General features: G+C 57.4%; 52 protein-coding genes (2 of these 52 running past the window's edge). 16 read left to right on the plus strand and 36 right to left on the minus strand.

Annotated features, from left to right (window positions below; genetic code table 11):
- Positions 1-508: the 5' portion of a DUF3305 domain-containing protein gene (locus ACR0M3_RS00280; RefSeq protein WP_267365561.1), read on the minus strand. It extends 47 nt beyond the left edge of the window; only the first 508 of its 555 coding nucleotides appear in the window; the start codon lies at positions 506-508; its stop codon lies off the left edge, out of view.
- A gap of 263 nt (positions 509-771) precedes the next feature.
- On the opposite strand from ACR0M3_RS00280, the gene ACR0M3_RS00285 reads away from it, so the two are divergent.
- The gene (locus ACR0M3_RS00285; protein WP_480772597.1) at positions 772-2,724 is read left to right on the plus strand and encodes a 4Fe-4S binding protein; all 1,953 of its coding nucleotides are present in this window, start codon (positions 772-774) and stop codon (positions 2,722-2,724) included.
- Here ACR0M3_RS00285 and ACR0M3_RS00290 read toward each other — a convergent pair.
- Entirely contained in the window at positions 2,718-3,446 is a 729-nt protein-coding gene (locus ACR0M3_RS00290) for a hypothetical protein (protein WP_480485895.1), read from the minus strand. The two genes, ACR0M3_RS00285 and ACR0M3_RS00290, sit on opposite strands and share 7 nt — an antisense overlap.
- Before the next feature lie 132 nt (positions 3,447-3,578).
- Between ACR0M3_RS00290 and ACR0M3_RS00295 the strand changes: the two genes are divergently transcribed.
- Genes ACR0M3_RS00295 through ACR0M3_RS00305 form a run of 3 tightly spaced genes read left to right on the plus strand, consistent with a single transcriptional unit; the run spans position 3,579 to position 5,811 of the window.
- Positions 3,579-4,640, plus strand: coding sequence for an Mrp/NBP35 family ATP-binding protein (locus tag ACR0M3_RS00295; RefSeq protein ID WP_480909152.1), 1,062 nt, complete (start codon positions 3,579-3,581; stop codon positions 4,638-4,640).
- Positions 4,637-5,335, plus strand: a complete 699-nt coding sequence (locus ACR0M3_RS00300; RefSeq protein WP_480909154.1) for a biotin/lipoate--protein ligase family protein — start codon at positions 4,637-4,639, stop codon at positions 5,333-5,335. Before ACR0M3_RS00295 ends, ACR0M3_RS00300 begins: the two co-directional genes overlap by 4 nt.
- A complete protein-coding gene (locus tag ACR0M3_RS00305) occupies positions 5,332-5,811 on the plus strand; it encodes a DUF6505 family protein (RefSeq protein ID WP_480909156.1) in 480 nt (159 codons plus the stop codon). The genes ACR0M3_RS00300 and ACR0M3_RS00305 overlap by 4 nt, the downstream gene beginning before the upstream one ends.
- On the opposite strand, the gene ACR0M3_RS00310 is transcribed toward ACR0M3_RS00305, so the two are convergent.
- The 8 genes from ACR0M3_RS00310 to acs form a co-directional block, all read right to left on the minus strand.
- Positions 5,808-6,308 (minus strand): flavin reductase family protein, encoded by a 501-nt coding sequence (locus ACR0M3_RS00310; protein WP_480485887.1) that lies wholly within the window; start codon positions 6,306-6,308, stop codon positions 5,808-5,810. The genes ACR0M3_RS00305 and ACR0M3_RS00310 overlap by 4 nt on opposite strands.
- A gap of 90 nt (positions 6,309-6,398) precedes the next feature.
- Entirely contained in the window at positions 6,399-7,811 is a 1,413-nt protein-coding gene (locus ACR0M3_RS00315) for a 3'-5' exonuclease (RefSeq protein ID WP_480772598.1), read from the minus strand.
- Positions 7,812-7,813: 2 nt separating this feature from the next.
- Positions 7,814-8,332, minus strand: coding sequence for a hypothetical protein (locus ACR0M3_RS00320; protein ID WP_267364034.1), 519 nt, complete (start codon positions 8,330-8,332; stop codon positions 7,814-7,816).
- Between the two features lie 27 nt (positions 8,333-8,359).
- Positions 8,360-10,183 (minus strand): DUF294 nucleotidyltransferase-like domain-containing protein, encoded by a 1,824-nt coding sequence (locus tag ACR0M3_RS00325; RefSeq protein WP_480909158.1) that lies wholly within the window; start codon positions 10,181-10,183, stop codon positions 8,360-8,362.
- 108 nt (positions 10,184-10,291) lie between these two features.
- A complete protein-coding gene (locus tag ACR0M3_RS00330; RefSeq protein ID WP_480481301.1) occupies positions 10,292-12,076 on the minus strand; it encodes a sodium:solute symporter family protein in 1,785 nt (594 codons plus the stop codon).
- Between the two features lie 15 nt (positions 12,077-12,091).
- Complete coding sequence (locus tag ACR0M3_RS00335; protein ID WP_209504901.1) at positions 12,092-12,376, minus strand: DUF4212 domain-containing protein; 285 nt, start codon at positions 12,374-12,376, stop codon at positions 12,092-12,094.
- Between the two features lie 180 nt (positions 12,377-12,556).
- On the minus strand, positions 12,557-13,240 hold the full coding sequence (locus ACR0M3_RS00340; RefSeq protein WP_267364040.1) for an adenylate kinase: 684 nt from the start codon (positions 13,238-13,240) through the stop codon (positions 12,557-12,559).
- Between the two features lie 7 nt (positions 13,241-13,247).
- Entirely contained in the window at positions 13,248-15,212 is a 1,965-nt protein-coding gene (gene acs / locus ACR0M3_RS00345) for an acetate--CoA ligase (protein ID WP_480481299.1), read from the minus strand.
- A 430-nt stretch (positions 15,213-15,642) separates the two neighbouring features.
- Here acs and ACR0M3_RS00350 point away from each other — a divergent pair, with 430 nt between their 5' ends.
- Genes ACR0M3_RS00350 through ACR0M3_RS00360 form a run of 3 tightly spaced genes read left to right on the plus strand, consistent with a single transcriptional unit; the run spans position 15,643 to position 18,752 of the window.
- The gene (locus ACR0M3_RS00350) at positions 15,643-16,659 is read left to right on the plus strand and encodes a C4-dicarboxylate TRAP transporter substrate-binding protein (RefSeq protein WP_267364050.1); all 1,017 of its coding nucleotides are present in this window, start codon (positions 15,643-15,645) and stop codon (positions 16,657-16,659) included.
- A gap of 56 nt (positions 16,660-16,715) precedes the next feature.
- Positions 16,716-17,345, plus strand: coding sequence for a TRAP transporter small permease (locus ACR0M3_RS00355; RefSeq protein ID WP_480909160.1), 630 nt, complete (start codon positions 16,716-16,718; stop codon positions 17,343-17,345).
- Positions 17,346-17,348: 3 nt separating this feature from the next.
- Positions 17,349-18,752 (plus strand): TRAP transporter large permease, encoded by a 1,404-nt coding sequence (locus tag ACR0M3_RS00360; protein ID WP_267364043.1) that lies wholly within the window; start codon positions 17,349-17,351, stop codon positions 18,750-18,752.
- Positions 18,753-18,891: 139 nt separating this feature from the next.
- Here the strand turns inward: ACR0M3_RS00360 and ACR0M3_RS00365 are convergent, their stop codons facing one another.
- Positions 18,892-19,935: an ornithine cyclodeaminase gene (locus ACR0M3_RS00365; RefSeq protein ID WP_480481295.1), complete on the minus strand. Its 1,044-nt coding sequence runs from the start codon at positions 19,933-19,935 to the stop codon at positions 18,892-18,894.
- On the minus strand, positions 19,935-20,855 hold the full coding sequence (gene rocF, locus ACR0M3_RS00370; protein ID WP_480909163.1) for an arginase: 921 nt from the start codon (positions 20,853-20,855) through the stop codon (positions 19,935-19,937). The genes ACR0M3_RS00365 and rocF overlap by 1 nt, the downstream gene beginning before the upstream one ends.
- Before the next feature lie 87 nt (positions 20,856-20,942).
- Between rocF and ACR0M3_RS00375 the strand changes: the two genes are divergently transcribed.
- Complete coding sequence (locus ACR0M3_RS00375) at positions 20,943-21,371, plus strand: Lrp/AsnC family transcriptional regulator (protein WP_267364047.1); 429 nt, start codon at positions 20,943-20,945, stop codon at positions 21,369-21,371.
- A gap of 113 nt (positions 21,372-21,484) precedes the next feature.
- The gene (gene mprF, locus ACR0M3_RS00380; RefSeq protein ID WP_480909166.1) at positions 21,485-24,094 is read left to right on the plus strand and encodes a bifunctional lysylphosphatidylglycerol flippase/synthetase MprF; all 2,610 of its coding nucleotides are present in this window, start codon (positions 21,485-21,487) and stop codon (positions 24,092-24,094) included.
- A gap of 3 nt (positions 24,095-24,097) precedes the next feature.
- Here the strand turns inward: mprF and ACR0M3_RS00385 are convergent, their stop codons facing one another.
- From ACR0M3_RS00385 to ACR0M3_RS00410, 6 genes are all read right to left on the minus strand, one after another.
- Complete coding sequence (locus tag ACR0M3_RS00385) at positions 24,098-25,648, minus strand: efflux transporter outer membrane subunit (RefSeq protein WP_480505474.1); 1,551 nt, start codon at positions 25,646-25,648, stop codon at positions 24,098-24,100.
- A gap of 11 nt (positions 25,649-25,659) precedes the next feature.
- The gene (locus tag ACR0M3_RS00390) at positions 25,660-26,805 is read right to left on the minus strand and encodes an HlyD family secretion protein (RefSeq protein WP_209595992.1); all 1,146 of its coding nucleotides are present in this window, start codon (positions 26,803-26,805) and stop codon (positions 25,660-25,662) included.
- A 21-nt stretch (positions 26,806-26,826) separates the two neighbouring features.
- Positions 26,827-27,189 carry a DUF3302 domain-containing protein gene (locus ACR0M3_RS00395; RefSeq protein ID WP_480909170.1) on the minus strand — a complete coding sequence of 121 codons (363 nt, stop codon included), beginning with the start codon at positions 27,187-27,189 and terminating at the stop codon, positions 26,827-26,829.
- 35 nt (positions 27,190-27,224) lie between these two features.
- Entirely contained in the window at positions 27,225-27,794 is a 570-nt protein-coding gene (locus tag ACR0M3_RS00400; protein ID WP_480909172.1) for a disulfide bond formation protein B, read from the minus strand.
- Between the two features lie 10 nt (positions 27,795-27,804).
- On the minus strand, positions 27,805-27,960 hold the full coding sequence (locus ACR0M3_RS00405) for a DUF5993 family protein (protein ID WP_209595994.1): 156 nt from the start codon (positions 27,958-27,960) through the stop codon (positions 27,805-27,807).
- A 107-nt stretch (positions 27,961-28,067) separates the two neighbouring features.
- Positions 28,068-28,829: a DeoR/GlpR family DNA-binding transcription regulator gene (locus tag ACR0M3_RS00410; protein ID WP_480909175.1), complete on the minus strand. Its 762-nt coding sequence runs from the start codon at positions 28,827-28,829 to the stop codon at positions 28,068-28,070.
- 181 nt (positions 28,830-29,010) lie between these two features.
- Between ACR0M3_RS00410 and glpD the strand changes: the two genes are divergently transcribed.
- Both glpD and ACR0M3_RS00420 read left to right on the plus strand, forming a co-directional pair.
- Positions 29,011-30,597, plus strand: a complete 1,587-nt coding sequence (gene glpD / locus ACR0M3_RS00415; protein ID WP_480909178.1) for a glycerol-3-phosphate dehydrogenase — start codon at positions 29,011-29,013, stop codon at positions 30,595-30,597.
- Between the two features lie 195 nt (positions 30,598-30,792).
- Positions 30,793-31,338: a DUF2087 domain-containing protein gene (locus tag ACR0M3_RS00420; RefSeq protein WP_480909180.1), complete on the plus strand. Its 546-nt coding sequence runs from the start codon at positions 30,793-30,795 to the stop codon at positions 31,336-31,338.
- 42 nt (positions 31,339-31,380) lie between these two features.
- On the opposite strand, the gene ACR0M3_RS00425 is transcribed toward ACR0M3_RS00420, so the two are convergent.
- The 11 genes from ACR0M3_RS00425 to ACR0M3_RS00475 form a co-directional block, all read right to left on the minus strand.
- Entirely contained in the window at positions 31,381-34,518 is a 3,138-nt protein-coding gene (locus ACR0M3_RS00425) for an efflux RND transporter permease subunit (RefSeq protein WP_480909183.1), read from the minus strand.
- Between the two features lie 3 nt (positions 34,519-34,521).
- Positions 34,522-35,679, minus strand: coding sequence for an efflux RND transporter periplasmic adaptor subunit (locus tag ACR0M3_RS00430; protein WP_480909186.1), 1,158 nt, complete (start codon positions 35,677-35,679; stop codon positions 34,522-34,524).
- Positions 35,680-35,928: 249 nt separating this feature from the next.
- Complete coding sequence (gene metG, locus ACR0M3_RS00435; RefSeq protein ID WP_480909188.1) at positions 35,929-37,647, minus strand: methionine--tRNA ligase; 1,719 nt, start codon at positions 37,645-37,647, stop codon at positions 35,929-35,931.
- Positions 37,648-37,853: 206 nt separating this feature from the next.
- Positions 37,854-39,074: an MFS transporter gene (locus tag ACR0M3_RS00440; protein WP_480485858.1), complete on the minus strand. Its 1,221-nt coding sequence runs from the start codon at positions 39,072-39,074 to the stop codon at positions 37,854-37,856.
- Positions 39,075-39,154: 80 nt separating this feature from the next.
- Positions 39,155-39,751: a YceI family protein gene (locus ACR0M3_RS00445; protein WP_480909190.1), complete on the minus strand. Its 597-nt coding sequence runs from the start codon at positions 39,749-39,751 to the stop codon at positions 39,155-39,157.
- Entirely contained in the window at positions 39,748-40,962 is a 1,215-nt protein-coding gene (locus ACR0M3_RS00450) for an MFS transporter (RefSeq protein ID WP_480909193.1), read from the minus strand. The genes ACR0M3_RS00445 and ACR0M3_RS00450 overlap by 4 nt, the downstream gene beginning before the upstream one ends.
- Before the next feature lie 62 nt (positions 40,963-41,024).
- Positions 41,025-41,645, minus strand: a complete 621-nt coding sequence (locus ACR0M3_RS00455) for an ImuA family protein (protein ID WP_480481267.1) — start codon at positions 41,643-41,645, stop codon at positions 41,025-41,027.
- A 48-nt stretch (positions 41,646-41,693) separates the two neighbouring features.
- The gene (locus ACR0M3_RS00460; RefSeq protein WP_480481265.1) at positions 41,694-42,275 is read right to left on the minus strand and encodes a retropepsin-like aspartic protease family protein; all 582 of its coding nucleotides are present in this window, start codon (positions 42,273-42,275) and stop codon (positions 41,694-41,696) included.
- Positions 42,276-42,316: 41 nt separating this feature from the next.
- Positions 42,317-42,937, minus strand: a complete 621-nt coding sequence (locus ACR0M3_RS00465; RefSeq protein WP_480472375.1) for a MarC family protein — start codon at positions 42,935-42,937, stop codon at positions 42,317-42,319.
- A complete protein-coding gene (locus tag ACR0M3_RS00470; RefSeq protein WP_480558577.1) occupies positions 42,934-43,326 on the minus strand; it encodes an ACT domain-containing protein in 393 nt (130 codons plus the stop codon). Before ACR0M3_RS00470 ends, ACR0M3_RS00465 begins: the two co-directional genes overlap by 4 nt.
- Positions 43,323-45,173, minus strand: coding sequence for an ABC-F family ATP-binding cassette domain-containing protein (locus ACR0M3_RS00475; RefSeq protein WP_480909195.1), 1,851 nt, complete (start codon positions 45,171-45,173; stop codon positions 43,323-43,325). Before ACR0M3_RS00475 ends, ACR0M3_RS00470 begins: the two co-directional genes overlap by 4 nt.
- A gap of 107 nt (positions 45,174-45,280) precedes the next feature.
- On the opposite strand from ACR0M3_RS00475, the gene ACR0M3_RS00480 reads away from it, so the two are divergent.
- Both ACR0M3_RS00480 and ndk read left to right on the plus strand, forming a co-directional pair.
- The gene (locus ACR0M3_RS00480) at positions 45,281-46,483 is read left to right on the plus strand and encodes a multidrug effflux MFS transporter (protein ID WP_480909197.1); all 1,203 of its coding nucleotides are present in this window, start codon (positions 45,281-45,283) and stop codon (positions 46,481-46,483) included.
- Between the two features lie 115 nt (positions 46,484-46,598).
- The gene (gene ndk / locus ACR0M3_RS00485; RefSeq protein WP_008757405.1) at positions 46,599-47,021 is read left to right on the plus strand and encodes a nucleoside-diphosphate kinase; all 423 of its coding nucleotides are present in this window, start codon (positions 46,599-46,601) and stop codon (positions 47,019-47,021) included.
- Positions 47,022-47,080: 59 nt separating this feature from the next.
- On the opposite strand, the gene ACR0M3_RS00490 is transcribed toward ndk, so the two are convergent.
- Entirely contained in the window at positions 47,081-47,428 is a 348-nt protein-coding gene (locus tag ACR0M3_RS00490) for a TfoX/Sxy family protein (protein WP_480472383.1), read from the minus strand.
- A 379-nt stretch (positions 47,429-47,807) separates the two neighbouring features.
- Between ACR0M3_RS00490 and ACR0M3_RS00495 the strand changes: the two genes are divergently transcribed.
- The 3 genes from ACR0M3_RS00495 to ACR0M3_RS00505 are packed head-to-tail and all read left to right on the plus strand — an operon-like array spanning position 47,808 to position 50,006.
- Entirely contained in the window at positions 47,808-49,160 is a 1,353-nt protein-coding gene (locus ACR0M3_RS00495; protein WP_480909199.1) for a CHAD domain-containing protein, read from the plus strand.
- A 3-nt stretch (positions 49,161-49,163) separates the two neighbouring features.
- Entirely contained in the window at positions 49,164-49,508 is a 345-nt protein-coding gene (locus tag ACR0M3_RS00500) for an AAA family ATPase (protein WP_480583889.1), read from the plus strand.
- A gap of 30 nt (positions 49,509-49,538) precedes the next feature.
- A complete protein-coding gene (locus ACR0M3_RS00505; RefSeq protein ID WP_480909202.1) occupies positions 49,539-50,006 on the plus strand; it encodes a CYTH domain-containing protein in 468 nt (155 codons plus the stop codon).
- Here ACR0M3_RS00505 and ACR0M3_RS00510 read toward each other — a convergent pair.
- The 6 genes from ACR0M3_RS00510 to ACR0M3_RS00535 form a co-directional block, all read right to left on the minus strand.
- On the minus strand, positions 50,003-51,373 hold the full coding sequence (locus ACR0M3_RS00510; protein WP_480909204.1) for a sensor histidine kinase: 1,371 nt from the start codon (positions 51,371-51,373) through the stop codon (positions 50,003-50,005). The two genes, ACR0M3_RS00505 and ACR0M3_RS00510, sit on opposite strands and share 4 nt — an antisense overlap.
- On the minus strand, positions 51,366-52,046 hold the full coding sequence (locus ACR0M3_RS00515) for a response regulator transcription factor (RefSeq protein ID WP_267366336.1): 681 nt from the start codon (positions 52,044-52,046) through the stop codon (positions 51,366-51,368). Before ACR0M3_RS00515 ends, ACR0M3_RS00510 begins: the two co-directional genes overlap by 8 nt.
- A gap of 181 nt (positions 52,047-52,227) precedes the next feature.
- Complete coding sequence (locus tag ACR0M3_RS00520; protein WP_480772614.1) at positions 52,228-53,664, minus strand: DegQ family serine endoprotease; 1,437 nt, start codon at positions 53,662-53,664, stop codon at positions 52,228-52,230.
- A 749-nt stretch (positions 53,665-54,413) separates the two neighbouring features.
- Positions 54,414-55,013, minus strand: coding sequence for a nucleotidyltransferase family protein (locus ACR0M3_RS00525; protein WP_480565052.1), 600 nt, complete (start codon positions 55,011-55,013; stop codon positions 54,414-54,416).
- A 31-nt stretch (positions 55,014-55,044) separates the two neighbouring features.
- Positions 55,045-57,462: a GcvT family protein gene (locus ACR0M3_RS00530; protein ID WP_480909208.1), complete on the minus strand. Its 2,418-nt coding sequence runs from the start codon at positions 57,460-57,462 to the stop codon at positions 55,045-55,047.
- Positions 57,463-57,558: 96 nt separating this feature from the next.
- A protein-coding gene (locus ACR0M3_RS00535; RefSeq protein WP_480505427.1) for an HlyC/CorC family transporter crosses the window boundary here: on the minus strand, positions 57,559-57,671 show its 3' portion. 1,195 nt of this gene lie beyond the right edge of the window; the window shows 113 of its 1,308 coding nt (coding positions 1,196-1,308); the start codon falls outside the window, past its right edge; its stop codon occupies positions 57,559-57,561.

Below are 57,671 nucleotides of genomic sequence, written 5' to 3' on the forward strand. Positions count from 1 at the left end.
GGATACGCGCGTCGCCCTTACCATCCTCCACCAAATCGGTTCGCTTTCTGTCGCGACGGCGCTTGACGAACACTTCGTGCTGGTGATGTTTCAGGGTGAAATCCCGTACCCAGGCGATCAACCCTTCGGTCATTGGGATTTTCTCGACAATCTCTTCGCCGGTGTCCGCGTAATCCTGTCCCTGGAACGGAGAAGCGGTGATCAGAACTGCATTCAGGGGCGTGTCGCCCTTCAGCTCATTCCGCAGTACAAGATAGATCGAGGGCTGCCCGTCCGACAGGTTGACCAGGTAGGCTTCGGTCTCGTCCGCCCAGAGGGTCAGGGGAAGGGTGGCAGCGTGGTATTCGACAGCCTCGCCTTCGCGGCGCAGTTCCTGCCAATCGGCTGGCCCTGCACCGGGCAACACGGCGACCGCGCGCCAGTTCCAGCGGGCCCAACGTGTGACCCCGGGTGTTTTGCGCACAATGACGCCAACCGGCATGTCGATCTGGCTTGCGGCCTTGGCCACTGGATCCTCCCCGAAAGGCTCTCCCCTGCCTTTCCATGTCCACTATGGTACACAAAATAGCCACGTGCCAAGCCTGCGCTTTAATACTTTGGTCGTAATCCCGGTAGCGTCTTCGTGATCAAAGCCTGAGAAGGCTTTTGTTTTATGGGATTTTGCCGCGAAACTCTGCCGGGCGCGCTGTGCACTTCGCAGGGTTGAAGTTGCCTCATCGGGAATGCAGCCTAAAGTGCAAAGGATCGGGACTGCTTCCCGAGGGAGGGGACATGGGCACGAAACTTTTGCTCTGCGATTGCGCGGGAACTCAGGCGCTGGATCCGGACAGGATCGAAAGCGCCTGCGGGATTACCTGTTCAAAGGTGCATACCGCGCTTTGCACAAAAGAACTGCAATCTGCTGCATCCTTGATGCAAGAGGGCGATACCGTCATCGCCTGTCTGCAGGAACAAGAGGTGTTCCGGTCGCTTGCCGAAGATATGAATGTCGAAATTCCCGGCTTTGTCGACCTGCGGGATCGCGCCGGTTGGTCCGATCAGGGCGCGGATGCGACGGCCAAAATGGCTGCCTTAGCTGCCGAAGCGTTCCTGCCGCAACCGGTGACGCCCAGCGTTGATGTTATCAGCGAAGGCACGTGTTTTATCATTGGTCCTGGTACCGTTGCCTTTGGACTGGCGGAAAGGTTGGCCCGAACACTGGCGGTAACCGTTCTGGTCACGGATCAGGCTGAGCCAGACTCTCGGGCCTTCGATGTCATTCGGGGACAATTGCGGTCTGTTTCGGGTGCTCTGGGTGGGTTTTCCTTGCGTCTGGACAATGTGCAGCAAGTGGTTCCCGCAGGCAGAGGTGCTTTCAATTGGACGGAACCAAGAGATGGGGCGCAATCGGCCTGCGATATCATTGTTGACCTGACGGGGGGCACGCCCTTTGTGCAGGCTCCGGCCAAGCGCGAAGGGTATTTGCGGGCTGATCCCAAGGATGCGGTTTCTGTAGAACGTCTGGCTTTTGACGCCGCCCAACTGGTCGGAACATTCGAAAAACCTCTGTACGTGCGACTGGAGGAAACACTTTGCGCCCATTCGCGGGCGGAACAGGTCGGATGCTCAAACTGTCTGGATATCTGCCCAACCGGTGCAATCACACCCTCGGGCGAGCATGTGGCGATTGATCCGATGGTCTGCGCCGGGTGTGGCGAATGCGCGGCGGTCTGCCCGTCATCGGCGATAACCTATGAAGATCCACCTGTTTCGGCCTTGCTGTCACGGATGCATATTCTGGCACGCACGTACCGAAGGGCAGGCGGTATCGCACCCCGGTTGCTTGTGCACGACGCCTACGGGGCCGAAATGATAAGGCTTACAGCAAGGTTCGGCCGGGGATTGCCTGCGGATGTTATCCCGCTGGAATTGAAAGTGATATCCGGGTTCGGCCATTCGGAAATGCTGGCCGCGCTGGCACATGGATTTGCGCGTGTGGATGTGTTGCTGGCCCCGAAGACCGAACGGGATGCGCTGGATCGCGAAATTGAACTGGCACGTGCCATAACCAGTTCGGATGCGATCGGGCTGATCGAGGAGGTGGACCCTGATGCGATGGCAGACTTGCTGTATGCGCAAAATGTCCCCGAACCGTTGGCAAATCCGGTCTTGCCACTTGGCAACCGCCGACAAATCGCGCGGCTGGCAGCACAGGCCCTGAACCCGCAGGCCAAAGCCCCGCTGCCATTGCCTGAAGGTGCGCCTTACGGTGCCGTTGCTGTGAATACAGACAGTTGCACGCTCTGTCTTAGTTGCGTGTCGCTGTGCCCGTCCGGAGCTTTGATGGATAACCCTGACAAGCCCCAGTTGAACTTTCAGCAGGATGCGTGCCTGCAATGCGGAATGTGCAAGACGATCTGCCCCGAAGACGCGATCACCTTGGTGCCGCAACTGGATCTGAGCGACGCTGCCCTGTCTCAGCAGGTCCTGAACGAGGAGGAACCGTTTGCCTGCATCGAATGCGGGGCTCTGTTCGGGGTGAAATCAACCGTTGAACGGATCATGGAAAAGCTTTCGGGCACGCACCCGATGTTTGCCACATCGGATCAGGCACGGATGATCCAGATGTGCGACAATTGCCGGGTGAATGCTCATTTCCAGCAGCAGGACAATCCGTTCCAGTCAAAACCCAAGCCTCGGGTCGTTACCACCGAGGATTACTATTCGGATAGAAAGGATCACTGAAGCTTTAGCGGCGCGCCCAGATCAGCGGCGTCTATGCGCGAAACAAACGCCAGGATGGCTTCAAGATCGTCCAACGTCATCTTGACCGGGTGAATTGGGGATGGGCGCTCGGGATCAAAGGGCGGTGTCAACCCGTCGATCTGCGTGAATGCGGGGTGGGGATTGAGGGCAAAGAACGCTTCGAACCGTTCCGACCAATCCGGCATCGCGCGCAGGACGGCGAAAGAGGGGGTCGAGCCAAGCCCGTTCATCCGATTGCGGGGGCCAATCACATGACATCGACCACAATGGGTCATCGACAGTTCTTCGCCCAACACGGTGTTGCCGTCCAAGGTATCGTCCGACTGGGTGACCTTGGGATCAAAGCTGGCGCTGAACGGTTCACCAACCACAGGAGGAAAGCTTTCGACAGTGCGCTTGCCGATCTCTGATTGCAGCCAGTCGCGAAACCGGATTTGACGATCATCGCCTTCGATCCGCAGGTGATAAACCACGCCACCACGGGCAAAGACAGGATCGCCGGGTGGTTCGGTTACCAGCACCATGGCACCGGCATCATCTGCGACAACGCGTATCCCGGTCTTGAGAGAGAAGCGAGGAAGGATATGTTGCAACAGACCGGAGTCGTTAACCTCTGCCGGAGCCGCAAGGCCAATCGCCTCCTGCGACAAGGAGGGGGTGGCGGTGAGCGTCAGGCTCAGGCACAACAAGACAAGGCGCATGGTTTAGCCTAACTATGAAGGCTGTTACGCGTCAAATGAACAGAAAGAGACGGAGACACATGCAATGAGCGGCGACCAATACATGTCGACACGCACGCCCCTGTCGGCGGGGCATACCAAGGAGAGAACAGCATGAGTGTTCGTGACGCGGTTCTGGCGAACCTGAAAAAGATCACCGATCCGGTTTCAGGTCAGGACATTGTCAGTGCGGGCATCGTGCGTGCGCTGAATGTCGAGGGCGATACGGTTCGCTTTGTCCTTGAGATCGACCCGAAGCATGCCGAAAAGATGGAACCTGTGCGCGCAACAGCTGAAAAGGCCGCACAGATGGTTGAGGGCGTCGTAAATGTATCGGCCCTGATGACTGCTCATTCCGACAAGGCGCCGCCGGATCTGAAGCCGAAACCCAAGCCCTCGCAAACTGGACCGCAGGCCGTTCCCGGTGTCTACCGGATCATCGCGGTTGCGTCTGGCAAAGGGGGTGTGGGCAAATCCACCGTGTCGGCCAATCTGGCCTGTGCGCTGGCCGCAGAAGGGCGGCGCGTGGGATTGCTGGACGCGGATGTTTATGGGCCGTCGCAGCCTCGGATGTTGGGTGTCTCGGGCCGTCCGGCCAGCCCCGATGGCAAGACTATCCTGCCGCTGCGCAACCACGGCGTCACCATGATGTCGATGGGGTTGATGACCAATGAAGGGCAGGCCGTTGTCTGGCGCGGGCCGATGCTGATGGGGGCGCTGCAACAGATGATGAGCCAGGTGCAATGGGGTGCCCTGGACGTGCTGATCGTCGACCTGCCGCCCGGTACCGGCGACGTGCAACTGACGCTGAGCCAGAAATTCAAGGTGGACGGCGCTATTGTCGTCTCGACGCCGCAGGACGTGGCGCTGATTGATGCCCGCAAGGGAATCGATATGTTCAATCAGCTCAAGACGCCTATCGTTGGGATGATCGAAAACATGTCCACGCATATCTGTTCGAACTGTGGGCATGAAGAACACGTCTTTGGTCATGGTGGTGTCAAGTCCGAGGCCGAGGCGATGGGCGTGCCGCTGCTGGGTGAAATCCCGTTGCATCTGGACATTCGTATCGCCGCAGACGGGGGTGCGCCTATTGTGGTCAGCAAACCAGACAGCCCTCAGGCTGAGGCTTTCCGCAAGATCGCCCGCGACATGATCGCCAAAGGCACCGCATGAGCCAACCGGTCTTTCCCCCTTTGTTGACGGGTCACCCGGTTCAGGGTGGGGAAGACCCGTTTGAACGCGCCCAGGCTATGGCGGCTTTGGGCTGCGATGCGGGGGCGGTTGTTTATAACATTCAGGCCGATTACCTGCGTGTCGCGATCGTTTTCGCGCCCGAGGTGCCGCTTCGGGACGCGATGGCGATGCTGCCGCTTTGTGCCGTTGGGTTTCAGAATGCGCTGGGCGCTCTGGCCCCACCCGAAGTGGCGGTGCATCTGGGGTGGGACGGTCTGATTTGCGTGAATGGTGCGAAATGCGGTGTGTTCCGCGTTTCGGCCTCCGGGGGAAACGCGGAAGAAGAACCGGATTGGCTGATTGTCGGCTGGGAGCTCGCATTGATGCAAACCAGCAGCGCGCCCGGCGAAACGCCGGATGTCACAGCCCTTTACGATGAAGGTTGTGCCGAGGTTTCGGCCACGCAACTGGTCGAAAGCTGGTCACGCCATATGCTGACCTGGCTCAACCGCTGGCAGGAGGATGGCAACGCGCCCCTGCATGCCGAATGGATGGGCCTGCTGCGTGGCGTAGGTGAGCCACTGGTTGATGGCGGTGTATTTCTTGGCACGGATGAGCGGTTTGGAATGCTGATCCGCGACGGGGTCAACACCCGTCTTCGCCCGCTGACGGAACTATTGGAGAACGGACGATGAAACTGGCCCGCGCGATCCATTTCGATGAAAGCGACATGAACGTGTTCCATTCTCCGGCACGTACCGGCGAATGGTGTGTTTCGGGCGGGTTTGAGTTTTCGAACTGGAGCGGCGCGGATCTGGAAGGTAAGGCGCGTCAGGCTTTTGCGAATGGCTGGCTGGGGCTGGAAACCTTTGGCCGGGTGACATTTGTGGCGGTAACTCAGATCGAAGCGGCTGAAAGGGATCAGATCACCCGCAATCTGGCAGAGCATTTCGTGCAGTATTACGGAGCGCCCTCGGTCGAAGCGGCGTTGAGCGTGGCACAGAGCGAAATCGATCACATGTCAGAGCTGTGTGAAGACCATGCCACCAACACGCTGCTGACCGTCGCCAGAGAATTGTCTGAGACAGGAGTGCACGAAGCCTTTCGTGTGATCACTCCGCAAGACGCACAGCTAGAGGTTCTGGCGGTGCATGGGTCGCTGGACGACTAGAAAGGGTCGACAAACCCGCCGAACTGACCGCGCTTGAAGATCAGACCCTTGCCGGTGCGGTACATGACCTGATCCACATGACCCACAATGATGAGATGATCTCCGGCCTCGTGCCGGGCATGCAACCGGCAGTCAAACCGTGCCAGACAATTGGCCAGCTGCGGGCGATCAGCCTCGTCCGTCGTCCACTCGGCATGGGTGAAATCCACACCGTCGCGGGCAAATCTTAGCGCCTGATCCTGTTGATCCTGAGCCATGACGTGGATCGAGTAATGGGTGCAGGTGCTGAAAGTGTCGAAGCGGTTTGACTCTCTGGCCAGGCACCACAACACCAGCGGCGGATTCAGGGACACTGACGCGAACGAGTTTACGGTGATTGCACGTGGGCCGTCTTCGGTTTGCGCAGTGATCACGGTGACGCCTGTTCCGAAACATCCCAGCGCCTCACGAAAGGCGTGGCTTTGATCCGGGGTCGGTGTGAAAATCTTTTCCGTCATATCGCGCGCGTGTTCCTTGGCCGCGCATCAGGTGCCATGCGTGGCCCGGATTGTCCACGAAAAGCTGAACGGCGTTTGCAAATTTCGGTGTTAATTCAGGTCTTCCAGAAGACGTCCGTGTTTGCGGGTCTGGACGATAACTTCGCCAAAGGTGTTCAGCCCGCGCGCCTGCAGAATGGGCAGCATCTTGACCAGCGCCTCGGCCGTTGCCACCGCGTCGCCCAATGCCGTATGGCGCAGCGCCTCGGGGATAGTGATGTCCAGCCGTTCGCACACTGCATCCAGTGTATGTGTATCGCTTGCGCCGAACAAAACAGCCGACAGCAGCACAGTGTCGAGTATCGGATGATCCCATTCGACTTCCATACGCTTGGCATGGCGGCGCAGGAACGCCATGTCGAACGGGGCGTTATGGGCTACGATCACCGCATCGCGTGAGAATTGGTGAAACACACGCCCGGCTTTGACGATATCCGGCGCGCCCTGAACCATGCGATCACTGATCTTGTGCACGCGGGTCGAGGCAGCAGGGATCGGAATGCCCGGATCAACAAGCATGTCCAGATGCTCGCCCGCAACGATCTTGCCTTTCACAACGCGGACCGCGCCGATTTGAACGATCTCATCCTTGTGCGGCAGCAAACCGGTTGTTTCCGTGTCAAAGACCACAAAACACAAATCCACCAAAGAGCGGTTTTCGAACGCACCGTCACCCGGCGTGTCCAGCAACTCGAAATCATAGACCAGTGGGCGTGCCTCATCTGGCGACATACGGGCAACGCTGTCTTCGAACACCAGCATGTAACCGGGTGCGTCCCCCAGTGGCTTCATTCGGGCCGAATAGGTTTGTCGGCCGTCCACGCTGGTCAGGGTGCAGAAAACATCCTTACCTGATTTGCACAACTTTCCATACGCGTCCGTCAGCCCCGTCGATTCGATGTATTCGAAGAGCGAGGCGTTCAGGCGGGGATGCGCGATCTGGGCCAGCACCTCGGCTGCCTGACCATCATACAAAACGATCTGGTGTTTCGGACTGGCCAGCAACATGGCGACCGGGATTTCGGTCAGAAGGGCAGTAAGGCGCTGTTTTTCCGCCGCCAGATGAGCGGTTTCGGCGGCCACCGCCTCGGCTGTGTGCATGGCATTTGCGGCAAGTTGCTCGGCCAGGCCAGCCGCTGCTGGGGCCAGATCGCCCAGGTATCGCGCGGCTTGCATGTCCAGATCGGTGCTGACACCGGCATGAGCGCGGGCCCGCAGTTGTGCTGAAAGCCGTTCGATCGGTTTGGCGACATTGTCGTCAAACAACAGCCAGATACCGGCGATCAAAGCCAGTAATCCAAACCCGATCAGAACCTCGGCAAAGATGAAGTCATCAAACAGGTCAGGTTGCGCTGCCCGGGCATAGGTGATCCACAGGGCGGCGGAACTGATTGATATCCCGCCGAGCGCGAGCAGACAGAAAAACAGAAATATCCTGAACCTCAGGCTTAACCCTGTGAGCATGGTCAAACCCCGCAGGTGGCGTCGATGATGGGGTCGGCAGGCCCGGCAGATATCCAGTCTGCATTCAGCAGACGTCCGTCATCGGAAAACTCAGCACCGTCCGCAAGATTGGCGCGACGATTCTCGGCACAGTTTACGGCTACGGGCAGTTTTGAAACCGGGGCCCAGCGGCCGAAGAAGTAAAGATCGACAAGCCGCTGGTCGGGCACGTTTTCGTTTGTGCGCACCGACACGGTGTCGATGGCGGCAAAGCGGTCGACGAAGGGCATGGCGTAGGTCCACGGGCGGTAGAGGGCGCGGCTTTCAACCTCTTGTACGATTGCCATTTCCTCGGGAAGCTGTTCGCGCGTGCGGTCATACCAGGAATACTCGCTGGAAATTGTCACAGCGATCATCCCCAAACCCGCCGCGACCGGAGTAACCCATTTGGGCAACCGCCCTCCGGTCAGCTTGTTCAGCACAAGTACGATGCCCGCAAACGCGAAGCCCGCAAAAACAGTGCCGATCAATTCCAGAAACATCGTGTCACTCCGTTCTTCAGATACGTGTCAGCCCAGCATTCCCTTGCCGTGGCCGACCGCCGATTGCATCGTTTTTACCACAACGAAGGCGTCACGAAGATGACTTCGCTCAAAGTCCGAAAGATCGGAAGGTGGCAGATAATTGTCTGGTTTCTTGCCTGATTTGACCAGTTGGACCTGATGTTCCAGCCGGGTTTCGGCGATCAGATCATAGGCGTCCAGTAAATCGCGTGCACCCGACGCGCTGAGAACGCTATTGGCCTCAGCCGCTTTAAGGCGGGCGCGGGTATTGGCCTCGGGCAGTTCGCCTTGCAAGGCGTAGATCCGCGCCAGATCCACGACCGGAACAACACCATTGTGTTTCAGATCCAGCGTATTGCGGTGTTCGCCCGACCGGATGGTTGCAAACCCACGCAGCAACCCCAGCGGCGGGGTGTGTTTCAACGAGTTCGAGATCATATGTGCGACGAAGATCGAATTGGACCTGGCCGCCGCCAATGTGTCGGCCTGCAGGTCGGCGAACAGGTCGAACGCGCCGCCAATCGGACGCAAGTCAAACATGACCGAGGCCAGCATCTGCGCTTCGGGGTTCGGTTTGGCGATCCATCCCTTGAAATAGTCGCGCCAGACACGCACCGGCTGACACCAGCGCGGATTGGTCGCCATCATGTCGCCGGGGCAATAGAAATAGCCACAGGTATCCAGCCCATCCGACACAAACTTGGCCAGCTTTGCAAAGTACTCCATATCCGCATCGGTCACGCCGTCATCCAACATCAGGCAGTTGTCCTGATCCGACACGCCTGTCTGCTCCTGCCGCCCTTGCGAGCCGCAGGCCAGCCACAGATACGGCACAGGGGGCGGGCCCAGTTTCTGTTCGGCAAGGGCCAGAAGGCGCCGGGTAACCGTGTCAGCAATATCGGTGATTAGGCGCGTGACGATTTCGTGCCGGTTCCCGCCTGCAACCAGTTGCACCAGCAGCTGTGGGATTTCCGCCGTTACCCGCGCCATATCTTCGGCGGTATTTGCCTGCGCGATGCGTCGCACCAGTTCGGCCGAGTTCACAGCCTGGTAATGTGTCAGGTCGGTTTGTGTGACAATACCGACCAGCCGACCGCCCTCGGAAATCGGGACGTGGCCGATGCCGCGTTCCATCATGATGTGCAACACGTCTGAACCAATGTCGCCGGGTGACAGGGTGACGGGGTTTGCGGTCATGATTTCGGAAACCGGCGTGGACGGAGGCAGGCCGTCCGCAACGTACTTGCCCGAGATGTCCCGCAGCGTCGCGATGCCCTGCAACGTGTCGCCGTCCGTGATGCACAGCGACGAGATGTGTTTATCGCGCATGATCTGCGCCGCTTTCTGAACTGGCGTATCCGCGGGGCAGGTGGCCGGGTTATGTGCCATCAGAATATCAATGGAACTGGTCGCAAGGCTTTGCGGGCCACTTCTGTCGCCGCGTGTCCGGTCGAAGAACTTGGCGACCACATCGTGACCGTCGATCAACTCGCGCACCAGATCCGGTGGCAAAACAATCAGGACCGACGGAGTGTGCGCACGCGCCTTGGTGGCTGCCTTACCGTCTTTCAGCAGTCCGCGCTCTCCAAAAGAATTGCGCAAACCCAGTTGAGAGACAACGGCACCATTCTCATCGGTGATTTCAACCTGTCCTTCATAGATCACGAACACACCGGGAAGCGCATGACCCAGTTCATAGACCGAGGTGTCTTCCTCGACTTCCCAGACCTCGATCTGTTTTACGATCTGATCCAGTGCATCAGCCGGTAACGCGTCATAGGGATGAACGGATTTCAGAAACCGGGCGATTTCATCGTGGGACAGGGGCATCTGATGTCTCCGATGTTCTGGTGAAAAAATCCCGCCCAGTGGTATGCCGGGCGGGAGTAGTGGATCGAAAGACGCGGTCGAAGGCAAGTGCCAACGACCGCATCATGCTCACTTGTTCTGAGCTGCACCCGCACCACGGGGAATGCGAACGCTTTCGACCAGTTCCTTGATCTCCTGCGGAGTTTCCTTGGTCATGCCAGCCACAACATAGGCGACAGCGAAGTTGACCATGGCACCGACAGCGCCGAACGAGGTCGACTGGATCGGACCCAGCAACGGATCAGCATCGGTGAACGAGTTGGTGTCCGGAATGAACAGCCATCCCTTGTGCAGGAAGATGTAGACCAGTGTAACGACCAGACCTGCCAGCATACCGGCAACAGCACCGGTGTTGTTGATGCGGGTCGAGAAGATCCCCATCATCAGTGCCGGGAAGATCGAGGCTGCCGCCAGACCAAAGGCCAGAGCAACAGTCTGTGCTGCAAAGCCCGGAGGATTCAGACCCAGCCAGGTCGCTACAGCAATCGCCACAGCCATCGCAATCCGTGCCGACAGAAGCTCGCCTTTTTCCGAGATCTGCGGGTTGATTGCGCCCTTGATCAGGTCGTGAGACACGGCCGACGAAATCGCCAGCAGCAGGCCCGCAGCAGTCGACAGAGCAGCCGCAAGACCACCGGCAGCGACCAGACCAATCACCCAACCGGGCAGGTTGGCAATCTCGGGGTTGGCCAGGACCAGGATGTCGCGGTTGAACTTGGTCAGTTCGTTACCGACCCAGCCTTTTTGTTCCGCAATCGCCTGCATCGATTCAGACTTGTCATTGTAGTACTGAATCTTGCCGTCGCCGTTCTTGTCTTCCCAATCCAGCAGACCGGTTTTCTGCCATGTGGCCATCCAGTCGTACCGAGCATCATTGTCGATCTGTTCGACTGTAACGGCACCACCTTCGATGCCACCATTGGGCCACATCATGTCGGTGATATTCAGGCGGGCCATTGCGCCAACAGCCGGAGCGGTCAGATACAGCAGCGCGATGAAAACCAACGCCCAGCCAGCCGACCAGCGTGCATCAGCAACTTTGGGAACGGTGAAGAAGCGCATGATAACGTGCGGCAGACCGGCGGTACCGATCATCAGCGACAGGGTGAACAGCACCATGTTCAGCGTGTTCGAGTGATGGGCCGTGTATTCGTTGAAGCCCAGCTCTGTCACGATGCCGTCCAGCTTGGTCAGCAGCGGTACACCGCTTGCAGTGTCGCCAAACAGACCCAGTGCCGGAATCGGAGTGCCGGTCAGCTGTAGCGAGATAAAGATGGCAGGGATGGTGTAGGCGGTGATCAGCACGCAGTACTGAGCGACCTGTGTATAGGTCACGCCCTTCATCCCTCCGAACACCGCGTAGGCAAACACAACGCCTGCACCGATCAACAGCCCGGTGGTGTTCGACACTTCCAAGAAGCGGCCAAAGGCAACCCCAACACCGGTCATCTGACCGATAACGTAGGTCACCGATGCAACAATCAGACAGATCACCGCAACGATGCGTGCTGTCTGGCTGTAGAAGCGGTCGCCGATGAACTCCGATACGGTGAACTTGCCGAACTTCCGCAGGTAAGGCGCAAGCAGCAGGGCCAACAGCACGTAGCCACCCGTCCATCCCATCAGGAAGGTCGAGTTGTCATAGCCGGTAAAGGCAATCAGGCCCGCCATCGAGATGAACGAGGCCGCAGACATCCAGTCTGCCGCTGTCGCCATACCGTTGGTGACCGGGTGTACGCCGCGACCGGCGGCGTAGAACTCTGATGTGGAACCCGCGCGGGCCCAGATCGCGATGCCGATGTACAGCGCAAAGGATGCGCCGACAAACAGCAGGTTGATGGTAAACTGATCCATTATCCCCGCTCTCCCTTACTCTTCATCCACGCCGTGTTCGGCGTCCAGCTTGTTCATGCGCCAGGCGTAGTTGAAGATCAGCACCAGAAAGACCAGGATCGATCCTTGCTGAGCGAACCAAAAGCCCAGATCAGTACCACCGACGGCGATGCCCGACAGCAGCGGACGCAGCAGGATGCCGAATCCAAATGACACCAGCGCCCAGATCACGAGGCTGATGTAGATGAGGCGCAGGTTGGCCTGCCAATAGCCCTTATCGGCTTCGGCTGCCTGCGCGGAGTTTGTAGATTGATCCGCCATTGCGGGTTCCTCCTTCGCTTCCTCGTTTGGCGGCCCGGTGCCCAACTCCTCCAGTGCGTCGGTCCGCTTCTCGACAATGCCCAACACCGTGTGGTGTCAGGCAAAACTCCACCAGTCCGCCAAAGCGGTCTTTTGAAGTATTCTTTTTAGGATCAAAGCCTTGCGGCTTATCTCCTCCCCTTAACTCATCACGTCGCTGACGATCCCTTCGAGATCGCCCGCGATATCCTCGATCCTGCCCATGGCATTGATGCGTTTCAGAACACCGTGACCGTCGTAATAGGTGATCAGCGGCGCGGTCTGCGCATGATAAGCTGCCAGACGCGAAGCCACGGTTTCAGCGTTGTCATCCGCGCGGCGCTTGAATTCGGTGCTGCCGCACTTGTCGCACTTACCGTCTTCGGCAGGCTTCTTAAACTGGTCGTGGTACCCTTCACCGCAGCCCGCGCAGGTGTAGCGGCCCGAGATGCGGATCACCATTTCGGCATCTTCCACTTCCAGGCTGATTGCTGCGTTGATCTTTTGGTCATTGGACGCAAGCAAACCATCAAGCGCCTCGGCCTGAACCGTTGTGCGTGGGAACCCATCCAGAATGACACCCTTGGCGCAATCTGGTTGCGCCATACGGTCGCGCAGGATCGCAATGACGATCTCGTCACTGACCAGATCACCGGCTTCCATCACGGCTTTGGCGGCTTTGCCTGCGTCGGTGCCTGCGGCAACGGCTTCGCGCAGCAGGTCACCCGTGCTGAGTTGAACAAGTCCGAATTTCTCTTCCAGCATCCGGGCCTGCGTGCCCTTCCCGGCGCCCGGAGGGCCGAGAAGGATAAGTACTGCGGGTGTGGTGATCGTAGCAGCGTCCATCACATCCTCACTTGCCCGCGCGGTTTTCGATCAGGTCTTCGACCACCGACGGGTCGGCCAGTGTCGAAGTGTCACCCAGCGAACCGAAATCGTTTTCGGCAATCTTGCGCAGGATGCGACGCATGATCTTGCCCGAGCGTGTTTTGGGCAGGCCCGGGGCCCACTGGATCACATCGGGGCTGGCGATCGGTCCGATCTCGGTCCGGACCCAGGTGCGCAACTCCTTGCGGAGCTCTTCGCTTGGTTCACGGTCATTCATCAAAGTGACATAGCAATAGATGCCTTGCCCCTTGATTTCATGAGGATATCCGACAACAGCGGCTTCTGCGACGGCGGCGTGTGCTACCAGTGCGCTTTCCACCTCGGCCGTTCCCATGCGGTGGCCGGACACGTTGATCACATCGTCCACGCGCCCGGTAATCCAGTAGTCGCCATCCTCATCGCGACGGCAACCATCACCAGTGAAGTAGTAGCCTTTGTAATCCGAGAAATAGGTCTTTTCGAACCGCTCATGATCGCCCCAGACGGTGCGCATCTGGCCGGGCCAGCTGTCTTTGATGCAGAGCACACCCTCGACACCATTGCCTTCGATCTCGACGCCGGACTGCGGATCCAACACCACTGGTTCGATGCCAAAGAACGGCTTCATTGCCGATCCGGGCTTCATTGCATGGGCGCCGGGCAGGGGGGTCATCAGGTGACCGCCGGTTTCCGTCTGCCACCATGTATCCACGATGGGACATTTGCCCTTGCCGACCACTTCGTTGTACCAGTTCCAGGCTTCGGGGTTGATCGGTTCACCCACGGTTCCCAGAGTGCGCAGATCGCTGAGGTCGCATTTCTCGACAAACTCTTTGCCCTGACCCATCAGGGCGCGGATCGCTGTGGGCGCGGTGTAGAACTGGTTCACCTTGTGTTTTTCGCAAACCTGCCAGAAGCGCGACGCGTCGGGGAAAGTTGGAACGCCTTCAAACATCAGCGTGGTCGCACCATTGGCCAGGGGGCCATAGACGATATAGCTGTGGCCGGTCACCCAGCCCACATCCGCAGTACACCAATACACGTCGCCTTCGTGATAATCGAAGGTGATCTCGTGCGTCATTGCGGCGTAAACCAGATAACCGCCGGTTGTGTGAACAACGCCTTTTGGCTGACCTGTCGAGCCGGAGGTGTATAGGATGAACAACGGATCTTCGGCGCTCATTTCGGCAGGCGCGCAGTAGTCGTCCGCCTCAAGGGCCATTTCGTTGTAGTCAAAGTCACGACCGTCGATCCAGGTGGTCTGGCCACCGGTCCGTTTGACGACAAGGCACTTGACCGTATCCTTGCAGTGCAGCAGCGCCGCGTCGGCATTGGATTTCAGCGGCGTTTTCCGACCACCGCGCGGAGCCTCGTCCGCTGTGATCACAACCTTGGCGTCACAGCCATTGATCCGGGCAGCCAGTGCGTCCGGCGAGAAGCCCGCAAAAACAATAGAGTGAATTGCGCCGATCCGCGCACAGGCCAGCATGGCATAAGCGGCCTCGGGGATCATAGGCAGATAAATGACGACGCGATCGCCTTTGCGCACACCCATAGATTCAAGGATGTTGGCCATGCGGCAGGTGCGGCGGTGCAGTTCTGCGTAAGAGATATGCTGAGCCGGGTCATTTGGATCGTCCGGTTCCCAGATGATTGCCGTTTGATCACCGCGGGTTTTCAGGTGGCGATCCAGACAGTTGGCCGAGACATTCAAGGTGCCATCAGCATACCAGTTTATTTTAACCGAACCGAAATCGTAGTTAACGTCTTTGACCTGGGCGAAGGGTTTGATCCAGTCAACGCGCTTGCCTTGCTCGCCCCAGAATGCGTCGGGGTCACTGATCGAAGCGGCGTACATGTCGGCATATTTTTCGGCATCAACATGCGCACGGGCGACGGTTTCTGCGGATGGCGGATAGGTCTTGGCATCTGCCTGGGCAGCGGTGGTCATTTTTGAGGCTCCTCCCTCTGGACTGGATTGCGTTGGGACATTTTTTGCCACTTGGTCCGGCAATGTCGATCCCGTTCCTCCCCAAGGTCGAATATTACCGAGTTCTGAAAATAAATAAATAAATTGCCGGAATCCCTGAATTTATTTGTAAAAAAATTTCTAACTGCGGCCACATCTAGTAAAGAAAAAGCGCAAATTTCGTAAAAATCTTTTTAAAATAAATGGATAGGTGTAACACATGCCCTGTTTGCAGTACTTGACACATGCGGGGGTCAGTTCACGAACACCTGGTTTTCCTGCATGCGCAATCCAATCGGGAACTTCTTCTGATACCAGCGGAAAACCAAGGCAGGGTTGGCACAGTAGAATGTTGGCGCTAGCTTGATCCTCAAGCGCCTCGGGAGGAGGCGCATCAATGGGAGATCAAATGATGAAAAAGATGTTGAGCGGCGCCGCTGTCGCCGCCCTGAGCTTTGCGTTTGTCGGTGAAGCTTTTGCTACTGAGTGGAACGCATCGGTCTGGGGCAAGCGTCGAGCCTTCACCGAACATGTTGAAAAACTGGCCGAACTTGTTAGCGAAAAAACCGGTGGTGAATTCACCATCAATGTCAGCTATGGCGGGTTGTCCAAGCCGCGCGAAAATCTGGACGGCATTGAAATCGGCGCCTTCGAGATGGCTCAGTTCTGTGCAGGTTACCACCGCGACAAAAACCGCGCGATTACCGTTCTGGAGCTGCCTTTTCTCGGCGTGAACAACCTGCAGGAGGAGGTGGCGGTCAGTCATGCGGTTTATGACCACCCCGCAGTCAAGGATGAGATGGCGCAATGGAACGCCCGCATCATCATGACCTCACCGATGCCGCAGTATAATCTGGTCGGCACTGGCGAGCCGCGCGATGAACTGGCTGATTTTGACGGAATGCGGGTCCGTGCAACTGGCGGTTTGGGGCAAGCCTTCGAGGCGGTCGGAGGTGTTCCGACATCAGTTCCCGCAACCGAGGCGTTCAATGCCATGGAATCCGGTGTCGTCGACACCGTGGCCTTTGCCCAGCACGCACACCTGTCTTTCGGAACAATCAACGAAGCCGACTGGTGGACGGCAAACCTGAACCCGGGAACGGTAAACTGCCCGGTCGTGGTCAACATTGACGCCTATGAGGCCCTGCCAGCCGCGCATCGCGAGGCGCTGGATAGCTCGATTGATGAGGCGATTGACCACTACCTGACAAATTACGACGGATTGCTCGAGCAATGGGACAGCGTTCTGCAAGAAAAGGGTGTCCAGAAAGTCATGATTGATGATGCCGTGATTGCAGAATTCCGCACCAAAGCAGCCGACCCGATCCGTGAAAAGTGGATCGCGGAAATGACGGAACAGGGGCTGCCAGCGCAGGATCTTTATGATCTCGTGCAGATGACGCTGACGCAACAGCGCGGCGGCAACTGATCCTGAGCCCGGGTGCCTGCCAGGCACCCGGTACACGAATATTGGGGAACACTGGAATGGCAGGACAGGCCACAGTGCTGGTGGACGAAAGCCGTCTGAGCCAGCTGGATCAGCAGTTGTTGAAACTGGAGCGTTTTCTGGCGCTCATCAGCGGTTTGGCAGTATTTGGCTTGATGGTCCTGGCCGTTATCTCGGTCAGTGGGCGCAATGCTCTGAATGCCCCATTGCCGGGATATGTTGACTGGATCGAACAGGCGATGCCACTGATCGCATTTCTGGGCATTTCTTATGTTCAGCGCGATGGCGGCCACATCCGCATGGACATCGTTCTGTCGCGCCTTCACGGCAGAGGGTTGTGGCTGTTCGAACTTGTCTCGGTGGTTTTGATCCTGCTTCTGATGCTTGCACTGGTTTGGGGCAGTTGGTCTCACTTCGACCGCTCCTTTGACTTGGGCGCACCATTGTGGAGCCGCGACAGTTCCATTGATATCGGAATTCCATTGTGGCCGGCGAAACTACTGGCCCCCATCGCGTTTTCCGTACTGTGCCTGCGGCTTGCTTTGCAGGCTTGGGGCTATGGCCGCGCATTATGGCTGGGACTGGAAGCTCCGGTGGCCGTTCCGTTGATACAGGACGCGGCAGCACAAGCAGCGGCTGAGGCCGAACAGTTCGAAGGGCAGGACTGATTTATGGACACGATAGAAATTGGCCTCTGGGTCACGGGCGGGCTTCTGGTCTTTGTCGTGGTCGGCATGCGCGTGGCCTTCGCTGCGGGCTTGGCCGGGCTAATTGGACTTGTTTGGATTTTTTGGGCCAAGTTTGGGTATGATCCGGCGCGGTTCGGTAAAGCGCTGACTGTTGCGGTCAAAACCGCCGGGCAAGTGCCGCATTCCAAAGTTGCCTCTCATACTCTTAGCCTGATCCCGACCTTTATCCTGATCGGGTATCTGGCTTATTATGCAGGTCTCACGCGGGCGTTGTTTGAAGCTGCCAAACGCTGGGTCGCCTGGGTTCCCGGAGGGTTGGCGGTTTCAACCGTATTCGCCACCGCCGGTTTCGCCGCGGTTTCGGGTGCCTCGGTTGCCACCTCTGCCGTCTTCGCCCGCATCGCGATCCCGGAAATGCTGAAGGTCGGCTACAACAAACGCTTTGCTGCCGGTGTGGTGGCCGCCGGAGGAACGCTGGCCTCGTTGATCCCACCATCGGCCATTCTGGTGATCTACGCGATCATCGTCGAGCAGGATGTCGGTAAGCTGCTTTTGGCGGGGTTCATTCCGGGTGCGTTTTCCGCGATCATCTATGCCGTGCTGATTGTCGGGATCGCCGTGATTTTCAAATCCGTCGGTCCCCCGGTCACAGGCTTTACATGGAAACAGCGCTTTTCGGCCCTTCCCGGAGCCATTCCTATTGTCGCCGTCATCCTGATCATCATCTGCTTTGTCTATAACCCATTTGGTGAAAAAGCGTGGGGCACGCCGACGGAAGGCGGCGCAATCGGCGCTTTCATTGTCTTCTGCTTCGCCCTGTTTCACGGGATGCGTTGGAGCGAGTTTAAATCCGCGCTGCTGGAGACGGCCAAGCTTACCGCAATGATCTTTTCGATCATCTGGGGCGTTCTGATCTATGTGCGGTTTCTAGGGTTTGCAGATCTTCCCGGCGCCTTTTCAGACTGGATAACCAGCCTTGAAATGTCACCCATGATGATCCTGATCTGCATTCTGCTGGCTTACGCGGTGCTTGGCATGTTCATGGATGCGATAGGAATGCTTCTTTTGACCTTGCCTGTTGTTTATCCGGCGGTCATGGCGCTGAACGGTGGTGAAACGGTCAGTGCTGCAGACAGTGCGTTTGGCATGTCCGGGCCGATGTGCGCGATTTGGTTTGGAATTCTGGTCGTCAAAATGGCCGAATTCTGCCTGATCACACCGCCCATCGGACTCAACTGCTTTGTCGTCGCCGGGGTGCGACCGGATTTGAGTGTTCAGGATGTTTTCAGGGGTGTGACACCTTTTTTCGTGGCCGACGCGCTGACCATAGCAATGCTCGTGGCTTTCCCTGGTATTGTACTCTACCTGCCATCGCTTGCGGGGTAGGTAGGATGCGAGGCTCTGCCTCGCGCTCCGGGATATTTAAAGCCAGATGAAGAACGGATCCCCTGCTTCATCTGGCCAATAAATATCCCGGGGGAGGCGTCCGGCACGGGCGGCGGGGGCAGAGCCCCCTTAGGCGCGCCTAACCGGCCCGCATCAGCATTCCGAACAGGTCGCGCGGATCGTCCGGGTCGGCCAACATGTCCAGAGGCTCAAAGAACGCAGTGCCTTCGATCACCTGCTTGACATAGCGCAGGGCTGAGAAATCTTCGATCGCGAAGCCAACACTGTCGAACAGGGTGATTTGGCGGTCGTCTGTGCGCCCTTTGACAGCTCCGGTCATAACCTGCCACATCTCGGTCACGGGATGATCAGCATCCAGCGCTTGAATCTCGCCCTCGATCCGGGTTTGCTCGGGGTATTCGACAAAGATGTCCGAGCGCAGCAGGATATCCCGATGCAATTCAGTCTTGCCGGGACAATCGCCACCGATGGCGTTGATGTGGACGCCGGGGCCGACCATGTTGTCGGTGAGGATGGTGGCGTATTTCTTGTCGGCCGTGCAAGTGGTGATGATCTGAGCACCTTCAATAGCGTCTTCCGGCGTCTTGCATGGGATGACCGTCAGGCCTTTGCCTTGCAGGTTTGCGGTGCATTTCGCTGTTGCACCGGGATCGGTATCGTAAAGCCGGACAGTGTCGATCCCGCACATTGCCTTGAAAGCGAGGCATTGGAATTCGGACTGCGCCCCATTGCCGATCATGGCCATGGTCGTGGCATTCTTTGGGGCAAGATAGCGCCCGACCAGAGCGGACGTCGCCGCCGTGCGCAATGCAGTCAGCATCGTCATTTCGGTCAGCAGAGTGGGATACCCGGTGTAAACATCCGCCAGCAATCCGAATGCGGTCACAGTTTGCAGACCCTCGGAGGTGTTTTTGGGATGTCCGTTCACGTATTTGAACCCATATGCCTCCCCATCCGAGGTGGGCATCAGTTCAATCACTCCGTGGGGTGAATGCGCCGGAATGCGCGGGGTCTTGTCAAAGCTTTCCCACCGTTTGAAATCGGATTCGATCTGATCGGCGATCTGTACGATCATCTGTTCGACACCTATGTGGTGAATCAGCCGCATCATGTTGTCGACGGACACGAAAGGCACGAGCGCCTTTTCAGAAGGTTGGGTCATCAGAAACTCCGGGTGGGGCGGTCAAAGATGCGACGGCCCATAAGTGAGGCGGCCAGATCGACCATCAGTTTTGCGGTGCGGCCACGTTCATCCAGGAACGGGTTCAGTTCGACAAGATCCAGAGAACTGACCAGTCCGCTTTCATGCAGCAGTTCCATGACCAGATGAGCCTCGCGTTCGGTCGCACCGCCGGGAACAGTGGTGCCGACGGCAGGGGCAATGGCCGGATCCAGGAAATCAACATCCAACGAGACGTGGAGAAGAGCGTTTTCGGCTTTCACGCGATCCAGGAACGCCAGCAACGGCGCCTTGATCCCATGTTCGTCAATGCTGCGCATGTCGGCCAGCATGGCGCGGTCCTGTTCCAGCGCCAAACGTTCCGCCGGGTCGACAGAACGCAGGCCGATCATGCCGACCCGATCGGTTGGGACGACAGCGGGTAAGGGCGGAAGCGCCTCGAATCCCGACCTTCCTGTGAAATAGGCGACAGGTGTGCCATGCAGGTTGCCGCTGTCTGTACTGTCGGGGGTGTGAAAGTCACTATGGGCATCCAGCCACAGAACGAACAGTGGGCGGTCGACCTTAGCAGCATAGGCGGCCATCCCGGTCACGGTTCCCATGGACAATGCGTGATCGCCGCCCATGAAGATTGGAATGCCCTGTTTAGCTGCTGACAGTGCGGTCTTGCTCAGCGCTTGCGTCCATCCGACGCATTCGGGCAGCGCGAACAGGTGCGGATGCTCGGGCAGGTCCGTTTTTTCAGGTTGCACGTCGCCCCAATCGCAAACGGAGTGACCAAGATCGGCCAAGGCCTGATCCAGCCCGGCCACGCGATATGCGTCAGGACCCATTCGGCAACCCTGACGCCGTTTTCCGGCGTCCATCGGCGCGCCAACTAAAATGATGTTTTTGCGTTCCATGTGGTTCATTTAGGCCGTCACTGTGTCTTGCGTGAAGAGCACAAAATGCTCAAAATGGATCAGGAAACTCCTTAATGAGAAAGTAATATGGACGAATTGGATAGTCGTCTGCTGGGCGCATTGCAACGTGACGCGCGCGCCAGCCTGTCAGAGCTGTCGGAAACGCTTGGTGTGACCCGCACGACGGTGCGCAGCCGTTTGCAACGGCTCAAGCAATCCGGAGAGATCGTTGGTTTTACCGTGTTGACGCGTCGGGATCTGGCGCAAAGCCCGGTACGTGGGCTGATGATGCTGGAAATCGAGGGGCGCGGCACCGAGCGCGTGATGTCCCGGATCGGAGCCATGCGGCAGGTCACGGCGGTCCATTCGACCAACGGCAGTTGGGATTTGATTGCCGAAATCAGTGCGGAAACTCTGGCCGAACTGGACGAGGTTCTGTTTCATATTCGCAGGATCGACGGCGTTACACGTTCGGAAACGAACCTGCTGCTGTCAACGCGCAAGGGGCGGCTCTAGTGCTTTGAGATGAATGCGACTTGTGCCAGAGTTTGTGAGTAGACAGGGTGCGACTTACCCTTAGGTAGGCCGCTTGCTGACTAAGGGTTCAGTATTTCCGGAAGGCTTGCGGCATGACCACATCTGAAAATGGTGACGAACCTTTGGCCGGTCAGTGGGCCGAACGACTTGCTGATCTGCTGGAAAAACCCTGGCTGCGCATCGCGATACCGGTCGTTATTACCGGGATTGCCCTTTCGGTTTTGCACGATCTGTCGGCCCATGTGAAATGGTCGGATGTCCAGACCGATATTTCGGCGACATCATGGAAATTGATGTTTTTTGCGATGTGCTGGACAGCGTTCAGCTTTTTGTCGCTGTCGCTTTATGATGTGTTCGCGGTACAGAGCGTGGCAGATGGCAAGGTGCCGTTACCTGTGGCGGGGATGGCCGGAGCCAGCGGATACGCGGTGTCGAACTGCCTTGGGTTTTCCTACATCACGGGAACCGCGATCCGGTATCGGATATACGCGTCGCTTGGCTTGGACCTTGGCCGGGTGGCTGGTGTAATCGCGACCTCGTGGGTGGCGTTCTGGATGGGTCTGATCCTGATTTTGGGCTTATTGCTGACCCTGCACCCGGATGGAATATCCAAGGTGATGCCCGTCAGCGAAACGGTCGAAACCACCATAGGGTTGTGCTTGCTGGCTGCATTTGTTGCGATGTTCATTTGGCTGTCCAGCGGTGGCCGGCGGTTGGCCGTTGCAGGCGTCGGTTTCGATCTGCCCGGAGGGAAACTGGCGGGCCTGCTGACGTTGGCTGCTATTGGCGACCTGTTTGGCGCATCCATGGCGCTTTACGTACTGATGCCGGATGATCTGGGTGTCGGGTACCCGTATTTCTTCACGATCTATATCGCTGCCATTGCCGTTGGAATCCTGAGCCATGCGCCGGGTGGGATCGGCGTGTTTGAGGCGACATTGATTGCCGGTCTGGGGGCGTCAGGCCGTTCGGATGTGATTGCTGCGTTGCTGCTTTATCGGGTGGTTTACACTTTTCTGCCATTTGCAGTCGCCAGCCTTTCCATTGCCGTTGCATCTGCCTTGACCCAAAGACACATGATCGGCGGTGCCGCCATCTGGGTCTATCGCGTGATCCGTCCCATGGTTCCGATGGTCGCGGCCGGGGTTGCCGCGGTGGCCGGGGTAATCTTGCTGGTGTCGGGCGCGCTGCCAGCGGGGGCGCAAAAGCTCAGCACACTGAAAGATATGCTGCCGCTTTCGTTTGTCGAGGCTTCGCATCTTGCAGGCAGTGTCGTTGGGGTGTTGCTATTGCTGGTGTCGCGCGGGTTGTTCCGCAAGCTCTACCGGGCATGGGTCGTTGCGATGGTGTTGATGGGGGTGGGGTTCTTTGCGTCGCTTGCAAAGGGGCTCGACATCCACGAGGCGTTTTCGATGCTGGGAACGATTGGGCTGCTGGCTATGTTTCGTGGCGCGTTCTACCGGGTCAGTGGTGCGTCGATATTTCGGCTGAACATCCCATGGCTGATCAGTGTCGTGGTTCTGTTGGCGGTGATATTCTGGATCGGGCTGTTTGCATATTCGCATGTCGAATACCAAAACGATCTGTGGTGGCAGTTTGCCTGGAACGGTGACGCCTCGCGCTTTCTGCGGTCCAGCCTTGTTGTAGCCGTGATCGTGGGCATTGTTGCCGTGAACTCTCTGTTCGGGCGTGAGATTCCGACACCACAGCGGGTTGAAATCCCAGAGGTTGTCGAGCGGCTGGTGATGGAGAGTGAGGATACGGAGTCGCAAATCTCGCTCACCGGTGACAAGCAATTCCTGATCTCACCGGATGAGACCGCATTCTTAGCGTATGCAGACACGGGCAATGCGCTGATTTCAAAAGGAGAACCGGTTGGTGACGAGAGGGCCGGGCAGCAACTGATCTGGCAACTTCGGGAAATGGCGGATCGCGAAGGTAAACTCTGCGCGTTCTACAGTGTCTCGACCAAATATCTGCCGACTTTTCTGGATCTTGGACTGTCGATCCTGAAGATTGGTGAGGTTGCGCGGGTGTCATTGCACGACTTCTCACTGGACGGAAAGTCGCGCAAGCGGTTCCGGCAGGCCAAGAACCGTGCTCAACGCGAAGGATATGTGTTCGAGATCATTCCGAAGGAAGAACTGGCGCCTCTGTTGTCAGATTTGCGTGGGATTTCAGACCGCTGGCTTGCGCAAAAGGCCGGTGCAGAAAAGGGCTTTGCGCTGGGTGGATTTGATGATCAATACCTGTCCTATTTCGATCATGCGATCCTGCGTGATGGCAACACCGGCAAGATCATGGCCTTTGCCAACCTGTTCCAAGGGGGAAATAAATCCGAGTTATCACTGGACCTTATGCGCTATGAACCCGATAGCCCAAGTTTCGTCATGGACGCTCTTTTCGCCGACATGATGGATTGGGGTGCGCAGCAGGGTTTTCACTGGTTTTCACTGGGTGCCGCACCGTTCTCAGGGATTGAGAACCGTCAGCTTGCCTCGCTTTGGAACCGGATTGGAGGGTTCGTTTACGAACATGGCGAACAGTTCTACCATTTTGAGGGTCTTCGTGCGTTCAAGCAGAAGTTCGATCCGGAATGGAGCCCGAATTATCTGGCCAGCCCCGGCGGGCTGGCCGCGCCCCGCATCCTTTATGAGGTCAATATCCTGATCTCGGGCGGGTTGCGCGGGTTAACCAAGTAGCACCTAATTCAGGCTCGCGCGGGTTGGGGTTTTCTGCAGCAGATCGCCCCAATCCGTGCGATAGGCCATCTCGGCCAGAACGGTTTCAGGCAGGAATTCCTGATTTTGACGGATTTGCCATCCGCCGCCCAGGCCCTTGTAAACCGCCACCAGATTGCTGGATACCTGCTGCCGCGCCTCGATCAGGTTGGCCTGTGATCGCAATAGCGCGGTCTGGGTGTTCAGAACACGCGAATAATCGGCAATGCCGTCTGTATACTGGTTGACGGCGATTTCGGCAGCTTTGCGTGAGGCGTCGACGCTTTGCTGATAGAACCCGACCTGCTTACGTGCCTGCGCATAAGCGACCATGGCACTTTCAACTTCGGAATAAGCGGTCAGCACAGTGTTCTGATAGTTCGCAATCAGCGCCTGGTAAGCGGCGTCTTGCGCGCGAACATTGTTCTTGATGCGGCCATAGTTCAGCACATTCCAGACCACACCAGCACTGGCCAGTCCCGTTGTGCTGCCACCGCTGAACAGATCGCGCCCGCCGGATGCCTGCAGACCGATCGCGCCCGACAGGATAAATTGGGGATACAGGTCCGCCATCGCGATGCCCACCTGTGCTGATTGCGTGGCTGCCGCCAGTTCAGCCGCGCGCACATCCGGGCGGCGGCGCAGCAATTCAGCGGGAACGCCCACAGCCACATTTGCTCGGGCCGATGGAATGCGTCCGGTATTGCCCAACAGACCGGTCATGCGTGAAGGTGTTGTGCCCAACAACACCGCAAGCGCGTTCTTGGTCTGTTGCAGGTCGCTTTCCAGTTCCGGTACCAGCGCCTTAGTGTTGTTCAGTAGGGCGGTGGATTCTTGCACGTCCAGTTCCGTGGTGACGCCATTGTTGAACCGCAGCTGAGTCAGGTCTGCCGAGTCCTGCTGCAATTTGATGTTCTCGCGCGCAATTGCCAGCGTCTCCTGCAACGCCCGGATATTGACGTAAAGCGCGGCGACGTCCCCGGTCAGCGTAACCAACGCGTCGTCGTAATTCGCCACTTGCAGGGCCAGGTTGGATCGCGCCGCCTGAACACCGCGCCGCTGGGCACCCCAGACGTCCAGCTCCCACTGGGCATCGAAGCCGACTTGCGAGGTCGAGAATTCGGTATCCAGCGGGATGACGCGATTAACATCCGAAATCGGCCCCAGATTGTCACTGATCTGGCGCCGATCAAGCGATCCGCCTATGGCCTGCGACTGTGGATAAAGCTCGCCAAAGGCGATACCCAGTTGTGCGCGAGCCTGCAAAACCCGCGCGCCAGCGACCTGAAGTGTCAGGTTCTGGGCGTAGGCCTCGGCAATCAGTTTGTTGAGGGTCGGATCATTGAATGTCTGCCACCATTTCACGACAGGCGCACTGCGCGACGTCAGCCCGCTTTGACCAGTGCTGGGGTTGTTGACCTCGATCCACTGTTTCACGACCGGTGAGTTGGGGCGCACGAAATCCGGCCCAACGGGTGTGCAGGCCGCAAGAGTGGCGGCACAAATGGCGGTTCCCAGCAACCTGCGGAGTGTCATGGCGCGCATCCTCAGATATCCAGAGGTCGGATGAAGTTGGCGAAAGAATAGAGGCGGATGTTGATACGCCTCAGAAACTCAAAACTTTTGCCTTGGCCTGTATAGATCGCCACTGCGGCATGGCCGCCCGCTGGGAAAATGTGGTCTTCCGGAACATCGACGGTGATCTGAACAGCAATCCGACCGGGCAGTTTGGGCAGCTCGAAACCGGGCAGGCGGCCCGACGGGATGAGTTGCCCTTGCCGGGTCGCCCACCAGATCGCTTCGACCTTGCCTGTCAGGATTTCACCGGGATAAAGATCAAGTGCGACTTCGACCTCTTGCCCCGGCTCGACAAATTTCAGGTTCTGCTGGCGGAATGTGGCAAGGATATAAGGGCTTTCATCAGTCACAAAGCTGGCAATCGCACCCAACCGGACGTCACCGACTACCAATCCGGGGCGCGCCTGCTGCGAGACGATCATGCCATTTTCAGGCGCATAGATTGTTGTGTTTTCCAGAAAATACTCGGCTTCGGCCAATTGCGCCTGCGCCTGAAGGATGCCGGTGTTCACGCCGTCAATCTGCGATTCCAGCGCCAGCTGAGCCTTGGCCAGGTTCGCCTCGGCCTGTTTGACGGCGGCCTGATCTTCCGTCACCTGTTCGTTCCAACGGTCGAGGTCGTCCTGACGGGCGCCTCCGGCGGGAACAAGGTTTTCATACCTTGCCTGTTGAGTTTGCGCATAAGCCAGTTGTGCATTGGCCCGTTCGACAGCTTCGGTCGAGGCAATGACATCCTGTTCAAGGATCTTGGCGTTCTGCTGTGCCGCCACCAACTGGGCCTGCGCATTATCGACCGCCAGAGAAAACACCGTATCGTCGAACCGATAAAGCGGATCGCCCTTTGTGACCGGTGTGTTCGGTTCAACAAGAACCTCGGAGAGGATCGTCGGCTGTGTCAGCTTGGGGATGATCTGTATGGTCGAACGTACCACGTGGCTGTCTGCGGAAAACGGCTGAAAGAAACGCAGCGCCACAAGGAAGATCAGCAGCAGGTGTGCACCCACCCAGAACGAAACAATGCCCCAGGCTATGTTGAACTTCAGCCATTCCAGCTTGAAGAAAATGAGCCAGACGAAAATGATGTAGAACAGCGTGATGCCGAGGGCGACGAACATAGGTATTAGGGTCCTTCGGTCTTAACTGGGTTGTGTGTCATCTGTGTCCAGACGATCCTGGTATTCGGGCTTGACCTTGCCGCCCAGACGTTTGATTTCATCGCGAATGGCATCTTTTTCCTCGTCCGGGCCACGGCGAATATCGACCGTGACGCCATCGTGAAAAGCCCACATGAAAGCGTGAACCCAAGGCACAACAGCCAAGAACCCCATCCATCCCATGATCTTTACAGCTTCGGCATGGGGATGATTGCGTTTGATCGCGATCCGCCCCGGAAGGCCCATAATGAACAGGAACAGCGCCATAACCGCTGCAAGTAGCAGGATCAGCGCGGCAAATGTCAGATAGTCATAATAGCCAAGCGGCTGGCCCAATAGTCCCATGCGTTTGCCTCCATCAGGGGAAGGTTAGGGTATCCTCAATCATTCGCTTTCAGTTCGTCAATCAACTTGTAGTCCGTAGGCGGGTCATCACAAATGCCCGGTCCGCATTCCAGCAGAGTTGAACCGGCATTCAGCACGGCCAGTGCCAGCATGACAAAGAAGGCGGTTTTGGCCAGCTTGTTTCCCCCAAATCGCCCCTCGCTGGTCGCGCCCGAGTCGTATTGGCGATCAAAAAGCAGCATGAACGACGTACCCAGCAGGACAAGGAAAAAGGCGATGCCCGCCCAAGTGTAGTAATGCAGCCCCAGAACGGGCGAACCGTAGTGGCCGGTTCCCGGCACAATGTGCAACAGGATTTGCCGGATCGAAACACTGCCGCCATACAAAGCGGCAATCAGCATAATGGCATAGTGCTGCGGTCGCGCGCCATACAGCAGGTTCAAGCCCAGCCCGACGCCGACAGCAACAAAGCCGACACGCTGCAACAGGCAAAGCGGGCAGGGTAGTTCGTAAAGGGCAAGTTGATAGAAGAACGCCAGCGCCAGAACAAGACAGACAGCCAGCATTCCGATCGCGTTCAGTGTACGTGACAGTTCAGGTGTCATGACGAGGCCCTCAAAGCTGAATTGTCAACTGACTGGTGGCGTGGAATTTCAACCAGTAGATACTCAGGGCAATCGTAAGGAAGAACAGCGCATTGCCTGCCTTCGTCATGTTGAAATAGTTGAGCCCCATCGTGGCAGTAAGTAATGCAAATAAAAGCGCAATCATGGCCCGGTGCTCCCCTCCCGTGCTCATATCTTTATGCAGACGATAGTGTCAGGCCGGGTGGCATCTGGCAAGCGACGCGGTAATTTTGAGACTATTCTTAATGTCCGCTAGCTACATAGGACGATGTCCGTTTGCCAGTCCTGACTGCGCAGGTGCAGATCGCCAGGTAACGGCGCATCCGTGTAGATCGCGTCGATTTCAGCCAAAGAAGCGATGCACGCCGGGGCAGAGCGGTGAAACTTGGAATGGTCGGCAACCAGAAATGTACGGCGTGCCTGCGCAATGATGGTCTGGCTGACTTGTACCTCCTGAAAATCGAAGTCCAGAAGATCTCCGTCAATGTCCAAAGCTGAACAGCCGATAACGGCAAGATCAAATTTGAATTGCCGAATGGTCGAAACGGTCAGATTTCCGATCAACCCGCCGTCTGTGCGCCGCAGGACGCCTCCGGCCATGACGACCTCACAATCCGGATTCTCAATCAGAATGTTTGCGACGTTCATGTTGTTGGTCACAACCATCAGGTTCTTGTGGTTCAGCAATTGCCGCGCTACGGCCTCGGTCGAGGTTCCGATGTTCATGAAGATCGATGCGCCGTCGGGGATATCGATGGCGCAAGCCTGTGCAATACGGGTCTTGGCGTCGGCGTTCAGGGCGCGGCGGTCTTCATATCCGATGTTTGACACGCCCGAGCGCAGCACCGCGCCGCCATGCACCCGATCCAGTTTACCTGCCTCGGCCAACTCGGTCAGGTCGCGCCGGATCGTCTGGACCGTGACACCAAATCTTTCGGCCAACCGGTCAACGGTGACGCGGCCTTCGGCCCCGGCAATGTCCAGAATGTCAGATTGGCGGAAAGACAGCGACATGGGGTTTTTCCAGACTTGAAGTGTTTCTTTCGTTTTTGTTCTTTCTGGCCGGTTTTGCAAGAACGGCGTGCGAAAACATAAGGCCAGTGTTGCAAAACGAAGAAATTCGAACATAAACATTGACCATACGAAGAATGTTCTGGCAAATGCCTATCATCCATCCTGACAAGGAATCATTGGCATGCAGTCAGCGGACGTTCAGACAACGGACCTTTTTATCATCGGTGGCGGGATCAATGGCTGCGGCATCGCACGGGATGCTGCTGGCCGCGGGCTGTCAGTTGCTTTGGCAGAGATGAATGATCTGGCCTCGGCCACATCATCAGCCTCGACCAAACTGTTTCATGGCGGGTTACGGTATCTGGAGTATTTCGAAATCCGTCTGGTGCGCGAGGCTCTGATCGAGCGCGAAACCCTGTTGCGCGCGATGCCGCATATCAGCTGGCCGATGCGCTTTGTGCTGCCCTACCACAAGGACATGCGGTTTGACTCGGAAACGCCGACCTCACGGCTGCTCAGCACGGTCATGCCGTGGATGCGGGGGCGGCGTCCGGCCTGGCTGATCCGGTTGGGTTTGTTCATGTATGACAATCTGGGTGGCCGCAAAATTCTGCCGGGCACCACGTCGCTGAACCTGCGATCGGCTCCGGAAGGCGCCCCGCTACAGGACAAGTTCGAAACGGCATATGAATACTCCGATTGCTGGATCGAAGATTCACGGTTGGTGGTCCTGAATGCCCGCGACGCCGAGGCGCGCGGTGCGCAGATCATGGTGCGAACCGAGGTGATTTCGGCCGAGCGGGTGGACGATCTTTGGCAGGTATCCATTCGTGATCGCAACAGCGGCGAAATCCGTCTTGTCCTGGCCAGAATGCTGATCAATGCGGGTGGCCCTTGGGTCGGGGACATCATCCAGACCAAGATCCGAGTGAACTCACGCGAGGGTGTTCGGCTTGTTCGGGGCAGCCATATTGTGACGCCCCGGCTGTATGACCACGACAAGTGCTATTTTTTTCAAGGCGAAGACGGCCGCATCATTTTCGCCATACCATACGAGCAGGATTTTACCCTGATCGGCACAACGGATCAGGATCACCCAGACCCTGACACGAAACCCGTCTGTACCGAGGCCGAGCAGGAGTATCTGTGCGCCTTCGCATCGAAGTATTTCAGGCGCGCTGTGACCCGCGAAGATGTTGTGTGGACCTATTCTGGTGTGCGGCCGCTTTATGACGACGGTGCCAGCAGTGCCACCGCAGCAACGCGAGATTACACGCTGAAAGTCGATGCGCAGGGTGGGGCGCCTGTATTGAACGTGTTTGGCGGCAAGATCACCACCTATCGCAGGCTTGCGGAAAGTGCTTTGGAGAAGGTTGGTGAATTCTTTCCGAATATGCCGGGCCCCTGGACCGCTGGTGTGGCGCTGCCGGGCGGTGACTTTCCGGTTGACGCTGTTGAAGCCCTGACTGATCAGCTTCAGGCCGCGTATCCTTTTCTGGGTGCCGCCTGGGCTGCACGCCTGATCAGGGCCTATGGAACCGAAGCAACAGATGTCCTTGGGGATGCGCAACAACTGACTGATCTGGGCGAGGATTTTGGCGCAACCCTGACCGCGCGGGAAGTCGCGTGGCTGATCGACAAGGAATATGCACGGACCGCCGAAGATGTCGTCTGGCGGCGCAACAAGCTGGGCTTGCGACTGAATGCCGAGCAGATCGCGCGGATCGACGGCTGGATGGCTGAACGGCTGGCCCCCGGCTCGACCTGATCCATCTTTCTATCCTCTTGGCGGGTGATGAGTGTTGTGCTAGCCGTTGGATACGGTCGGCAGACACCGAGGCGTCGCTGCTCTTACCCAGAGTGCTAAACCTGCCAGTGTATGTGAAACTATCGCAACCATCAGGGCGTTGTTTCGTCAAGTCAGCGACCAACGATCGCGCAAAACGCCCGATATGGATTTGTGATGAGCAAAACTCCTGTACACTTGCACGCCGATGATCTGACCGGATTCGTGCGTATCCTGTCCCAACAACTTGGCGACTCCAGCCCGTCGCACCTGACCCTGATGAACATGGTCGCTCGTGCCGCCGGGTTTCAGAACGTGCAACATATGCGCGCCACCAGTGCCGCTGCCCGGCGGATCGAGACCCGCCTGAAACAGCCGGCTGCTGACATGCGCACGGTTGAGCGCACACTGCACCTGTTCGACGGGCAGGGCAGACTTCGGCAATGGCCGTCAAAACGATCGGTGCAGACTTTGTCCTTGTGGGGGCTCTGGTCTGCGGTACCGGCAGCCGCGGTGCTGCAAGAGGGTGAGGTCAACACGTGCCTCAATGCCGAACATTGTTTTGATGACCCTGCAACCCTGCGCCGGACCATGATTTCATGTGGGCTGCTGACACGGAACCGGGATGGATCGGATTATCGCCGGGTCGAGCAGGCACCGACACCAGAGGCAAAGGTGGTGATCCGCGAACTCTCTGAACGGCGGCGGGAAAGATCAGACTGACACCAGAAAAAAGCCCCGCTGATGGGCGGGGCTTTGATCGGATCAGGCCGCTTCTTCTGAAGGGCCGGGATCGTTTTTACTGCCTTTCAGCCACTCGCGCATGCTTTGCATCAGAGCGTAGAGGACAGGCACCACGATTACGCCAACCAGCGTCGCGGCCAACATGCCACCGAACACGGCGACACCGATGGCTTTTTGGCTGGCCGCACCCGCACCATTGGCAGCCAGCAGCGGTACGACGCCTAGCAGGAAAGACAGGGCGGTCATCATGACAGCGCGGAACCGCTGATGAGCTGCCTCGACGGCAGCGTCCTTGATCGAAAGACCCTTGGCGCGCTGTTCCATTGCAAACTCGACGATCAGAATGCCGTTCTTCGAAGCAAGGCCCACCAGCATGATCATACCGATCTGCGTATAGAGGTTGATGTCACTGCCAACGATGGCAACCGCGGCCACCGCCCCGAACAGGGCCACGACCACAGACAGCAGGATCGAGACCGGCATAGTCCAGCTTTCATACTGTCCAACCAGAAACAGGTAACCGAATAGGATAGCCAGCCCCAGAATGACGATCACCAAGCTGCCGGACGCCAATTGTTGTTGTGCCGTTCCCGTCCATTCGAACGAGTATCCCGGCGGCAGAGCCGAAGCAGAGACCTCTGTCATCGCGGTGATCGCATCGCCGCTGGACAGGCCCGGCGCTGGCACCGCTGTCACCGTTGCCGACCGGAAAAGGTTATGTCGCTTCAGCAGAACCGGCCCCAAAACGTTTTCCACGTCAATCAGGGTACCCAGTGGCACCATGTCGCCCTTCTGTGAACGCACATAGAGGCTGGCAATGTCATCGACATTGTCGCGATAGCTGCCTTCCGCCTGGATCATTACGCGATAGACGCGACCAAACAGGTTGAAGTCGTTGACATAATACGACCCCAGCTGGGCCTGCATGGTCTGGAAAATCTCAGCCACCGAGACGTCCAGTGTCTTGGCTTTCTCGCGGTCCAGGTCGACGAAAAGTTGCGGAACGTTGGCACGGAATGTCGTATAGGCTTGCCCGATCTCGGGTCGTTGGTTGGCCGAATAGACAAACGACCCCACAGCCGATGCCAGATCCTGCGGTGAACCGCCGCCGGTTTGCTGCACCTCCATCTCGACCCCGGCCGACATGCCGAGACCCTGAATTGGTGGCGGGTTGAAGGCAACGGTCGAGGCTGCGGTCTCATTATTCGCGATGGCCAGCACCTTGGCCAGAATGGCCTTGGCGCTCAGGTCCTCCTCCTGCCGTTCGGCCCAGTTGTCGAGGTTCACGAAGATCGCAGCGCCGTTGGTGATTGTGCCGTTCAGCAATGAAAAGCCATTGATCAGAACGGTGCTGGACACACCCGGGATCTCGCGTATCTGGTCATCGAGGCGCTTTGTCACGGCCTCGGTCCGTTCCAGCGTCGCGGCGTCAGGCAGTTGCACGTCAACAAAGAGATAACCATTGTCTTCCAGCGGGATAAACCCGGCTGAGGTGTTCGACATGATTGCCCCTGTTCCCATGCCGAGACCAACCACGATGGCCAGCGCGATAGCTGGAAAGACAAGCAGTTTGCGCACAATAGCGACATAGCCGTTGCGAACGCCACCAATGAAGTTTTCGAACAGCGCAAGTAGCCCTTTGGGCGGCCCTGAGCGGGCCTTAAGGACCAGCCCGCACAGGGCAGGTGACAGTGTCAGCGCGTTGATGGACGAGATCACAACAGCGGTCGAGATCGTGACAGCGAACTGAGAGTACAACCGCCCTGAGATGCCCGGCATGAATGTCACCGGCACGAAAACCGCCAACAGAACCAGCGTGGTCGCGATGACCGGGCCTGTGATCTGCCCCATTGCCTTACGGGTGGCTTCTGCCGGGGGCAGCCCCTCATCAGCGATGATGCGCTCGACGTTTTCAACAACGACGATGGCGTCATCGACCACAATACCGATAGCCAGCACCAGTGCGAACAGCGAGATCGTGTTCAACGACATGCCGAAGGCCAGCAAGAAAGCAAACGTGCCAATCAGTGAGACCGGGATGGCAACCGCCGGAATGATCGTGGCGCGCCAACTGCCGAGGAACACAAAAACGACCGAGATCACAAGTGTGAAGGTCAGGATCAGTGTGGAAACAACGTCATTCAACGAGGCTTCGACAAAGTCGGTCGTGTTGAAGGGGACATCATATTCGACATCCGACGGGAATGCGCGGGACAGCCGCTCCAGTTCCGCCTGCACGCGCTCTGAAACGGCGAGGGCGTTTGCGCCGGGGGCCTGATAGATGCCGATCACGGTGGCCGGCACGGACTGAAAATAACCGGACGCCGAGTAGAACTGTGCGCCAAGCTCAACCCGGGCGATGTCCCTTACGCGGACAATTGCGCCGGCATCTCCGGTACGGATCACGATATCGCCAAATTCTTCAGCGGATGTCAGTCGCCCTTTGGACTTGATCGTGTATTGAAAGGTCTGGCCTTCGGGCACAGGCGGTGCACCGATCGAGCCTGCAGACACTTCGATATTCTGTTCGCGGATCGCGTTGATCACATCACCTGGTGTGATGGACAGGGCGGCCATCTTGTCAGGGTCCATCCAGACCCGCATGGCGTATTCAAGGTTGGTCAGAACATCAGCCTTACCCACGCCTTGCACACGCGCCAGCGCATCGCGCAGGTTGATCGAGGCATAGTTGGAAAGAAACACGCTGTCATAGGTGCCATTGGGCGAGGTCAGCGTGACCAGCATCAGCATATTGGTCGACGATTTTTGTGTGACAACGCCCGAAGATGTCACTTCGGCGGGCAACGACGACATTGCCTGCGCCACCCGGTTCTGCACGTTGACCGAGGCGATATCGGGGTCGGTGCCAACTTCGAAGGTTACGTCCAACGAATACGAGCCGTTGTCAGACGATCTGGATGTCATGTAGATCATGTCGTCCACACCGTTGACCTGCGCCTCGATCGGTGCGGCAACGGTGTTCTCCACTGTTTCCGCATTTGCGCCGGTGTATTTGGTGGATACGTTGACCACGGGCGGGGTAATGTCCGGGAACTGCGCGACCGGCAGCACCAGATAGCCGATGCCACCCATGATGGTCAGCACCAGCGAGATGACAAACGCCAGCTTTGGCCGGCTGATGAACAGGGCTGAGAACATCGATTACTCTCCCGGCTGTTCAGAGGCGACGACCGCGTCAACAGCCACGCCGGGGCGGACCCGTTGCAGGCCCTCGACAATCACGCTTTCGCCTTCACGCAAACCTTCGGTAACGATGATGGCGGTACCTTCCGTGTTGCCTGTGGTGATGTATCGCTGCTCCACCATCTGCTTGTCGTTTACAACCAGAACAAAATCACCACGCTGATCGCGTTGCAGCGCAGCTTGCGGCACCAGAACTTGCAAGGTCGGTTGCAACGCTTCGATCTGCACATTCACGAATGCACCGTCCAGGATCAAACGGTCGGCATTTTCGAACTGGGCGCGCATTGTGATCGCGCCGGTCAACGGGTCGATACGATTGTCAACGAATACGATCCTGCCCGTTTCATCCAACTTGGTTCCATTTGGCAGCGTGATATGCACATTGGGGCTTTGCGGGCTGTCCGCAAGAGAAGCTGAATTTGCGCCAACTGCCTGAAGAACCGAAGTGAAAAGTTTTTCGTTCAGAGAGAAATTCACATAGATCGGCGTCTCGCTGACAATGTTCACCAGCGGCGGGTTGGTCGGGCCTACCACATCGCCGACGCTGGTGGTGATGCTGCCGATACGCCCATCAAAAGGTGCGTGGATCTGCGTATAGCTCAGGTCCAGTTCGGCCTGCTGGATCGCCGCATTTGCGGCCTTGACCTCAGCCTCGGCGACCAGTTCGTTGGCCCGCGCGATGTCGCGTTCGGATTCAGGTGTCGCGTCGCGTTTGTAAAGCTCTTCCTTTCGCGCCAGATCGACCTTGGCCAGCTCAAGGTTCGCCTCGGCCCGGTTCAGATCAGCTTTTCGGGCCTCCAATGTCGCCTCGTAAAGGTCCGGTTCGATGGTGAACAACAGGTCTCCTTCCTTGACCGTAGCCCCATCCTCGACATTCCGGCTGTTGAGAAAACCATTCACGCGGGCCACGATATCGACCTTATTGATCGCCTGAGCGCGCCCTATGAAGGAAGCCTCGTCGGTGATTTCTTCGGTGTAGGCGGCCGCAATCGTGACTTTTGGTGCCGCTCCTTCGTCCTGTGCAGTTGCAGGTTGGGCCAGTCCCAGGGATATCAGCAATAATGCGGTGGCAATTGGATTGCGGGCCTGAGTTGGAAAAGGGAAAACTTGGGACATGGCGAAAGCCTCGTGCATTTCAGAAACAATTGGTGTCCATCCCGGCGGTCACAATCGCGCGAGTCGACAAAACTTGTTTGCAGGATGGCTTGTTTGCCACGAATTCTCAAGCGCGATGAATCCCGCGGAGGTTTGCGATGACGCCGAAAATTTCAGCAACTAAGCTGGTTTAGGTGTCGGCCTGTTCCTAGGTGCTAAACGAAAACAGGGGCCGACGGCCCCCGTTTGAGATGACGAATACCAGGGTGGTCAGCCGCGTTTGCCGGCGAATTTTGCCTGCCATTCTTCGCGCTGTTCGTCTGTGATCTTGGCAAACAGAACGTCTGGCACGGTAAAGTCGTGACCCGCTGGCAGGGCGTTCAACGCTGCGGCCACGTCCTCGGGCCAGCTGGTATCAAGCGTGTTCATGGCGCTTAGCATCTTGGCTGAGGTATCAGGGATGAACGGCGCGCTGAGCACGGCATAGAACCGGATCAGGTTCAGGCCCAGACGCACCTGCGCAGCGGCCCCTTCGGGGTCTTCCTTGAAGGTTGACCACGGTGCCGCTGCTTGCAGGTATTCATTGCCAGCCACCCAGATGGCCCGCAGTTCCTGAGCCGACTTGCGGACGTCCATTGCTTCCATATGCGCCTCATAAGCGCGGACGCGTTTGGTGAGTTCGTCGATCAGAGCGTTCTCACGCTCGCCAAACTCACCGCCTTCTGGCACCACCTCACCAAATTTCGAGCGACAGAACTTGGTGATGCGGCTGACGAAGTTGCCCAGAACATCGGCCAGATCCTTATTCACGGATTGTTGGAAGTTCTCCCACGTGAACTCGCTGTCGCTGCTTTCCGGCGCATGGCTCAGCAGCCACCACCGCCAGTAGTCGGCTGGCAGAATCTTGAGCGCCTGATCCATGAAAACGCCACGCCCCTGCGAGGTCGAGAACTGGCCGCCGTCGTAATTCAGGTAGTTGAAGGATTTCAGGTGGTCGACCATTTTCCACGGCTCGCCCGACCCTAGAATAGTGGCGGGGAAAGAAAGCGTGTGAAATGGCACGTTGTCCTTGCCCATGAACTGGACATATCGCACATCGTCCGCACCCTTATCGGTACGCCACCAGCGTTTCCACTCGGAATCGGGTTTCCCGGTCGAATCCGCCCATTCCTTGGCACAGGCGATGTATTCAATCGGCGCATCGAACCAGACATAGAACACCTTGCCTTCCATACCGGGCCAGTCCTGTTCGCCTTTCTTGACTGGAACGCCCCAGTCCAGATCGCGGGTGATCCCCCGGTCTTGCAGCCCGTCGCCATCATGCAGCCATTTCTTGGCAATGGATGTGGTCAGGATCGGCCAGTCAGTTTTGCTGTCAATCCAGGCATCCAGCTGATCCTTCATCGCCGATTGGCGCAGATAGAGGTGCTTGGTCTCACGCACTTCCAGATCGGTCGAGCCCGAAATGGCCGAGCGCGGTTCAATCAGGTCGGTCGGATCCAACTGCTTGGTGCAGTTTTCACACTGGTCGCCACGTGCGTTCTCATACCCGCAATTGGGGCAGGTGCCCTCGATATAGCGGTCGGGAAGAAAGCGACCATCTGCGTTGGAATAGATTTGCTTTTCCGTGACCTCGCGGATCAACCCGGCCGCATCCAGTTTCCCGGCGAAATGTTGGGTCAGCTTTTTGTTCTGCTCGCTGGATGAGCGGCCAAAGTGATCAAAGCTCATCCCAAAACGCTTGGCGATGTCGGACTGAATTTCGTACATGTCCGCGCAATACTCGGCCACTGGCTTTCCAGCTTTGGCAGCGGCCAATTCGGCTGGCGTGCCGTGTTCGTCGGTGGCGCACAGGAACATGACCTCGTTCCCCCGGCCACGCTGGTAGCGTGCATACAAGTCGGCAGGCAGTTGCGAGCCGATCAGATTGCCGAGATGCTTGATCCCATTGATGTAAGGGATCGCCGAGGTGATGAGAATCCGAGCCATATTCCGTTTCCGCATATCTAACTGCGCGTTCGTCTAACCTAAGTCACCGCTCAGCAAAAGCCCGGTTTCGTAGGTGACTGGAATAACTCTGATTTGTAACGCGCGCCTGATAGGGCGACCAAGCCGCCGATGGCCGTTGTAATACGGTCAGATTGTGGTCAGCCAATACGCAGACTCTGCGCAATGCAGGGCTGCGGGTCCGCTATTCATTCCTCGCGGGCGCGTTTCAGCAACCTTCCGACCGTAAAGGATGTACGCGGTGCGTAGACGTAATTGGTTCTCTCCGCGGGTGTTGGACGCGACCGCATCCGGGCCAGGCCGAAACCGATCAGGAATACGTGGCCGACCGCAACAAATGCAAACAGCGCGCTGGGGCCGAAATCCTGGATCAGTGTTGACGTGATATAGGGTGACGCAATAGCCCCCAGCGCGTACCAGAACATCAAGGCGGCAGACAACTCGACCCTTTGTTCGGTTGTCGCAAAATCGTTGGCATGTGCGGATGACACCGAAAAGATTGGGAATGTCGTGAACCCAAAAAGCGCCGCTGCAAGCATGACACCGACGGTTCCCGTGTCGCTTGCCGCCATTGTGACCCCGCAGCTTAGCACCGCCGCGACCGAAAGCCAGATCAAGACCCAGCGCCGGTCGTATTTGTCCGCGAGCCATCCCATCGGATACTGCGCCAGCGCCCCGCCCAGAACGAAAGAGGCGAGGAAGAAGGCGATTTGATCCACTCCCAACCCGACTTCCTGACCGTAGACGGGCCCGACCATTCGGAAAGATGCTGAACTGAGTGCCGAAACAATGACGCCCGCGACGGCCAACGGCGAACTGTGCCATGCCAGTTTCGGGCGCAGGCGGGGGGCGTCGGGCGTCTTCGGCTGACTTGCGCGTGTCAGTGTCAGCGGCAGCAATGAGGCGCAGCAAAGGATCGCCAAGAGGTTATAGGAAACATACGAGGCGGGTGGCAGGACGGCGATGATCAACTGAGCACTCAGCGAGGCACCCATATCGACGATGCGATAGGTGCCCATGGCTCGTCCACGTGTCTCATTGGTCACTTTTGCATTCAGCCACGCTTCGATGACAGTGTAACTACCTGCCACACATGTGCCCGAGGCGATGCGCAACGCCGCCCATACATAAGGATTGTCTGTCAGGGTGTGCCCGATCAACCCCATCGCGCCCAGCGCTGTGCATACGGCAAATGCGCGGGAATGCCCGACACTGCCCATCAGTCGCGGCGCCCACCAGCAACCTATGAAAAAGCCAAGGAAATGCGCTGAACCCAGCATACCGATCTGTTCGGTCGAAAAGCTTAAGGTGATCCCGGAAATGGCATCAAGTGGCCCGACGCCGCCCGTTGAAAGCTGAAGCAGAATGACCGAAAGAAACAGGGCGGCAAATGAAATGATCGTGCGCATGGTTTTCTCAGATAGGCGGCGTCACCGGACAATGCGCGCAACTATTCGACTTTATCCAGTCGTTTTTTGCTTTTTGTCGATTAGGTTGCACGAATGATCTCGGCACGTATGTCCAGTCCGACGTTTTGTCCTACCAGATCGGGATAACCCGAGGCACCGAAATCGTGCCGGTTCAATGTCCCGGTCAAACCTATGGACAGGCGGTTGAGGTCGTTCGCGGCTGTTCCGGGCTGGCGGTATAGGTTGGCATCCAAAGTTATGGGGTGCGTCACATCTCGGATACTCAGTTCCCCCGTGACACGAGCACCATTCGATATGCGCCCATCGGCCCCCAATTGAATGTCAGTCGATACGAATTGAATTGTCGGGTAGGTTTCGGCGCCCAAAACACCGGGGCCGAGCATCGGCATGCGGGCAAAGGGCAAGCGTGTTCCGGCCTTGTTGACATCCAGCACCACCGTGACCCGGCTGTTTTGCAGGCGGTGCATGTCAATCTGTACGTCCGCCTGCCGGATCGGCATTGATCCGGTCTGAGGGATACCTGACAGATCAAAGGTAAAACCAACCACGGTGGCTTTCGTTGACAAAATGTATGGCTGCAACGCGGCTTGCACCGTACGGGCCAAAGGCAGAGCCACCATCCCTGCAAGCACCAAGCGGCGGGTCAGGTGTGTCACGCCATGACCGTGTCCCGTCTGGGGCGGGATCTTTTGATCAACATCAGAATGATGGCAATGTTCAAACCGTTCCAAAGAATTCCGTTGACGAAGGCCAGGTGGTAACTTCCGGTGACATCGTAAATCCAGCCTGACATCCAGCCGCCAAGCGCCATGCCAAGGATGGTCATCATCAAGACGAATCCGACCCGCGCCCCGGCGTCCTGCGGCGGCATGTATTCACGGACAACCAAAGCGTAGCTGGGCACGATGCCACCCTGCGCCAGACCGAACAGCAAGCTGATCACATAAAGTGAGACCATCCCGTCATATGGCAGGAACAGGAACAGGGCGATGCACTGCAAGACTGAGCCGATCATAAGCGTCATGACGCCGCCCAGACGGTCGGCCAACAGGCCCGAGAGAATACGGCTGGCGACGCCACCTAGCAGCATCAGCGATAGCATTTCAGCCCCCACTGCGGGGCCGTATCCCAGCCCGACGCAATACGACACGATATGGACCTGTGGCATGGACATCGCTACGCAGCATCCAATACCAGCCAGTCCAAGGATGTACTGTAACACGCGTGGTGAAACGCCGACAGTGCGCGCGTTGATCTGGGCTGTGGCCGCGGCTGTGCTGTGTGCTTCGACCGGGACCTGACGACGCAACAGCAAGGACAGGGGGATGACAATCAGCAGCGTCAATAGCGCCAATGTCAGGTAGACCTGTTGCCAGCCATCCCGTAACAGAATGCCGGACAGCAGGGTGGGCCAGATTGCGCCAGAGATATAGTTTCCGCTGGCCACCAATGCGACGGCGAACCCACGCCGCTTCATGAACCAGTGCGAGATATCGGCGATCAAGGGGCCAAACCCGATCGATGTTCCCAGCCCGACCAGCAGATGCGCCGCAGATAGTAGTGTTATATTCGGGGCCAGCGTTGCCAATAGATAGCTGAAGGCGCTTAATACAGCGGCGCCGATCAGGGCGCGTGTCACGCCCAGCCGGTCCACCAGTTGTCCTAGCCACATATTGCCCAGCGCAAATCCGATCATCGTAAGCGTATATGGCATCGAGGCTTCGGCGCGACTGGCGCCGAATTCTGCTTCGACAGTAGGCATGACCACGATGACCGCCCACATCCCTACATTCGCCACAGTTGCGATGGCGAGCGTGATCAGAAGGCGAATCCAGGAATAGCGGCTGTCATGGATCGGATGGCTCATGCGGCGACGCTAGGGTGCGATCCGGAGTTTGGCGAGTCACATCTTGCGTGATCCTTGCGGCTTCACGTCAGAATGTCCTCTGTTTCAATGCGTTTCAGGTGCAGACCGGTGCGGGCAGCAGTCTGAGTGGCCTGCCAGCTGACCGGGGGCAGGGCGCGGGCGCGGCGGCGGGTCAGGGTCCAGTGCCTGGCATCCCCCTGATGGGCGGCGGCCATGTGCCAGCGTGTCTCAACCCCTTGTGCGCCGCCATCACCGGGCGTCAGCAGCAAGCCAAGCGGGGCTTGGCCCATCGTACCGCCTTGTTCTGCGGCCAGATGCATCCGCCGCACCGGCGTCAGCCCCGGCGCGCCGGGCAGGTCGCCTATGATCAGCGGGATGGCCCCGCTGCGCAGCGCCTCTTCAATACACCATAGCAGATCTTCGGCGCGGGTGGGGTGGACGAACAGAAAACGCGCCGGATCAGCAAAGGCCATCATTCCGTCGGGGTTCAGTTGGGCGGGCTCCCACGCGGGGGAAATCCACAGCACGGGACCCTGTGTCTGACCGGCCAGCCAGATGGCAAAGCTGCGTCGGGCGGGGCCGCAAGCCTCGTGCACGCGACCCGGTTGCAGGGTGATCTGCGAATGGAGATTTATCCCCGGGATCTGACGTGCAGGTTTGGGACCAAGAAGCTGAGCAGACATGCCCGCAAGCTATCATGTTCCACTTTTGTTCTCAAGAGGTGAGGAGCATCAACGGGACAGGATCAGCTTGCCATCCGCAAACTGAATGCTTGAAAAACGGTGCAGATATTCCATCCCCAAAAGAGACTTATCCAGTTCGCCCTCGTTGACCCAGGCCGAAACGTTCTGATCCGTAATGGGTCCTATCGTCAGGGTCTCAAGCCGCACCGGCGCGGTACGCACCTCACCGTTTGCAGTCAAGGCGCGCCCGAAATAGTTCAGCTGATCGGGATCAATGCCTGCCCGTTTGGCATCCCGCGCGTTCAACACGATCTGGCTGGCACCGGTGTCGACAAGAAAGGTGATCAGCTCACCATTCACCAGAACCGGAAGGTAATAATGGCCATCATAAGCGCGGGGAACCTCAACCGAGTTACCGGTGACACTCATCTGCGGCGCGGGAGCGACCGAGGAACGAATATCCTCCCACAGACCGACCAGTGCAATGACCCCGACAAAAATGAACACCCATGCCATGACCTGCTGAAACGTCTTGCCAAGCGACTGCCGATTATGCGTGACAAACCACATCAGCAGCGCCGCCCCCAGCAGGGCCAGATAGATCAGGCGTCCAATATCGAAACTGTCCATGCGGTTCCCGGAAATCCCCTTAACCTTGTGAATATGGGGGCTTAAGATGCGAATCCAAAGGCCTTGAGGCCATCAAGAATAAACTGAACAGATAATGCAGCCAGCAGCATCCCAAGAAGCCGGGTCAACACGTTCAGCCCGGTTTTCCCCAAAAGCCGTGCCACGGCCCCTGATGAAAGATACATCACAAAAACCATTGCCAGAACGACCAGCATAACGCCGATGACCACGGCCAGGCCCTGAATGCCGGGATGTTGACCGGCCAGCAGGATCATAGTGGCAATCGCACCGGGCCCTGCAATCAGTGGGATACCCAGTGGAAACACCGACGGGTCCGGATGTTCTTCCTCTTCGGCGCTGTTTTCACGACGTTTGGTCCGGCGTTCAAACAGCATGTCGAGCGCGGTCAGAAACAGCAAAACACCCCCCGCAACACGAAACGCCTCCATCGAGATGCCGACAAATCCCAGCAGCGCTTCGCCGAAGGCCGCGAACATCGCCAGAATGCCGCCAGCAGTCAGGCACGCGCGAACAGCGACAGAGCGGCGCGTGTGCCAATCCATGTTCTGGGTCAGGGCCACAAAAATCGGGGTTTGCGCCGGTGGATCAAGAACCACGAAAAGCGTTGTGAACGCAGTGATCAGAAATGCGGTGTCAATCACTCTTTGCTACTCTGTTGCAGATGTTTCAAAATTTTTAGGGCGTCTTCGGCCCGTCCGGAGGGAACATAAACATGATCGTGGTGATAGCCCGCAACCATGTTCGCCGGAATTCCGGCCTGTGCCAACACCCCGGAGACCGCAGCGGTCAGACCCACGCCTTCGAGCGAGGAGTGCACTTGAAGCGTGATACAACGCATAGCAAACGCCTCTTTTGGTGCGCAATGGATCGGAACGATTAAAGACAGTCCTTCGGCCTCGACGTAACTGGCGCGTGTCCCGTCGGGCCAGTCCATATCTTCAGGCCAGACCACAAATGCGAATTCGTCGGGTTGAATTTCGGGGTGCATTCCCGCGATCATCGCTTTGGTTTCAACAACGGGATCGCTCATACCGTTTCTGCCTGTTCCAGTCGCTCGGCAGCGGCGATCCAAAGCGCTTCTGCTTTTTGCATGGCCTCGACCACCTCGGCGAATTTGCGGTTCCAGGTTTCCAGATCGTTGATCTTGTCGTCCTCGTATAAAGCCGGGTCGGCCAGTTTTGCCGCGAGCTTGTCGTGCATCTCTGTCAGTTTCTCGACCCGGTCCTCGCATTTGCGCAGGTCCGCCCGCAGTGCCAGCATGGTATCGCGCGAGGTACGTTTGGGCTTCTCTGTTTGCGGCTTTTCTTTCACCGGCTTGTCACGCGCCAGCAAAAGGGCCCGGTAGGATTCTAGGTCACCGTCATAAGATTTGACCGTACCGTCCGAGACCAGCCACAACCGATCGGCAACAAGCGACAGAAGGTGCATGTCGTGGCTGACCAGCACGACAGCGCCGGAATAGGCGGTCAGTGCTTCGACCAGCGCCTCACGGCTTTCGATATCCAGATGGTTCGTCGGTTCATCGAGGATCAGCATATGCGGTGCGTCGATGGTGGCCAGCAGCAGCGACAGGCGTGCTTTTTGCCCACCCGACAGGCGGCCAACCTCGGTTTCCGCCTGAGCTGCGTTCAGGCCGAACCCCGCCAAACGCGAGCGCCACTTGCCAGGCGCCTCGTCCGGGCGCAGGCGGCGCAGGTGGTCCAGTGGCGTTTCGTTCACATAAAGCTCGTCCACCTGATGCTGAGCGAAATACCCGATGCGCAGCTTGTTGCTGCGGGCCATCTTACCCGCCATGAGGGGCAGGCGGTCTGACAACAGTTTGGACAGGGTAGATTTGCCCTGACCGTTCTTACCCAGCAGCGCGATGCGGTCATCCTGATCAATGCGCAGATTCAGGCGGCGCAGTACTTCGATCTCGCCATAGCCGGTGACACCACCTTCGATCTGGATGATGGGCGGCGACAGTTCCTCGGGTTCGGGGAAGGAAAACGCACGCAGCGCGGCCTCTTGCGGGGTTGAGACCAACTGGATGCGTTCGATCATTTTCAGGCGCGATTGGGCCTGAACGGCCTTGGATGCCTTATAGCGAAACCGATCCACGAAGCTCTGCAAATGAGCGATGCGGGCCTTTGCCTTTGCATTCTCGGATTCCGCCTGCGCTAGACGTTCCGCCCGCCGTTCCGCGAACTTGTCGTAAGGCACAGCGTAATAGGTGAGTTTGCGATCCTCCAGATGCAGGATCGACCCTACGGCACGGTTCAACAGGCCCCGGTCATGGCTGATGATAATGACCGTGTGGGGATATTTCGCCAAATAGCTTTCCAGCCACAGCGCGCCTTCGAGGTCCAGATAGTTGGTCGGTTCGTCCAACAGCAACAAATCCGGTTGCGAGAACAAAACCGCCGCCAAGGCCACGCGCATCCGCCAACCGCCCGAGAAATCCGAGCAGGGGCGCAACTGGTCTGCGTCGTCAAACCCCAACCCCTTGAGGATCGAGGCCGCGCGGGCCTCGGCCGACCAGGCGTCGATATCGGCCAGCCGCGTCTGGATTTCGGCAATTCGCGTGGGATCCGTTGCGTTGCCAGCCTCGGCCATCAGGGCGTTGCGCTCGGTATCAGCGGCCAGAACAGTGTCGATCAGCGAAACATTGGATGATGGGACCTCCTGCGCGACCCCGCCAATGCGGGCGCGCTTGGGGACCGAAATATTGCCCGATTCCAGCGCCAGTTCCCCGCGGATCAGGCGAAAAAGCGTGGTCTTTCCCGTGCCATTTCGGCCCACAAGGCCAACCTTGTGACCGTCTGGTATGGTTGCGCTGGCGCCATCAAACATTGGGCGGCCTTCAACGGCATAGGTGATGTCTTCGATCCGTAACATGAGGCGCTCTTAGCAGAGGTGTGATGCCGCCGCCAGCGGCTTGGCATTTTCAAGCATCAAGCAATGTGTTAGCGCTGTCTCGTTTGCTTTTTGAAGCGGTTTTTCACATGCGCGCGGCCCGGACGCCTCCATCCCTGATCACATTGATCTTTGCTACGGCGCTGTCTGTGCTGACGCTCAACATGTTCCTGCCGTCGCTGGCGCATATGAGTGAAGACTTCACGGTGGATTACGGCCTGATGAACCTGTCGGTCGCGGGGTATCTGGCGGTTTCGGCAGTGTTGCAACTGATCATGGGCCCGTTATCGGATCGCTTTGGGCGCAGACCTATCCTTTTGATTTGTATATCGATATTTGTCCTTGCGTCGATCGGATGCACACTGGCCGGATCGATCTGGGTTTTTCTTGGCTTCCGCCTGCTTCAGGCTGCTGTTGTCGCGGGCTCAGTCCTGTCCAGCGCGTCGATCAGAGACCGTTACGCACCGAATGAGGCGGCAAGCAAACTCGGTTACGTCGCGATGGCCATGGCCTTAGCCCCGATGCTTGGGCCGATGTTGGGTGGGGCGCTGGATATGCTTTTCGGTTGGCGTTCGGGGTTTGTCCTGTACTCGTTGCTTGGAGCAGGGTTGCTGGTGCTGCTTTGGTTCGACCTGGGCGAAACCAACACGAACCGCTCGTCCACATTTGGTGCCCAACTGCGCGAATACCCACACCTGTTCCGTGCCCGCAGGTTCTGGGGTTATGCCCTATGCGCGGCGTTTTCGATTGGGGGGTTCTACAGCTTTATCACCGGTGCGCCGCCGGTTGCCGCAGCGTGGTTCGACCTGAGCCCAGCAACGCTGGGGCTGGGGATTGGCGTCATCACCGGCGGGTTCATGGTTGGCAATTTTGTCACCGGTCGGATTGCGGCCCGGACGCGCCTGACGACAATGATATTGTCGGGGCGGATCGTGGCCTCAACTGGCCCGTTCTGCGGATTGATGCTGTTTCTCGCTGATCTGGGATCGGTCTGGGTCTTCTTCGGTTCGGCAATCTGTGTCGGCTTTGGCAACGGTTTGACCAATGCCAATGCCGCGGCCGGTGTCATGTCGGTACGCCCCGGGCTGGCAGGTAGCGCGGCAGGGCTGTCGGGGGCAATGATCGTGGCTTTGGGAGCTGTTCTGACCTCAATGACCGGCGCGTTCGTCAGCCCCGAAAACGGGCCGTATCTGGTACTGGGCATGATGTGGGCCTGTAGCTTTGCCGGCTTGATGGCGGTGCTTTACGTTCGTCGACTGGACCGTGTCGACCCTTTGCCAGAAACAATCTGAACTGCAAAGCCACCGGCAAGGCATCATTACACTTTTCATGGATCAAAGACCGTGATACCCGGCGCGCGATGGATTTCGGCGCGGATCCCGCGTCACATTATAAGGAGAGGCCGACATGGCACTGGAACGCACATTCTCGATCATCAAACCCGATGCAACCCGCCGCAACCTGACCGGCAAGATCAACGCCAAGTTCGAAGAAGCAGGCCTGCGCATCGTGGCGCAAAAGCGCATTCACATGACCAAAGCTCAGGCTGGCAAGTTCTATGACGTTCATGCCGAACGTCCGTTCTATGACGAACTGTGCGAATTCATGTCGTCGGCTCCGGTTGTTGTTCAGGTTCTGGAAGGCGAAGGCGCCATTGCAAAGAACCGTGAAGTCATGGGCGCAACGAACCCTGCGGACGCAGCCCCCGGCACCATCCGCGCTGAATTCGCGGAATCGGTCGGTGAAAACTCGGTCCACGGTTCGGACGCACCGGAAACCGCAGCGGTTGAAATCGCATACTTCTTTTCGGGCATTGAACTGGTCGGTTAAGCCACAGCCATTGGTGACAAACAGGGGCCGCATCCTTGGTTGGGTGCGGCCTTATTCGTTCAGAGCTGCTTTAAGTCCTTTGGTGCAACACGAACTCCGATGGCGTCCAGATCTGCAATCATCTGGTTTTCCGGAGCAGCACCGTTACCAGCTTTGATTGCGTCGAACCTTTCGCGCAGGGCTTTCTTCTCGTCGCCCTTGCAATCGTTCCACGGGCGGCCCTGCAATCCCATCACCAGAACATAATATCCGATGAAATGCGCCCTGGTGCCGGCGCGCAACAGGCGGGCATAGGCTTCGTCCGGCCCCAGTTCTCGCAGCGCCTCAGCCGAATGAATACCAGCACGTGCGCAGGCCTGTTCAAAGGCGGGGCCAAGGTTTCGGATCGAAGATACTGGTTCGCTCATAGCGGTGTCTTACTTCGGCACCCGAGGCCTGTCACCCCGTGATTACACTCGGTCGCAGGCATAATGCCTTGATGTCCTTTCGGGTTCAGCCGAGACTGAAAAGGAGAACCTTGGATGGCGTTGGAGCAACCAAACCAAACAAGGGGCGCGCGCATATGATCGTTGAGAAACCTGTAAAGGGGTTTCTGAAGTTGAACTGGAAAGGCGTATCATGACCAGATCGTCAAGCGATCAGTTCATTTTCCCAGCGAGGATTGACGAAACGGCTCTGGCAAATGCCATTGCCGGGTTTTCCCAAAAAGTTTCACCCGATAGCCCCGTCGCAGCTTTCGCATTGCTGGATTGTCACGATCAGTCACTGCGCGCCTCGGGTCGTGCTTTGATCGATACTGGCGGGGTGTTGCACCTGCTGCGGAAGGACCACGGCCCTTTGTCTCAGCAGCACTCGGGGCATCTGCGGTTTGCACGGGACTTGCCAGAAGGGCCGGTTCAGAAGGCGCTGAGCGACTTTCCTGAACTACGGGCGCTGACGCAGATCGGTGTTGGGGAGATCAAGGTTCAGACCTTTGCTGTACTAGATGATCTGCAAAAGACAAAAGTCAGGGGAACTTTAACGTACATGTCGACGCCATCAGGGCAGGCGACCATTGTACGAATTCAGAAGTTGCGCGGGTATAAGAAGGCTTATCAGTTGGTCTGTTCTGCTCTCGCCAACATTACGGGCGGTGTTCATGATATTGAAACGCTCTATTCCAGCCTGGTTCCAGACATGGTTCCCTATCAGGCCAAGCCTGAAATGAAGATTGGTCAAGCAGAACCTTCCTGCGAAGTCGCTGCAAAAATCATTCAAACATATCTGCGGGTTGCGCGGCAAAACGAAGAGGGCGTGATCGCTGATATCGACACTGAGTTTTTGCACGATTACCGGGTATCGCTGCGCAAGATCAGGTCAGTGATCAGCCTGTTCAAGGGGGTGTTGTCCGTAGCCCAGACGGCCGAGCTGAAGCGGGTCTTTTCCGACCTCATGACCTGTACTGGACCTCTGCGTGATTTGGATGTCTACCTTCTGGAAAAAGAAAAGTATTTCAATCTTATCCCGCCGAACCTTCACTCAGGACTGTCCGAGATGTTTGATCAGTTTCAAACGGAACGTGCACAAGAGCAACTGCGCCTGTCACGCTGGTTGGGCAGCTCCGACTACACGACGTCCATGACCGACCTGACCGCAATGTTTGCAAGTTCAGATCACTTGGACCTTGGGCCAAACGCGTATCTCGGTGCGTATGACTATGCCTGCGCGCTGATCTGGAAGCGCTATCGCAAGGTGTGCAAACTGGCGCGCGGCATAAGCGACGATAAACCAGACAGGACGGTGCATGACCTTCGTATCGAATGCAAAAAACTAAGATACCTGATGGAATTGTTTACCCCACTATTCGACGGGAATGGATTTAGAATGATCCTTAAGCCGTTGAAAAAACTTCAGGATAGTCTTGGTTTGTTCAACGATTATTCTGTTCAGCAAGATGCGTTGTTGACCTTTGTAGCGTCGCACGCCGATACGCAAGGCCGCGTGGACGCGCAGATCGGTTTGTCCGTGGGCGGCCTAATCGCTGTGCTTGATCAACGCCAAAAGACGGAAAGAAAGCGCGTTGTCGCAAGTTTCCATCAGTTCGACGGGCAAGAAATCCGGCACATGTTCCGCAGTCTGTTTCACCACAAAAAGGAGTAAGGAATGAAGATCATTGCCTTTTACAGCAATAAGGGCGGTGTTGGACAAACCGCGACTTCCGTGAACCTGGCCTATGTCTGTGTGCAAACCGGTCGGCAGGTTTTGCTGTGCGATCGCGATTCTGGGGATGCGTCTGGGGTCTATTCTCGAGCCGCCAATGAAATCCTTGTTCCTGCCATTCCCACAACCCTGTTCGAGCGGTTATTTGGTCAACTGATTAGCATTTTCGACAAACACAATATGCATCAGAAAAGCTGCGGTCGTTCTTTTCAATGGCGCAGCATCGGGCCTTTGCCAATACTTACGCAGGTCGCGGCGCGGCTGGCAAGCATACCGGGCGCTGTTTGATGAGCTGGAAGAAAGAGTGGGGGCGCTCCGATGAGTACAGAAATTGAGCGCAAGTTTTTGGTGGCAAATTTACCGGACTTGAGCCGCGCAGAAAAAGCAATGGTGCGTCAGGGTTATCTTACCTCTCCGGATGATTCGACCGAATTGCGCTTGCGGCAAAGGAACGATGTGTTTTTCCTGACCTTGAAAGGCGGAGGTGATCTTGTACGTGTTGAGCGTGAGACAGAGATAACCCGAGACCAGTTCGAAACTTTCTGGCCGGAAACCCAAGGACGCCGGGTCGAGAAGGTACGTTATACGGATCAAATGCCGGACGGCCACCAGTTCGAGCTGGATATTTTCTCAGGCGGCCTGGAACCCCTGCGTTTGGTTGAGGTTGAATTCCATACCAGTGAAGCCGCAAATGCTTATGTCCCACCGGATTGGTTCGGTGCTGAAGTTACAGGCGATAAACGGTATAAAAACACGATATTGGCGGTAAACGGACTGCCGGATTAACTCTGAATTGCCAGATTGATCGTGGTTTCCAGACCCGGGTCGCAGTTTCGGGCTGCGAATGTCCCGCCATGCATATGGGAAATCGCGGCAACCAGTGCGAGCCCCAATCCCGCGTTGCGTTCCGTCCGCGCCGGATCAAGCGTGACGAACGGAAGCTGAAGGCGATCCAACTCTCCGGGCGGAACACCCGGACCACGGTCCCGAACCCGCAATTGGGCAAATCCGCCTTGGGTACCGATTGAGATCGTGATTGCGGTATCTGCCGGTGCATAGCGCATAGCGTTTTCCAGCAGATTGGAAAGAGCCTGCGAGAGGAGGGGCCGGTGCCCCTGAATAGCTAGGGCAGAGCCCGTAACCTCAAGACGGATGTCCTGATCCGCGGCCACCGGATCGTAAAGCTCTACGACATCGCCAACCAGTTGCTGCAAATCAATGTCTTCGAATTGTTCGCGACCCAGACCAGCCTCGGCCCGCGAAATTTCGGTAAGCTGTCCCAAGACCCGCAAAACATGGTCGATTTCTCCCGTTGCCCGCGCAATGTCGATTTCGCGGTCCAGATCGCTTTTGCCGGGCTCGGAAAGGGATTCGACCCGTTGACGAAGACGGGACAAAGGAGAGCGCAAATCATGTGCGATAGAGTTTGAGGTGGTGCGCAGATTACTGACCAGCTCTTCGGTCCTGTCGAGCATGTTGTTCAGCGTTCCAGAGACCTGATCAAATTCATCTCCGGTTCCGCGCAGGGGCATCCTTTTGGAAAGATCGCCGGAAACGATGTTTTCGGCTGTGCTTGCAATGTCCGACAGGCGTGAAAACACCAGGCGTGTGAATAGCCAGCCGGTGATCACGCTCAGAACAAATGCTATCCCTAGCGCCAGTGCCAGAGATCGGAACAACACTCGGTCGAATTGTTGACGGGCCGCCGCATCCCGTCCCACCAAAAGGCGTTCGCCACCGGGCAGGCGGATCGATGCCGCCGAGATAGGCACCAGTTGGTCATTGTCAGCCCTGCGCAACTCAAGGTCGACCCAACCGCTTCCGGCGGTCACATTGACCGGCCAGGTTTTCAGGTTACCCACAAGCTTGACGCCTTGCCGATCCGCCAGAAGATACAGCGCGTCTCGGTCGGGTGCGCTTGGAAGACGGCGTTCGATCGCTGTGATCAGCCCGATCAGCCCGCGCCGTTCATATTCATCTGCAAGCCCGGTCAGTTCGGCGGACACGACTGATCGGGTCTCGGATTCGATGCTTCTGTTGGCCGTCACATAGACCAGTGCCAGCACGGACGCGGTCAGGAACGTGCTTAGCACCATGCTGGTGGCGACAAGTCTTGTTCGTGAATTATTAAGGGAAAGCCGAAGGTTATCCATCGGACATCATGTAACCTGCTCCGCGAACAGTTTCAATCAAAGGTGTGTCTCCGCCTTCATCCAACTGGCGGCGCAGCTTTGAGATGTGAACATCAACAACGTTGGTGTTCGGGTCGAAATGATAATCCCAGACGCCCTCAAGCAGCATGGTACGCGACACGACACGGTTCTTGCGGCGCAGAAAGAATTCAAGGATCTGGAATTCACGGGGCGTCAGCGTGATCTCATGGCCGTCCCGCGTAACCTTGCGGGTCAGAAGATCCATTTCAAGATCCTTGCAGGTCAGAGTCGGCGTTTCCTCGGATTCCTGCGGACGTCGCAACAGGGCTTCGATCCGTGCATGAAGTTCCTGAAACGAGAAGGGCTTGACCAGATAATCGTCGGCGCCTGATCGCAATCCTTTGACGCGCTCGTCCACTGCACTCATGGCCGTCAACATCAAGACCGGTGTTTTCAGCCCTGCTGCACGCAGGGATTTGATCAGGGACAGCCCGTCCAGACCGGGAAGCATCCTGTCCAGCACAATGGCGTCAAACCCGCCATCCGTTGCGTGGTACAATCCCTCGCGGCCATCAGCAGCCGTTTCGACAACATAGCCTTCTTCGCCAAACCCTTTGGCAATGAAATCCCTGGTGTCAGCGTCATCTTCGACGATCAACAGACGGCGGCTCATGATCTGGCTCCTTTTCCCTTGGGATTTAAACACATTATCCAAACAAAGCCCATGGAATGCAGAATATCTTGCCGGGTGCTGGGCACGCACCCGGCAAGCCCGACGGACAGCGGACAACTCAGGTCCGCCGGGTGAGGCGCGCGCCGGATCTCCCCATCAAGCGACGCGCGCATAGTGTTGGTCAGACCAATTCGACGGCAACGAAGATCTGGCTGCCGGCCCGATTGATCAATACCAGTGCCGGGTCCGTCTTTTCGCTGTCCAGTGCCGCCTTCAGCGCTTCGGGTGTGAACGTGTCTTGGTTGCCCAGTTTGACGATCACGTCACCACGTTGCAGACCCGCCCGAGCCGCAGGGCTGTCCGGTTGCAGGTCTGTGACGACCACACCTTCGACGGCTTTAGCGATACCTGCCTCGGCCCGCACCGTTTCGGTCAGGGGGGCCACGGTGACACCAAGCGACGTGCCTGCCGCCTCGGATTCGACAGGGGTGTCGGACTGGGCCGCCGCTACCTGATGCTGGCCAACGGTCAAAGTGACCGTTTCCTGTTTGCCATCGCGCAGAATGGTCAAATTACTGGCGGTGCCGACCTTGGTTGTGCCCACCAGAATGGGCAGGTCACCACTGGAGTCTACGGCTTCGCCGTTGAAGGACAGGATAACATCGCCTTGTTCCAGAACTCCGTCTGCGGGGCTGTCGGCGACAACATCTGCCACCAGTGCACCCGAGGAGGCATCAATTCCCAGCGCCGCAGCAAGCTGCGGGCTGATATTCTGGATCGAAACACCCAGCCAACCACGGCTGACCTGCCCATCATCCTGCAGATCGGCTGCAATATGTTCAACGATGTTCGAGGTTACGGCAAATCCCAGCCCGACAGATCCGCCACTGGGGGAATATATGGCCGAGTTTACACCAATCACTTCGCCGGCCATGTTGAAAAGCGGGCCACCAGAGTTGCCCTTGTTGATGGCGGCGTCCGTTTGAATGAACTCGGCATAAGGCCCGTCCGAGATATTGCGACCTTTCGCCGATACAATGCCGGTAGTGACCGTCGAGCTCAAACCAAACGGGTTGCCGATCGCTACGACATCTTCGCCTACGCGGATTGCATCGCTGTCACCCAGTTCGACAGCTTGCAGGCCCGGGCCTGCATCAATCTTCAACACTGCGATGTCTGTCAGCGGGTCGGTGCCAACCACCTCGGCCTCAAATGTCCGGTCATCACTTAGGCGAACGGTTACAGTCGCGGCATTGTCCACCACATGGTGATTGGTGACGATATAACCGGCTTCATCCAGTACAAACCCTGACCCGAGCCCTTGTGCCGGCCCGCGTTGAGGCATGTTGAACCCTTCAGGCCCACCAAAGCGCTTGAAGAATTCCCCAAACGGATGACCGTCGAAATCAAAATTCTGCCCCTGTGCGGGGCTTGAGGCGGCCTTTTGTTCGGCAATGATGGTTACAACCGAAGGGGAAACGGATTCGACAAGATCGGCAAGCGCCTCATCCGCCATCGAAGGTAAAGCGGTTGTGGCCAGCATGGCTGCGCCCAATGCGCTGACCCCCATCCAGTTGGATGTGCGGGGAAGTAAAAGCGAAGATTTTCGGATGCTCATTTCTGTCTCCTGGTTTGATCACGCAATTTCCGTTGCGCGTTGAGACATGAGATGCACTGGCAGGATTGGGGTTTCCTGACTGATCAATTAATAAATCTTAATTTTGCCACAAAGCGGGTGTTTTGTGGCGAAGGACGTTGATCAGGATTCGCTGATTTAACCGGGTAGGTCGAAGGCGAATCGGAGGATTGTTGCCAAAACAGACGTCAAACTTTCAAAAAAGTTGAATTTTCATTGTTTTGTTGACAATGCTTTCACTGAACAGTGGGGAAAAATGCTGCTCTTCCAATGGTTGTGGGCGAGTCCGGGAGTCATCGGACTTGACGCTGTAACTTTGCTGACAGGCAGCTGAATGGGTGCATAAGTTTGCGCTTAATCCCGAATCGTTGATATGCGCACCGGACTTGGATCGCCTATAGGTTGAGCAAGCCCTGGGGCTATGTTGCCTAAAAGCCAAATCGAGGTGCGCGAAATTAACCTATTCTTCCAATTTTACGTTGTTTCTAAAGATCGGATAGGTGAGGATGAAATTGCCCAAGTGAGGGGAAGCCAAAAGCGCTAGGGGGCGCTGGCGGCTAACTCAGTTACCGGAAGTTTTAGCGGCGTGTTAACGAGGGGGTCTTGTTTAGGTTTAGCTGCTAGGGAACCAGAGTGTCTTTAAGACCTATTGGTCAAACTTTTGGAATTGTGGAAAGTGGTAGTCCTGTATTGGGCACCGGCCCGGTCGATATCGACCGGGCCGTGTTTATTCAAGAAGTGCGCTTCTTACACCAAGCATCCCAATCTTCCGGCGTATCCAAATCCAAAACCGCGTTTTGACCGGGAAGTGGTTGCAGGAATACGCCACCCTGTTGTGACCGAACCACCGTCTGCGCGCCGTGATCGCCGTGCAATACCAAGAGCTGACTGAAAAGCGTCCGATCGAAGATCACCGGGTGCCCGGGCTTTCCATCTGCGGTTGTTCCGCGCCAGATTACATTGTCGGGATGTAATTGACGTGCATTCAAGATCGTTCTCAGATCAGCCTGGGTCAGGTCAGGTAAGTCGGCCAGCAAAACCATGACTGCGGGTGCGTCTACAGGAAGGTATTCTATGGCGGTGCGCAAACTGGCGTTCATTCCCTCTGCCGCGTCCGGAACCGGAACGGTCTGAACATCCAGTCCCGCAAGTGCGTCATATCTTGGGTGTGGACGCGGTGGCAGGGCGACAAGGACAGGCGCCACACCACGCGCAAGGGTCGCCGTACGGGTCAGCAGTGGAATGCCGTCGATTTGCTGCAAAAGCTTGTCCAACCCGCCCATACGACTGGATTGACCGGCGGCAAGCAGGATGATTGGGATTTCGGTCATTGTGCCTCACTGCCGTCAGTCATGTGTGCTGTCATCCCCTCATGCGTGTGCCATCTGAGTCAAACAAAGGTGTCGAGATAACCTTCGCTTTGCGCATCTGCCCCAGAATCTCGATTTCAACCTCCAGACCATCTTCTATGCGCCCGGACGGAAGAAAGCCCATGGCGACGGATTTTTGCGCAAAATGAGAGTAGCCGCCCGAGGTACAGAACCCGACAACCGAACCATCCAGCCAGATCGGTTCATAGGCGTTGACGTCTGCATCGTATGTTTCAACTTCGAAGGCTGCCAGCTGGCGGGTGGTTCCGTTGGCCCGTTCTGCTTCCGCTGTATCGCGGCCGATGAAACGGGTGCTTTTGTTGAAAGCAATGAACCGGTCCAACCCCGTTTCTGCGGCGGTGTAATCTGGCGAATATTCCCGCATCCATGAGCCAAAGAACTTGTCTAGCCGCAGGCTCATCATTGCGCGCATTCCGAACGGAACAATGCCGTGGGGTTGTCCGGCCTCCCACAGCGTCCACCAAAGCTGACGCTGCGCTAAGGGGTCGCAATAGATTTCGTAACCAAGATCACCCGTATAGCTGACACGCTGAACGATACAGTCGGTCATGCCGACAGTCATCCGGCGCACGTTCAGGAAGTTGAAATCGGCCAAGTCGTCTCGGGTGCAGGCTGCCAGAACCTGCGTTGCCTTCGGGCCGGCAATCTGGAAGCCGTTCAACCGGTCGCTGACGTTTTCAATCCTCACGCCGTCCTGAGCGTTTTGCTGGAACCACCGCATGTGGAAGGCCTGACTGCCATAAGACGCCGTAAGCTGGAAGTCGGTGTCAGTCAGGCAGGAAACGGTGAAATCACCGATTAGCTTGCCCTTGTGCGACAGCATCGGGGTCAAAGACAGCCGACCGGGTTTCGGAATGCGGCCAGCCATGATCCGGTCCAGCCAGTTCCGAGCATCGGGTCCGGTGATGCGGTATTTGCCGAAATTGTGGACTTCGTTGATACCCACAGCTTCACGCACCGCCCGCACTTCGCGCCTTGTCGCCGCGAACGCGTTCGAGCGGCGGAAGGATGGCGTTTCAAACCCCGGCTCATCTTCCTGAGCAAAATAGTTTGGGACCTCAAGGCCGTATTGCTGCCCCCAGACCGCGCCCAGCTCGCTGAAGATGTCATACATTGGTGTTGTGCGGTTGGGGCGCGCGGCAGGCAGTTCTTCGTTCGGATAGGCGACGCTGAAGCGTTTCTGATAATTCTCGATGACTTTGGGGCGGGTGTAACCTGGGCTGATCCAGTCTCCGAAGCGGGCAACATCCATGGCAAACACATCGCGCTCGGGCTCGCCTTCGATCATCCACTGCGCCAGCGTCAGGCCAACGCCGCCACCCTGACTGAACCCGGCCATGACACCGCAGGCCGACCAGTAGTTGCGCAATCCGGGTACAGGGCCGACCAGCGGGTTGCCATCAGGGGCAAAGGTAAACGGCCCATGGATCACCGATTTTATCCCAGCCTCAGCCAGCACAGGAAAGCGGCGATACGCGAATTCGATACTGTCGGTGATCTTTTCATAGTCATCGGGCAGCAACTCGTGCCCGAAATCCCAAGGGGTGCCGTCTACTGCCCAGGGCTTGCAGGGCTGTTCGTAGAACCCGATGCACAGGCCACGCCCTTCCTGCCTTAAATAGCTTTCACCTGCCGGATCCATGACGTGCGGATGCTCGCCACCCGCATCGATAATTGCTTCGATCTGTGGGATCGCGTCGGTGACAAGATATTGATGCTCCATCGGGTGCAGGGGAAAATAGACACCGGCCATGGCGCCAACTTCACGTGCCCAAAGCCCGCCTGCATTAACAATGTGTTCGGCATGGATTGTGCCCTTGTCGGTGACGACATCCCAGCTTCCATCGGGGCGCTGGTTGGTTTCACGCACCATACAATGGGTTTCAATTGTGGCACCGCCCATTCGCGCGGCCTTGGCATAGGCATGGGTGGTGCCTGAGGGGTCCAAATGTCCATCCAGCGGATCGTAAAGAGCACCGATAATTCCGTCGATATTTGTAATGGGCGCGATCTTTTTGATTTCTTCCGGGCCGACGATTTCTGTCTCAAGCCCCATGAACCGATGCTTGGCGCGTTCCGCCAGCAGCATATCAAACCGGTCCTGATTGTCGGCAAGTGTCACACCGCCCACATGGTGCAGGCCGCAGGACATGCCGGTGATCTGTTCCAGTTCTTTATACAGCCTGATCGTGTATCCCTGTAGCGCCGCCATGTTGGTGTCGCCGTTGAGGGTGTGAAACCCGCCTGCCGCATGCCAGGTCGATCCGCTGGTCAGTTCGGACCGTTCCAGCAACATGACGTCCGACCACCCGAGCTTGGTCAGGTGATAAAGAACCGAACATCCGACAACGCCGCCACCGATGACGGCCACCTGGCATGTGTTTTTCATCTGCTCCTCCATCTCTGGTAGGACGGTGCAGATCAACGATAAAGCATTCTGTCATACGAGCGACAGAGCGCGTCGTTTTTGTCTGGCGTCCAAACCCTATAAGGGCCGCACTTTCAGGGCTGTGATACGATTGCCTTCGCGTGCTGTAACCTCGAACCGGAAGCCATGGAACGAAAACACTTGCCCAACAACCGGGATCATCTGGGCTT

It is taken from the genome of Ruegeria sp. O5, assembly GCF_056535105.1.

Bases quoted from the DNA above. Each gene is read 5' to 3' on its own strand.
- ACR0M3_RS00285 (WP_480772597.1), top strand. From the start codon at position 772: ATGGGCACGAAACTTTTGCTCTGCGATTGCGCGGGAACTCAGGCGCTG.
- ACR0M3_RS00290 (WP_480485895.1), bottom strand. From the start codon at position 3,446: ATGCGCCTTGTCTTGTTGTGCCTGAGCCTGACGCTCACCGCCACCCCC.
- ACR0M3_RS00295 (WP_480909152.1), top strand. From the start codon at position 3,579: ATGAGTGTTCGTGACGCGGTTCTGGCGAACCTGAAAAAGATCACCGAT.
- ACR0M3_RS00300 (WP_480909154.1), top strand. From the start codon at position 4,637: ATGAGCCAACCGGTCTTTCCCCCTTTGTTGACGGGTCACCCGGTTCAG.
- ACR0M3_RS00305 (WP_480909156.1), top strand. From the start codon at position 5,332: ATGAAACTGGCCCGCGCGATCCATTTCGATGAAAGCGACATGAACGTG.
- ACR0M3_RS00310 (WP_480485887.1), bottom strand. From the start codon at position 6,308: ATGACGGAAAAGATTTTCACACCGACCCCGGATCAAAGCCACGCCTTT.
- ACR0M3_RS00315 (WP_480772598.1), bottom strand. From the start codon at position 7,811: ATGCTCACAGGGTTAAGCCTGAGGTTCAGGATATTTCTGTTTTTCTGT.
- ACR0M3_RS00320 (WP_267364034.1), bottom strand. From the start codon at position 8,332: ATGTTTCTGGAATTGATCGGCACTGTTTTTGCGGGCTTCGCGTTTGCG.
- ACR0M3_RS00325 (WP_480909158.1), bottom strand. From the start codon at position 10,183: ATGCCCCTGTCCCACGATGAAATCGCCCGGTTTCTGAAATCCGTTCAT.
- ACR0M3_RS00330 (WP_480481301.1), bottom strand. From the start codon at position 12,076: ATGGATCAGTTTACCATCAACCTGCTGTTTGTCGGCGCATCCTTTGCG.
- ACR0M3_RS00335 (WP_209504901.1), bottom strand. From the start codon at position 12,376: ATGGCGGATCAATCTACAAACTCCGCGCAGGCAGCCGAAGCCGATAAG.
- ACR0M3_RS00340 (WP_267364040.1), bottom strand. From the start codon at position 13,240: ATGGACGCTGCTACGATCACCACACCCGCAGTACTTATCCTTCTCGGC.
- acs (WP_480481299.1), bottom strand. From the start codon at position 15,212: ATGACCACCGCTGCCCAGGCAGATGCCAAGACCTATCCGCCATCCGCA.
- ACR0M3_RS00350 (WP_267364050.1), top strand. From the start codon at position 15,643: ATGAAAAAGATGTTGAGCGGCGCCGCTGTCGCCGCCCTGAGCTTTGCG.
- ACR0M3_RS00355 (WP_480909160.1), top strand. From the start codon at position 16,716: ATGGCAGGACAGGCCACAGTGCTGGTGGACGAAAGCCGTCTGAGCCAG.
- ACR0M3_RS00360 (WP_267364043.1), top strand. From the start codon at position 17,349: ATGGACACGATAGAAATTGGCCTCTGGGTCACGGGCGGGCTTCTGGTC.
- ACR0M3_RS00365 (WP_480481295.1), bottom strand. From the start codon at position 19,935: ATGACCCAACCTTCTGAAAAGGCGCTCGTGCCTTTCGTGTCCGTCGAC.
- rocF (WP_480909163.1), bottom strand. From the start codon at position 20,855: ATGGAACGCAAAAACATCATTTTAGTTGGCGCGCCGATGGACGCCGGA.
- ACR0M3_RS00375 (WP_267364047.1), top strand. From the start codon at position 20,943: ATGGACGAATTGGATAGTCGTCTGCTGGGCGCATTGCAACGTGACGCG.
- mprF (WP_480909166.1), top strand. From the start codon at position 21,485: ATGACCACATCTGAAAATGGTGACGAACCTTTGGCCGGTCAGTGGGCC.
- ACR0M3_RS00385 (WP_480505474.1), bottom strand. From the start codon at position 25,648: ATGACACTCCGCAGGTTGCTGGGAACCGCCATTTGTGCCGCCACTCTT.
- ACR0M3_RS00390 (WP_209595992.1), bottom strand. From the start codon at position 26,805: ATGTTCGTCGCCCTCGGCATCACGCTGTTCTACATCATTTTCGTCTGG.
- ACR0M3_RS00395 (WP_480909170.1), bottom strand. From the start codon at position 27,189: ATGGGACTATTGGGCCAGCCGCTTGGCTATTATGACTATCTGACATTT.
- ACR0M3_RS00400 (WP_480909172.1), bottom strand. From the start codon at position 27,794: ATGACACCTGAACTGTCACGTACACTGAACGCGATCGGAATGCTGGCT.
- ACR0M3_RS00405 (WP_209595994.1), bottom strand. From the start codon at position 27,960: ATGATTGCGCTTTTATTTGCATTACTTACTGCCACGATGGGGCTCAAC.
- ACR0M3_RS00410 (WP_480909175.1), bottom strand. From the start codon at position 28,829: ATGTCGCTGTCTTTCCGCCAATCTGACATTCTGGACATTGCCGGGGCC.
- glpD (WP_480909178.1), top strand. From the start codon at position 29,011: ATGCAGTCAGCGGACGTTCAGACAACGGACCTTTTTATCATCGGTGGC.
- ACR0M3_RS00420 (WP_480909180.1), top strand. From the start codon at position 30,793: ATGAGCAAAACTCCTGTACACTTGCACGCCGATGATCTGACCGGATTC.
- ACR0M3_RS00425 (WP_480909183.1), bottom strand. From the start codon at position 34,518: ATGTTCTCAGCCCTGTTCATCAGCCGGCCAAAGCTGGCGTTTGTCATC.
- ACR0M3_RS00430 (WP_480909186.1), bottom strand. From the start codon at position 35,679: ATGTCCCAAGTTTTCCCTTTTCCAACTCAGGCCCGCAATCCAATTGCC.
- metG (WP_480909188.1), bottom strand. From the start codon at position 37,647: ATGGCTCGGATTCTCATCACCTCGGCGATCCCTTACATCAATGGGATC.
- ACR0M3_RS00440 (WP_480485858.1), bottom strand. From the start codon at position 39,074: ATGCGCACGATCATTTCATTTGCCGCCCTGTTTCTTTCGGTCATTCTG.
- ACR0M3_RS00450 (WP_480909193.1), bottom strand. From the start codon at position 40,962: ATGAGCCATCCGATCCATGACAGCCGCTATTCCTGGATTCGCCTTCTG.
- ACR0M3_RS00455 (WP_480481267.1), bottom strand. From the start codon at position 41,645: ATGTCTGCTCAGCTTCTTGGTCCCAAACCTGCACGTCAGATCCCGGGG.
- ACR0M3_RS00460 (WP_480481265.1), bottom strand. From the start codon at position 42,275: ATGGACAGTTTCGATATTGGACGCCTGATCTATCTGGCCCTGCTGGGG.
- ACR0M3_RS00470 (WP_480558577.1), bottom strand. From the start codon at position 43,326: ATGAGCGATCCCGTTGTTGAAACCAAAGCGATGATCGCGGGAATGCAC.
- ACR0M3_RS00475 (WP_480909195.1), bottom strand. From the start codon at position 45,173: ATGTTACGGATCGAAGACATCACCTATGCCGTTGAAGGCCGCCCAATG.
- ACR0M3_RS00480 (WP_480909197.1), top strand. From the start codon at position 45,281: ATGCGCGCGGCCCGGACGCCTCCATCCCTGATCACATTGATCTTTGCT.
- ndk (WP_008757405.1), top strand. From the start codon at position 46,599: ATGGCACTGGAACGCACATTCTCGATCATCAAACCCGATGCAACCCGC.
- ACR0M3_RS00490 (WP_480472383.1), bottom strand. From the start codon at position 47,428: ATGAGCGAACCAGTATCTTCGATCCGAAACCTTGGCCCCGCCTTTGAA.
- ACR0M3_RS00500 (WP_480583889.1), top strand. From the start codon at position 49,164: ATGAAGATCATTGCCTTTTACAGCAATAAGGGCGGTGTTGGACAAACC.
- ACR0M3_RS00505 (WP_480909202.1), top strand. From the start codon at position 49,539: ATGAGTACAGAAATTGAGCGCAAGTTTTTGGTGGCAAATTTACCGGAC.
- ACR0M3_RS00510 (WP_480909204.1), bottom strand. From the start codon at position 51,373: ATGGATAACCTTCGGCTTTCCCTTAATAATTCACGAACAAGACTTGTC.
- ACR0M3_RS00515 (WP_267366336.1), bottom strand. From the start codon at position 52,046: ATGAGCCGCCGTCTGTTGATCGTCGAAGATGACGCTGACACCAGGGAT.
- ACR0M3_RS00520 (WP_480772614.1), bottom strand. From the start codon at position 53,664: ATGAGCATCCGAAAATCTTCGCTTTTACTTCCCCGCACATCCAACTGG.
- ACR0M3_RS00525 (WP_480565052.1), bottom strand. From the start codon at position 55,013: ATGACCGAAATCCCAATCATCCTGCTTGCCGCCGGTCAATCCAGTCGT.
- ACR0M3_RS00530 (WP_480909208.1), bottom strand. From the start codon at position 57,462: ATGAAAAACACATGCCAGGTGGCCGTCATCGGTGGCGGCGTTGTCGGA.